The sequence below is a fragment of the Streptomyces sp. NPDC096339 genome (assembly GCF_044762985.1).
Lineage (GTDB): Bacteria > Actinomycetota > Actinomycetes > Streptomycetales > Streptomycetaceae > Streptomyces.
The window spans coordinates 1-48,344 of sequence record NZ_JBIWFI010000054.1; the positions used below are offsets into that span (position 1 = coordinate 1).

At 72.8% G+C, this 48,344-nt stretch carries 47 protein-coding genes and 1 tRNA gene; 30 read left to right on the top strand and 18 right to left on the bottom strand.

All coding sequences use genetic code 11. The features are described 5' to 3' along the window. Positions 1-99: 99 nt before the first annotated feature. Entirely contained in the window at positions 100-732 is a 633-nt protein-coding gene (locus ACIQ5Y_RS37725; RefSeq protein ID WP_403891354.1) for a TIGR03085 family metal-binding protein, read from the bottom strand. Between the two features lie 84 nt (positions 733-816). Between ACIQ5Y_RS37725 and hisI the strand changes: the two genes are divergently transcribed. The 11 genes from hisI (at position 817) to lgt (ending at position 10,016) form a co-directional block, all read left to right on the top strand. Continuing rightward, on the top strand, positions 817-1,179 hold the full coding sequence (gene hisI / locus ACIQ5Y_RS37730; RefSeq protein WP_403891356.1) for a phosphoribosyl-AMP cyclohydrolase: 363 nt from the start codon (positions 817-819) through the stop codon (positions 1,177-1,179). A 19-nt stretch (positions 1,180-1,198) separates the two neighbouring features. Continuing rightward, positions 1,199-2,689, top strand: a complete 1,491-nt coding sequence (locus tag ACIQ5Y_RS37735; protein ID WP_403891359.1) for an anthranilate synthase component I — start codon at positions 1,199-1,201, stop codon at positions 2,687-2,689. Positions 2,690-2,703: 14 nt separating this feature from the next. Continuing rightward, on the top strand, positions 2,704-3,408 hold the full coding sequence (locus ACIQ5Y_RS37740) for a TIGR02234 family membrane protein (protein ID WP_403891362.1): 705 nt from the start codon (positions 2,704-2,706) through the stop codon (positions 3,406-3,408). Between the two features lie 126 nt (positions 3,409-3,534). Continuing rightward, entirely contained in the window at positions 3,535-3,786 is a 252-nt protein-coding gene (locus ACIQ5Y_RS37745; RefSeq protein WP_403891365.1) for an HGxxPAAW family protein, read from the top strand. 88 nt (positions 3,787-3,874) lie between these two features. Beyond that, the gene (locus ACIQ5Y_RS37750) at positions 3,875-4,369 is read left to right on the top strand and encodes a DUF2752 domain-containing protein (RefSeq protein ID WP_403891368.1); all 495 of its coding nucleotides are present in this window, start codon (positions 3,875-3,877) and stop codon (positions 4,367-4,369) included. 172 nt (positions 4,370-4,541) lie between these two features. After that, positions 4,542-5,351, top strand: coding sequence for an indole-3-glycerol phosphate synthase TrpC (gene trpC, locus ACIQ5Y_RS37755; protein ID WP_376658687.1), 810 nt, complete (start codon positions 4,542-4,544; stop codon positions 5,349-5,351). Positions 5,352-5,360: 9 nt separating this feature from the next. Then, positions 5,361-5,585: a tryptophan biosynthesis modulator TrpM gene (gene trpM / locus ACIQ5Y_RS37760; RefSeq protein ID WP_403891371.1), complete on the top strand. Its 225-nt coding sequence runs from the start codon at positions 5,361-5,363 to the stop codon at positions 5,583-5,585. 197 nt (positions 5,586-5,782) lie between these two features. Beyond that, positions 5,783-7,033 (top strand): tryptophan synthase subunit beta, encoded by a 1,251-nt coding sequence (gene trpB / locus ACIQ5Y_RS37765; protein ID WP_403891374.1) that lies wholly within the window; start codon positions 5,783-5,785, stop codon positions 7,031-7,033. After that, positions 7,030-7,845 carry a tryptophan synthase subunit alpha gene (trpA, locus tag ACIQ5Y_RS37770; protein ID WP_403891377.1) on the top strand — a complete coding sequence of 272 codons (816 nt, stop codon included), beginning with the start codon at positions 7,030-7,032 and terminating at the stop codon, positions 7,843-7,845. Before trpB ends, trpA begins: the two co-directional genes overlap by 4 nt. A gap of 111 nt (positions 7,846-7,956) precedes the next feature. Continuing rightward, on the top strand, positions 7,957-8,925 hold the full coding sequence (locus ACIQ5Y_RS37775; RefSeq protein ID WP_403891381.1) for a thioredoxin domain-containing protein: 969 nt from the start codon (positions 7,957-7,959) through the stop codon (positions 8,923-8,925). 89 nt (positions 8,926-9,014) lie between these two features. Beyond that, positions 9,015-10,016, top strand: coding sequence for a prolipoprotein diacylglyceryl transferase (lgt, locus tag ACIQ5Y_RS37780; RefSeq protein WP_403891384.1), 1,002 nt, complete (start codon positions 9,015-9,017; stop codon positions 10,014-10,016). Positions 10,017-10,343: 327 nt separating this feature from the next. Here the strand turns inward: lgt and ACIQ5Y_RS37785 are convergent, their stop codons facing one another. The 7 genes from ACIQ5Y_RS37785 to ACIQ5Y_RS37815 all read right to left on the bottom strand — a co-directional run bounded on the left by ACIQ5Y_RS37785 (position 10,344) and on the right by ACIQ5Y_RS37815 (position 18,584). Continuing rightward, positions 10,344-11,159 (bottom strand): HpcH/HpaI aldolase/citrate lyase family protein, encoded by an 816-nt coding sequence (locus tag ACIQ5Y_RS37785; RefSeq protein WP_403891387.1) that lies wholly within the window; start codon positions 11,157-11,159, stop codon positions 10,344-10,346. Further along, on the bottom strand, positions 11,156-12,358 hold the full coding sequence (locus ACIQ5Y_RS37790; protein ID WP_403891390.1) for a CaiB/BaiF CoA transferase family protein: 1,203 nt from the start codon (positions 12,356-12,358) through the stop codon (positions 11,156-11,158). The genes ACIQ5Y_RS37785 and ACIQ5Y_RS37790 overlap by 4 nt, the downstream gene beginning before the upstream one ends. Beyond that, a complete protein-coding gene (gene rbsK, locus ACIQ5Y_RS37795) occupies positions 12,355-13,245 on the bottom strand; it encodes a ribokinase (RefSeq protein WP_403891392.1) in 891 nt (296 codons plus the stop codon). The genes ACIQ5Y_RS37790 and rbsK overlap by 4 nt, the downstream gene beginning before the upstream one ends. Next, positions 13,242-14,573: an ADP-ribosylglycohydrolase family protein gene (locus tag ACIQ5Y_RS37800; RefSeq protein WP_403891476.1), complete on the bottom strand. Its 1,332-nt coding sequence runs from the start codon at positions 14,571-14,573 to the stop codon at positions 13,242-13,244. Before ACIQ5Y_RS37800 ends, rbsK begins: the two co-directional genes overlap by 4 nt. Positions 14,574-14,980: 407 nt before the next feature. Next, positions 14,981-16,135: an ADP-ribosylglycohydrolase family protein gene (locus ACIQ5Y_RS37805; RefSeq protein WP_403891395.1), complete on the bottom strand. Its 1,155-nt coding sequence runs from the start codon at positions 16,133-16,135 to the stop codon at positions 14,981-14,983. After that, the gene (locus ACIQ5Y_RS37810; RefSeq protein WP_403891398.1) at positions 16,132-17,601 is read right to left on the bottom strand and encodes an ADP-ribosylglycohydrolase family protein; all 1,470 of its coding nucleotides are present in this window, start codon (positions 17,599-17,601) and stop codon (positions 16,132-16,134) included. Before ACIQ5Y_RS37810 ends, ACIQ5Y_RS37805 begins: the two co-directional genes overlap by 4 nt. Further along, positions 17,598-18,584: an ADP-ribosylglycohydrolase family protein gene (locus tag ACIQ5Y_RS37815; protein ID WP_403891401.1), complete on the bottom strand. Its 987-nt coding sequence runs from the start codon at positions 18,582-18,584 to the stop codon at positions 17,598-17,600. The genes ACIQ5Y_RS37810 and ACIQ5Y_RS37815 overlap by 4 nt, the downstream gene beginning before the upstream one ends. A 246-nt stretch (positions 18,585-18,830) precedes the next feature. On the opposite strand from ACIQ5Y_RS37815, the gene ACIQ5Y_RS37820 reads away from it, so the two are divergent. From ACIQ5Y_RS37820 to ACIQ5Y_RS37850, 7 genes are all read left to right on the top strand, one after another. Next, positions 18,831-19,562 (top strand): VIT1/CCC1 transporter family protein, encoded by a 732-nt coding sequence (locus ACIQ5Y_RS37820; protein WP_403891404.1) that lies wholly within the window; start codon positions 18,831-18,833, stop codon positions 19,560-19,562. 372 nt (positions 19,563-19,934) lie between these two features. Then, positions 19,935-24,473: a glutamate synthase large subunit gene (gene gltB, locus ACIQ5Y_RS37825; protein ID WP_403891479.1), complete on the top strand. Its 4,539-nt coding sequence runs from the start codon at positions 19,935-19,937 to the stop codon at positions 24,471-24,473. Continuing rightward, positions 24,466-25,926, top strand: a complete 1,461-nt coding sequence (locus tag ACIQ5Y_RS37830) for a glutamate synthase subunit beta (protein WP_403891407.1) — start codon at positions 24,466-24,468, stop codon at positions 25,924-25,926. The genes gltB and ACIQ5Y_RS37830 overlap by 8 nt, the downstream gene beginning before the upstream one ends. A gap of 224 nt (positions 25,927-26,150) precedes the next feature. Beyond that, the gene (locus ACIQ5Y_RS37835; RefSeq protein ID WP_403891410.1) at positions 26,151-26,534 is read left to right on the top strand and encodes a GntR family transcriptional regulator; all 384 of its coding nucleotides are present in this window, start codon (positions 26,151-26,153) and stop codon (positions 26,532-26,534) included. A 32-nt stretch (positions 26,535-26,566) separates the two neighbouring features. Next, complete coding sequence (locus ACIQ5Y_RS37840) at positions 26,567-27,427, top strand: ABC transporter ATP-binding protein (protein WP_403891413.1); 861 nt, start codon at positions 26,567-26,569, stop codon at positions 27,425-27,427. Continuing rightward, positions 27,424-28,458, top strand: a complete 1,035-nt coding sequence (locus tag ACIQ5Y_RS37845) for an ABC transporter permease (RefSeq protein WP_403891416.1) — start codon at positions 27,424-27,426, stop codon at positions 28,456-28,458. Before ACIQ5Y_RS37840 ends, ACIQ5Y_RS37845 begins: the two co-directional genes overlap by 4 nt. A gap of 704 nt (positions 28,459-29,162) precedes the next feature. Continuing rightward, the gene (locus ACIQ5Y_RS37850; RefSeq protein ID WP_403891419.1) at positions 29,163-30,443 is read left to right on the top strand and encodes a DUF1906 domain-containing protein; all 1,281 of its coding nucleotides are present in this window, start codon (positions 29,163-29,165) and stop codon (positions 30,441-30,443) included. Here ACIQ5Y_RS37850 and ACIQ5Y_RS37855 read toward each other — a convergent pair. Genes ACIQ5Y_RS37855 through ACIQ5Y_RS37870 form a run of 4 tightly spaced genes read right to left on the bottom strand, consistent with a single transcriptional unit; the run spans position 30,436 to position 34,594 of the window. After that, the gene (locus tag ACIQ5Y_RS37855) at positions 30,436-30,951 is read right to left on the bottom strand and encodes a pyridoxamine 5'-phosphate oxidase family protein (RefSeq protein ID WP_403891421.1); all 516 of its coding nucleotides are present in this window, start codon (positions 30,949-30,951) and stop codon (positions 30,436-30,438) included. The genes ACIQ5Y_RS37850 and ACIQ5Y_RS37855 overlap by 8 nt on opposite strands. 35 nt (positions 30,952-30,986) lie before the next feature. After that, complete coding sequence (locus ACIQ5Y_RS37860) at positions 30,987-31,715, bottom strand: vWA domain-containing protein (RefSeq protein ID WP_403891424.1); 729 nt, start codon at positions 31,713-31,715, stop codon at positions 30,987-30,989. A gap of 15 nt (positions 31,716-31,730) precedes the next feature. Next, a complete protein-coding gene (locus tag ACIQ5Y_RS37865; protein WP_403891426.1) occupies positions 31,731-32,987 on the bottom strand; it encodes an acyl-CoA dehydrogenase family protein in 1,257 nt (418 codons plus the stop codon). Further along, positions 32,984-34,594 carry a FadD3 family acyl-CoA ligase gene (locus ACIQ5Y_RS37870; RefSeq protein WP_403891429.1) on the bottom strand — a complete coding sequence of 537 codons (1,611 nt, stop codon included), beginning with the start codon at positions 34,592-34,594 and terminating at the stop codon, positions 32,984-32,986. The genes ACIQ5Y_RS37865 and ACIQ5Y_RS37870 overlap by 4 nt, the downstream gene beginning before the upstream one ends. Before the next feature lie 99 nt (positions 34,595-34,693). On the opposite strand from ACIQ5Y_RS37870, the gene ACIQ5Y_RS37875 reads away from it, so the two are divergent. Next, positions 34,694-35,239, top strand: coding sequence for a flavin reductase family protein (locus ACIQ5Y_RS37875; protein WP_403891432.1), 546 nt, complete (start codon positions 34,694-34,696; stop codon positions 35,237-35,239). Here the strand turns inward: ACIQ5Y_RS37875 and ACIQ5Y_RS37880 are convergent. After that, complete coding sequence (locus ACIQ5Y_RS37880; protein WP_403891482.1) at positions 35,149-35,766, bottom strand: helix-turn-helix transcriptional regulator; 618 nt, start codon at positions 35,764-35,766, stop codon at positions 35,149-35,151. The two genes, ACIQ5Y_RS37875 and ACIQ5Y_RS37880, sit on opposite strands and share 91 nt — an antisense overlap. A 107-nt stretch (positions 35,767-35,873) precedes the next feature. Between ACIQ5Y_RS37880 and ACIQ5Y_RS37885 the strand changes: the two genes are divergently transcribed. Genes ACIQ5Y_RS37885 through ACIQ5Y_RS37895 form a run of 3 tightly spaced genes read left to right on the top strand, consistent with a single transcriptional unit; the run spans position 35,874 to position 38,608 of the window. Continuing rightward, positions 35,874-37,001, top strand: coding sequence for an LLM class flavin-dependent oxidoreductase (locus tag ACIQ5Y_RS37885; RefSeq protein ID WP_403891435.1), 1,128 nt, complete (start codon positions 35,874-35,876; stop codon positions 36,999-37,001). 3 nt (positions 37,002-37,004) lie between these two features. Then, positions 37,005-37,736: an SDR family NAD(P)-dependent oxidoreductase gene (locus tag ACIQ5Y_RS37890; protein WP_403891438.1), complete on the top strand. Its 732-nt coding sequence runs from the start codon at positions 37,005-37,007 to the stop codon at positions 37,734-37,736. After that, entirely contained in the window at positions 37,733-38,608 is an 876-nt protein-coding gene (locus tag ACIQ5Y_RS37895; protein ID WP_403891441.1) for an alpha/beta hydrolase, read from the top strand. Before ACIQ5Y_RS37890 ends, ACIQ5Y_RS37895 begins: the two co-directional genes overlap by 4 nt. A 2-nt stretch (positions 38,609-38,610) precedes the next feature. Here ACIQ5Y_RS37895 and ACIQ5Y_RS37900 read toward each other — a convergent pair. Next, positions 38,611-38,686: transfer RNA gene (locus ACIQ5Y_RS37900), tRNA-Ser, on the bottom strand. Between the two features lie 67 nt (positions 38,687-38,753). On the opposite strand from ACIQ5Y_RS37900, the gene ACIQ5Y_RS37905 reads away from it, so the two are divergent. Continuing rightward, the gene (locus ACIQ5Y_RS37905; RefSeq protein WP_403891444.1) at positions 38,754-39,308 is read left to right on the top strand and encodes a hypothetical protein; all 555 of its coding nucleotides are present in this window, start codon (positions 38,754-38,756) and stop codon (positions 39,306-39,308) included. A gap of 43 nt (positions 39,309-39,351) precedes the next feature. Continuing rightward, on the top strand, positions 39,352-39,705 hold the full coding sequence (locus tag ACIQ5Y_RS37910; protein WP_403891447.1) for a hypothetical protein: 354 nt from the start codon (positions 39,352-39,354) through the stop codon (positions 39,703-39,705). A 7-nt stretch (positions 39,706-39,712) separates the two neighbouring features. On the opposite strand, the gene ACIQ5Y_RS37915 is transcribed toward ACIQ5Y_RS37910, so the two are convergent. Beyond that, positions 39,713-40,177 carry a hypothetical protein gene (locus ACIQ5Y_RS37915; RefSeq protein WP_403891450.1) on the bottom strand — a complete coding sequence of 155 codons (465 nt, stop codon included), beginning with the start codon at positions 40,175-40,177 and terminating at the stop codon, positions 39,713-39,715. Positions 40,178-40,266: 89 nt separating this feature from the next. Between ACIQ5Y_RS37915 and ACIQ5Y_RS37920 the strand changes: the two genes are divergently transcribed. Together ACIQ5Y_RS37920 and ACIQ5Y_RS37925 are read left to right on the top strand one after the other, a co-directional pair. Further along, positions 40,267-40,989, top strand: coding sequence for a class I SAM-dependent methyltransferase (locus ACIQ5Y_RS37920; protein WP_403891453.1), 723 nt, complete (start codon positions 40,267-40,269; stop codon positions 40,987-40,989). 56 nt (positions 40,990-41,045) lie between these two features. Continuing rightward, entirely contained in the window at positions 41,046-41,402 is a 357-nt protein-coding gene (locus ACIQ5Y_RS37925) for a YrdB family protein (RefSeq protein ID WP_403891456.1), read from the top strand. Here the strand turns inward: ACIQ5Y_RS37925 and ACIQ5Y_RS37930 are convergent. From ACIQ5Y_RS37930 to ACIQ5Y_RS37940, 3 genes are read right to left on the bottom strand one after another with little or no spacing between them, the layout of a single operon-like run. Then, positions 41,384-42,364 (bottom strand): acyl-CoA dehydrogenase family protein, encoded by a 981-nt coding sequence (locus ACIQ5Y_RS37930; RefSeq protein WP_403891458.1) that lies wholly within the window; start codon positions 42,362-42,364, stop codon positions 41,384-41,386. The two genes, ACIQ5Y_RS37925 and ACIQ5Y_RS37930, sit on opposite strands and share 19 nt — an antisense overlap. Then, positions 42,364-43,509: an acyl-CoA dehydrogenase family protein gene (locus tag ACIQ5Y_RS37935; RefSeq protein WP_403891461.1), complete on the bottom strand. Its 1,146-nt coding sequence runs from the start codon at positions 43,507-43,509 to the stop codon at positions 42,364-42,366. Before ACIQ5Y_RS37935 ends, ACIQ5Y_RS37930 begins: the two co-directional genes overlap by 1 nt. Beyond that, positions 43,509-44,369: an enoyl-CoA hydratase gene (locus ACIQ5Y_RS37940; protein ID WP_403891464.1), complete on the bottom strand. Its 861-nt coding sequence runs from the start codon at positions 44,367-44,369 to the stop codon at positions 43,509-43,511. The genes ACIQ5Y_RS37935 and ACIQ5Y_RS37940 overlap by 1 nt, the downstream gene beginning before the upstream one ends. Positions 44,370-44,415: 46 nt before the next feature. Between ACIQ5Y_RS37940 and ACIQ5Y_RS37945 the strand changes: the two genes are divergently transcribed. The 4 genes from ACIQ5Y_RS37945 to ACIQ5Y_RS37960 are packed head-to-tail and all read left to right on the top strand — an operon-like array spanning position 44,416 to position 48,145. Beyond that, positions 44,416-45,561 (top strand): acyl-CoA dehydrogenase family protein, encoded by a 1,146-nt coding sequence (locus ACIQ5Y_RS37945; RefSeq protein ID WP_403891467.1) that lies wholly within the window; start codon positions 44,416-44,418, stop codon positions 45,559-45,561. Beyond that, positions 45,558-46,343: an SDR family oxidoreductase gene (locus ACIQ5Y_RS37950; RefSeq protein WP_403891470.1), complete on the top strand. Its 786-nt coding sequence runs from the start codon at positions 45,558-45,560 to the stop codon at positions 46,341-46,343. The genes ACIQ5Y_RS37945 and ACIQ5Y_RS37950 overlap by 4 nt, the downstream gene beginning before the upstream one ends. 15 nt (positions 46,344-46,358) lie before the next feature. Beyond that, positions 46,359-46,973 carry a TetR/AcrR family transcriptional regulator gene (locus ACIQ5Y_RS37955; protein WP_376660222.1) on the top strand — a complete coding sequence of 205 codons (615 nt, stop codon included), beginning with the start codon at positions 46,359-46,361 and terminating at the stop codon, positions 46,971-46,973. Positions 46,974-46,987: 14 nt separating this feature from the next. Further along, a complete protein-coding gene (locus ACIQ5Y_RS37960) occupies positions 46,988-48,145 on the top strand; it encodes an acetyl-CoA C-acetyltransferase (protein WP_403891473.1) in 1,158 nt (385 codons plus the stop codon). Positions 48,146-48,344 lie beyond the last annotated feature (199 nt).

A 48,344-nucleotide genomic window follows, 5' to 3' on the forward strand; every position in this document is an offset into this window, starting at 1 on the left:
GCCCGCGCCTCAAACGCCGGCGGGGCTGGATCTTCCAGCCCCGCCGGCGTTTGAGGCGCGGGGTCCGGGGCGGAGCCCCGGGAAGCGGCGGTGCAGCCGCTAGATGCCCAGTTGCGCGGTGGTCAGCTTGGCCACCGCCTCCTTTTCCCCGTCGAGGGTGACCGCGGCGGCGGCCTGACGGCCGAAGCAGAAGAGGGTCAGCTCGCCCGGCTCGCCCGTCACCGTCACCACCGGGGCGCCCTTGCGGGCCACCGCCGTGCGGCCGTCGGGGCGGCGCAGGACCAGGCCCACCGGGGAGCGGCGGCCCGTCAGGCGGGCCAGCTTCTCCAGACGGGACCAGAGCGCGTCCGCGAACACCGGGTCCAGCTCGCGCGGGGACCAGTCCGGCTGGGCCCGCCGGACGTCCTCCGAGTGGACGTAGAACTCCACCGCGTTCGCCGCCTCGTCGATCTGCTTCAGCGCGTACGGCGACAGCTTCGGCGGCCCCGTCCTGATCAGTTGGACGAGCTCCTCGTACGGCTTGGCCGCGTACTCCGCCATCGCCCTGTCCAGCCGGTCCCGCAGCACCTTCAGCAGCAGACCGCCCGCCGCGTCCGGACGCCGCTCGCGGACCACCACGTGCGCCGCGAGGTCCCGGCAGGTCCAGCCGTCGCACAGCGTCGGCGCCTCCGGTCCGGCGGCTTCCAACAGGTCGGCCAGCAGCAGACGTTCGCGCTTCGCATGGGTAGACATGCGGGTCAGACTACGGCCGGAACCCACCCCACGCCTGCCCATCAGGCGGACAGAGATCCATTTCCCGTCCCATCTCGCGGCACAATGGCACGCATGAGTAAGTCCTCCCTCGATCCCGCCATCGCCGCGCGCCTCAAGCGTTCCGCCGACGGCCTGGTTCCGGCCATCGCCCAGCAGTACGACACCGGCGAGGTGCTCATGCTCGGCTGGATGGACGACGAGGCGCTGCACCGCACCCTGACCACCGGGCGCTGCACGTACTGGTCCCGCAGCCGCCAGGAGTACTGGGTGAAGGGGGACACTTCCGGCCACTTCCAGCACGTGAAGTCGGTCGCCCTCGACTGCGACGCGGACACCGTGCTCGTCAAGGTCGACCAGGTCGGAGCCGCCTGCCACACCGGGGCCCGCACCTGCTTCGACGCCGATGTCCTTCCGCTGGCCGAATAGCCGGATAGGGTCCCACGCCATGGATCTCGACACCTTCCGCAAGCTCGCGGCCGACCGCCGCGTCATTCCCGTGAGCCGCAGGCTGCTGGCCGACGGGGACACCCCGGTCGGGCTCTACCGGAAGCTGGCCGCGGAGCGCCCCGGCACCTTCCTCCTGGAGTCCGCGGAGAACGGCCGCTCCTGGTCGCGGTACTCCTTCGTCGGCGTGCGCAGCGACGCCACCCTGACCGTCCGCGACGGCCAGGCCCACTGGATGGGCACCCCGCCCGTGGGCGTGCCCACCTCCGGTGACCCACTCGACGCCCTGCGCGCCACCATCGAGGTCCTGCACACCCCCCGCGACCTCGCGGGCGGGATGCCGCCCTTCACCGGTGGCATGGTCGGCTACCTCGGCTACGACATCGTGCGCCGCCTGGAGCGCATCGGCGACAGCACGGCCGACGACCTGGAACTGCCCGAGCTGACCATGCTGCTCACCTCGGACCTGGCGGTGCTCGACCACTGGGACGGCACGGTCCTGCTCATCGCCAACGCCATCAACCACAACGACCTCGACACCGGTGTGGACGAGGCCTACGCGGACGCCGTCGCCCGGCTCGACGCCATGGAGGCCGACCTCGCGCGGCCCGCCCCCTACACCCCGTCCCCGCTGCCCGCCTCCGAGCTGCCGGAGTTCTCCGCGCTGTGGGGCGGCGAGAAGTACCAGGCCGCCGTCGAGGACATCAAGGAGCGGATCCGGGCCGGCGAGGCCTTCCAGGTGGTGCCCTCCCAGCGGTTCGAGACCCCCTGCGAGGCCTCCGCCCTGGACGTGTACCGGGTGCTGCGGGCCACCAACCCGTCCCCGTACATGTACCTCTTCCGCTTCGAGAACGGCTTCGACGTCGTCGGCTCCAGCCCCGAGGCGCTGGTCAAGGTCGAGGACGGGCGGGCCATGGTCCACCCCATCGCCGGCACCCGGCACCGCGGCGCCACCCCGCAGGAGGACCACGACCTCGCGGAGGAGCTGCTCGCCGACCCCAAGGAGCGCGCCGAGCACCTGATGCTCGTCGACCTGGGCCGCAACGACCTGGGGCGGGTCTGCGAGCCGGGCTCGGTGGAGGTCGTCGACTTCATGTCGATCGAGCGGTACTCGCACGTCATGCACATCGTGTCCACCGTCACCGGGCGGGTCGCCGAAGGCAAGACCGCCTTCGACGTGCTCACCGCCTGCTTCCCGGCCGGCACCCTCTCCGGCGCGCCCAAGCCGCGCGCCATGCAGATCATCGAGGAGCTGGAGCCCTCCCGCCGCGGCCTGTACGGAGGCTGCGTGGGCTACCTGGACTTCGCCGGGGACTCCGACACGGCGATCGCCATCCGCACCGCGCTGCTGCGCGACGGCACGGCGTACGTCCAGGCGGGCGCCGGGGTCGTCGCCGACTCGGTGCCCGAGCTGGAGGACAACGAGTGCCGCAACAAGGCGGCCGCGGTGCTGCGCGCGGTCGGAGCGGCGAACCGCCTCCACGGAGCGTGAAGCCGTAGGGGATAGTGGGGTACGTGAGTGCCGTACCCCCGCCCCGAACCGACGCCGCCCCCGACCCGGGCGACGGCCCCAGCCACGACCAGGCGCGCGCGCCCCGGTCCGAGGCTCCGGACAGCCGCCGAAGCCGCCGCAGCGTGGCCGTCGCGCTGCTGCTCGGCACGCTCGGCGCCACCGTCGTCCTGCTCGCCTCCGGCCGGGTCTGGGCCCGGGGCACCACCGCGTTCGCCGGTGACTCGCTCCGGCTGACCGCCGACGGGCAGACCGTCACGGGGCTGCCGGCGGCCCTGGCCATCGTCGGTCTCGCCGCCCTCGTCGCCGTCTTCGCGGTACGCGGCAGGAGCCGGCTGCTGGTCTCCGGGCTGCTGGCGCTCAGCGGCCTCGGCGCGGCGCTGGCGGCCGTCCTGTCCGCCGACGGCCGCAGCGCCCTCGACGCGGCCGCCGCCCGGACCACCGCCGACACCGCGGCGAAGGCGGCGGGACTGACCCATACGGCCTGGCCGTACGTCACCGCCGCCGGCGCGGCCCTGATCCTGATCGCCGGCCTGCTGGCCCTGCGCTTCGGCCGGAACTGGCCCGCGATGGGCGGCCGCTACGAGCGTGACGGCAGCCCGCGTGCCCGCAAGGCCGCCGTGGTGGATCCGGACCGGCCGGAGGATCTGTGGAAGGCTCTGGACCGGGGCGAGGATCCGACCTCCGACCAGGGACGCTGACCGGCACTTCGACCCCACCCCCGTGAGCACGGCCCCGGCCGGGTGCGGGACAATGTCACCGAGCGTTCTACACAGACCGCGCTTTCCACCAACACAGCATCGCGGCAGAGCAACGAGGAGCAACTCATGGCGGGCACAGACCACGGACACACCCCGGCCGCCTGGACCGGTGTCATCATCGCCTTCATCGGTTTCTGCATCTCCGGCGCCTTCATGGTGCTCGCGAACCCGCTGGGCTTCTGGGCCGGCATCGTCGTCGTCGCGATCGGCGGTGTCGTCGGCATGGCCATGAAGGCCGCGGGCATGGGCGCGCCGAAGGCCGCTCACAAGGACCTCGCCGACGTGATCGCCGCCGCCAAGGTCCCCGCCAAGGTCTGACCGGTAGCGGGGAACGGAAAGGCGCGGCCCGTCGGGCTGCGCCTTTTGCCGTGCTGCGGCTTTCGCGAAGATCGGAGAGAATCGGCGGGTGGACGCCTCCCGCACTCCCGAAGCCGTACCGCCGCCCGTTCCACCCGTCCGGCCCCTCGCGCCCGTCCCGGCCGTCCCGCGGGGCGCCGGGGGCTCCCGGGTCCGGCGGCTGGCCGTTCCGGCGATCACCCTGGCCGGGGCCGTCGCGGCGCTCGCGTACGTGGGCGCCGTGGATCCCAACGAACCCGGCCACTACCCGGTCTGTCCGCTGTTCCGGCTGACCGGAATCCTGTGCCCCGGTTGTGGCGGCCTGCGGAGCGCACACGCGTTCGCCCATGGCGATCTGGCGACGGCATTCGGGGCAAATGCCCTCGCCGTCCTCGGCTACTTCGTCTTCGCGGGATTCACGGCCCTGTGGCTGGTTCGCGCCTACCGCGGCGGACCCACCCCGCGGCTCACACTGAAGCCGCTGCAATGGTGGGGGCTGGGCCTGGCGGCCCTGGCCTTCGCCGTCGTCCGAAATCTTTCCTTCGGCTCCGCGCTGGCCCCCTGAGGCCCGTACGGAGCCGAGATGAAGCCTTGGTTCCGAATGTCCAGTTACTGGGACGGCGTCAACCGCGTGCGGAGTGCAACGCCACCTGCGGATACCATTTGATTGCCGACCTCGCAGTGGTACGTGTCCGCAAGGCGGCCGACCGTCATCGACCCGGAAGGGGGCCGCTCGCGTGAGTGTGCTCGACGAGATCATCGAAGGGGTCCGCGAAGACCTTGCCGAACGGCAGGCCCGCGTGAGCCTCGACGAGCTCAAGGAGCGTGCCGCCAAGGCGCCCCAGGCCAAGGACGGCGTCGCCGCCCTCCGTGGCGACAGCGTCAAGGTGATCTGCGAGGTCAAGCGTTCCAGCCCGTCCAAGGGCGCGCTGGCCGCGATCGCCGATCCGGCCGGGCTCGCCGCCGACTACGAGGCGGGCGGTGCGGCGGTCATCTCCGTCCTCACCGAGCAGCGCCGGTTCGGCGGCTCGCTGGCCGACCTGGAGGCCGTCCGCGCCCGCGTGGACATCCCGATCCTGCGCAAGGACTTCATCGTCACGGCGTACCAGCTCTGGGAGGCCCGCGCCTACGGCGCCGACCTCGCGCTGCTGATCGTCGCGGCCCTGGAGCAGGAGGCCCTCGTCTCCCTCATCGAGCGGGCCGAGTCCATCGGTCTCACCCCGCTCGTCGAGGTCCACGACGAGGAGGAAGTGGAGCGCGCGGTCGCCGCGGGCGCCAGGATCATCGGCGTCAACGCCCGCAACCTCAAGGACCTCAAGGTCGACCGCTCCACCTTCGAGCGCGTCGCCCCCGAGATCCCGGACCACATCGTCAAGATCGCCGAATCCGGCATCCGCGGTCCGCACGACCTCATCGCCTACGCGAACGAGGGCGCCGACGCCGTCCTCGTCGGGGAGTCCCTGGTGACCGGCCGCGACCCGAAGGCGGCCGTGGCCGACCTCGTCGCCGCCGGCGCCCACCCCGCCCTGCGCCACGGCCGGAGCTGACCCGTCCCCATGACCCACAACCCGCCCACCGTCACCACGCAGCCCGCGCCGCCGGCACCCCGCCGCGGCCCGGTCGGCGTGCCGACGGCGCACGCGCCCCTGGCGCGCGGATGCCGCCCCCGCGGCTGCCGCGCCCCGGCCCGGCGGGTGCACGGGCGGCGGGTCCGGTACGTGATCGGCTCCGAGCCCGGTCAGGTCAACGGCATGCGATGGCGTCCCGGAGACGCGCCGTAACGAGGGCCGCCGCGGCCCGGTACGCCAGACGTACCGCGCCGCGCCACACCCTCGTACGGCCTGCGCCCCGGGCCGGCCGGCCCCGGGCGCGGTCTCCTCGTCCCGACACACCAGCGGTCCCCGAGTAGGGCACGTGTGTCGCGGGCGGGCGGCGCAATACGGTGAACCCACTCGTCGCATTCCGTAGGAGCACCGGCATGTCCAGCCAATACTTCATCCCGGACCCGGAGGGTCACGTTCCGAACGCCGAAGGCTACTTCGGTGACTTCGGAGGCAAGTTCATCCCGGAGGCGCTCGTCGCCGCCGTGGACGAGGTCGCAGTCGAGTACGACAAGGCCAAGGGCGACCCGGCCTTCGCCGCCGAGCTGAACGACCTGATGGTCAACTACACCGGCCGGCCCAGCGCCCTCACCGAGGTGCCCCGGTTCGCCGAGCACGCGGGCGGCGCGCGGATCTTCCTCAAGCGCGAGGACCTCAACCACACCGGCTCGCACAAGATCAACAACGTGCTGGGCCAGGCGCTGCTCACCAAGCGCATGGGCAAGACCCGCGTCATCGCCGAGACCGGAGCCGGCCAGCACGGCGTGGCCACCGCCACCGCCTGCGCCCTCTTCGGCCTCGACTGCACCATCTACATGGGCGAGATCGACACCCAGCGCCAGGCCCTCAACGTGGCCCGCATGCGCATGCTGGGCGCCGAGGTCATCGCGGTGAAGTCCGGCTCCCGCACCCTGAAGGACGCCATCAACGAGGCGTTCCGCGACTGGGTCGCCAACGTGGACCAGACCCACTACCTCTTCGGTACGGTCGCCGGCCCGCACCCCTTCCCGGCCATGGTCCGCGACTTCCACCGCGTCATCGGCGTCGAGGCCCGCCGCCAGATCCTGGAGCGCGCCGGCCGGCTGCCCGACGCCGTCGCGGCCTGCGTCGGCGGCGGCTCCAACGCCATCGGCCTCTTCCACGCCTTCATCCCGGACGCCGACGTCCGCCTCGTCGGCTTCGAGCCCGCCGGACACGGCGTCGAGACCGGCGAGCACGCGGCCACGCTGACCGCCGGCGAGCCCGGCATCCTGCACGGCTCCCGCTCCTACGTCCTCCAGGACGAGGAGGGCCAGATCACCGAGCCGTACTCCATCTCGGCCGGTCTGGACTACCCCGGCATCGGCCCGGAGCACTCCTACCTCAAGGACTCCGGCCGCGGCGAGTACCGCGCCGTCACCGACGACGCGGCGATGCAGGCCCTGCGCCTGCTCTCCCGCACCGAGGGCATCATCCCGGCCATCGAGTCGGCACACGCCCTCGCCGGCGCGCTGGACCTCGGCAAGGAACTGGGCAAGGACGGCCTGTTGGTCGTCAACCTGTCCGGCCGCGGTGACAAGGACATGGACACGGCAGCCCGCTACTTCGGGCTGTACGACGGCGAGAACGCCGAGGGGGAGTCGAAGTGAGCAACGGCAAGATTCAGCTGCTGAGCGACACGCTCGCCAAGGCCAAGTCCGAGGACCGCGCCGCCCTCGTCGCCTACCTCCCGGCCGGCTTCCCGACCGTCGACGGCGCCATCGAGGCCGTCAAGGCCGTCATCGCGGGCGGCGCGGACGTGGTCGAGATCGGCCTCCCGCACAGCGACCCGGTCCTGGACGGCGCGATCATCCAGACCGCCGACGACATCGCCCTGCGCGGCGGAGTCAAGATCGCCGACGTGCTGCGCACCGTGCGCGAGGCCCACGAGGCGACCGGGGCCCCGATCCTGGTGATGACCTACTGGAACCCCATCGACCGCTACGGCGTCGAGCGGTTCACCGCCGAGCTGGCCGAGGCGGGCGGCGCCGGCTGCATCCTGCCCGACCTGCCGGTCCAGGAGTCCGCGCTGTGGCGCGAGCACGCGGAGAAGCACGGTCTGGCGACCGTCTTCGTCGTGGCCCCCAGCAGCAAGGACGAGCGCCTCGCCACCATCACGGCGGCCGGCTCCGGCTTCGTCTACGCCGCCTCCCTCATGGGTGTCACCGGCACCCGCGAGTCCGTCGGCAACCAGGCCCAGGACCTCGTCCGGCGCACCCGCGCCACGACCGAGCTCCCCGTCTGCGTGGGCCTCGGCGTCTCCAACGCCGCCCAGGCCAAGGAGGTCGCCGGCTTCGCCGACGGCGTGATCGTCGGCTCGGCCTTCGTGAAGCTGCTGCTGGACGCACCGGACGAGGCGGCCGGGCTGGACGCCGTACGGGCGCTGGCGGGCGAGCTCGCGGCGGGCGTACGCAGGAACTGAAGCGCGGGTTCGATCGGGAAAAGGGCACGTCTGAGCGGGTTCTGTAGTCCGATCGGGTGGAAGTGACGGCGGGGAGGCACGCGAGTGCCTCCCCGCTTCGTTTGGTCGAACGTGAGCGAGAAGAACGACGGTGCGAACCGCGATGCGACGAAACGATCGGCCCGGGAGCGACTCCAGGTGGAGCGCGAGCGGCAGAAGACCCGGGACAAGCGCCGGCGGACCCTCATCGTGGCGGCGGCGGTGGTCGGCGTGCTCGGCCTGGCGACCGTCGTCGGCGTGATCGCGGCCAACACCGGCAAGAGCGACAAGGCCGCCAAGGCGGGCCCCGTGGTCGCACCCTCCGGGGCCACGGGCAAGGACGCGCTCGCCATCCAGACGGGCAAGGACGGGGCCAAGCACACGCTGACCGTGTGGGAGGACTTCCGCTGCCCCGCCTGCAAGGCCTTCGAGGACAACTACCGCGACACCATCCACGAGCTGCAGGCCAAGGGCCTGCTCAACGTCGAGTACCACCTCGTCACCCTCATCGACGGGAACATGCGCGGCACCGGCTCGCTGAAGGCCGCCAACGCGGCGGCATGCGCCCAGGACGCCGGGAAGTTCACGGAGTACCACGACGTCCTCTTCAAGAACCAGCCGCAGGAGGTCGACGACGCCTACGGCAAGAACGCCAAGCTGCTGGAACTGGCGGGCCAGGTGAACGGGCTGGACACGCCCGAATTCCGCGCGTGCGTCGAGAACGGCACGCACAACAGCTGGGTCGGCAAATCGCACGAGGCCTTCCGCGCCGCGAAGTTCCGGGGCACCCCGAGCGTGCTGCTGGACGGCAAGGACATCTTCTCCGACCAGTCCAACCCCATCACTCCGCAGAAGCTGAAGGAGCAGGTGGAGGGCACGGCCGCGGGCTCCGGCGGCGGCGCGGCGAAGGCTTCCCCGTCGGCTTCGGCTTCCGGCTCCGCCTCCGCTTCGGCCCCGGCTTCCCCGTCGACCGGGACCCGGGCGAAGAGCTCCTCGAAGACGGGTGCGCCGTCGGCCACAGGAGCGACGAAGGGTGCTGCCACCGGGGCCGAGGAGGACTGAGTCACCCCCCGGGGCATGTGAGGATTTGGTTTCGGCTTGCCGGGCGGGTTGCGGTCCGTACCGCCCGGCAGGGTAGCGTCATGACTGCCATGGACATTGCTTACATCCCCAGCCCGTCGACCGGCGTGATCCATCTCGGACCGATCCCGCTGCGCGGCTACGCGTTCTGCATCATCATCGGCGTCTTCGTCGCCGTCTGGCTCGGCAACAAGCGGTGGGTCGCGCGCGGCGGAAAGCCGGGCACGGTCGCGGACATCGCCGTGTGGGCGGTGCCGTTCGGCCTTGTCGGCGGTCGCCTCTACCACGTGATCACCGACTACCAGCTCTACTTCGGCGAAGGCCGCAACTGGGTCGACGCCTTCAAGATCTGGGAAGGCGGCCTCGGCATCTGGGGTGCGATCGCGCTGGGCGCGGTCGGAGCCTGGATCGGCTGCCGGCTGCGCGGCATCCCGCTGCCGGCCTGGGCCGACGCCCTCGCCCCCGGCATCGCGCTGGCCCAGGCCTTCGGACGCTGGGGCAACTGGTTCAACCAGGAGCTGTACGGCCGCGCCACCGACGTGCCGTGGGCGCTGGAGATCAGCGAGGGCCCGAACCGGGTCGCCGGCACCTACCACCCGACCTTCCTGTACGAGTCGCTGTGGTGCGTCGGCGTCGCGCTGCTCGTGATCTGGGCCGACCGGCGGTTCAAGCTCGGGCACGGGCGGGCGTTCGCGCTGTACGTGGCCGCGTACTGCACCGGGCGCGTGTGGATCGAGTACATGCGGGTCGACGAGGCGCACCACATCCTGGGCCTGCGGCTGAACGTGTGGACCTCGATCGTGGTCTTCGTGGCGGCCGTGGTGTACCTGGTGCTGTCGGCGAAGCTGCGGCCGGGGCGCGAGGAGATCGTCGAGCCGGACACCTCCGGTGGGGACGACGACTCGGCCTCTGACTCGGCCCCCGCTTCCGCCGACGCGGAGGGTGGCTCCGAGTCCGAGGGCAAGCCCTCGGACACCGCCGCTGTCGGTGAGGCCAAGCCGAAGGCTGCCGTTCTGACGAAGGAAGCGCCGGCGGTCGAGGCCGCGCCGGCCCCGGAGGCCGGGAAGAGCTGACCCGTACGGTCCGGAAGGGGGGCGCCGCGCACGTTGCGGCGCCCCCCTTCCGCGTACCCGGGCCTTGTGCCGCTGCGCGGGGCCGGTCCCCTACCCGCCCTTCCACCGTTCCCGCCTCGATCGCCGGCGGGGCTGGATTTCCAGCCCCGCCGGCGTTTGAGGCGCGGGGTCTGGGGCGGAGCCCCAGGAGGGGTCCGGGCGGAGCCCGGGGAACGGTGGAAGGGCGGGTAGGGGACAAGCCCCGCAGGGCAGCCGGAGCGGGGCCGGGGGGACGACCTCGGACAGGAGGTGCACGGGCAGGAGGTGCGCGGGAGTGGGCGGCGCGGCTCACAGGGGGGCCATGCGCGCGGCCAGCGACAGGGTGCGGTGGGCGGCGGCGACGACCGCCGGGTCGATGAAGCGGCCGTCCGGGAGGGCCTGGGCACCAGGCGCCGCACGGGCCGCCGTGACGATCTCCTCCGCGGCCGTCACCTCCTCCGGCCCCGGCAGGTACGCTCGCTCGATCACCGGCAACTGCCGCGGATGGATCGCCGCCCGGCCCAGGAAGCCCAGGGCCCGCCCCCGAGCGCAGGAGACGGCCAGCGCCTCCAGGTCCCGGATGTCCGGGAAGACCGACTGCGCGGGAGGAGCGAGGCCCGCAGCCCGGGCCGCGACCACGATCCGGGAGCGCGGCCAGTCCAGCCCCGCCTCCGCGCTCACGCCCAGGTCGGCCCGCAGGTCCGCCTCGCCGAGGGACAGCCCGTGCAGGGCCGGGTGCGCGCGGGCGATCTCGTACGCCCGCTCCACGCCCAGCGCCGATTCGAGCAGCGCGTGCAGGCCGACCCCGCCGGTGCGGTCGGCGACCGCCGTGATCTGCTCCGGGGCGCTGATCTTCGGCAGCCGGAGCCCGGCGAGGCCCCGCAGGCCTGCGAGGGCCGTGAGGTCGGCGCCGCCCCACGGGGAGTCGAGGGCGTTGACGCGGACGTGGACGGGGACCGGGGGCCGCTCGGTGAGGAGTTCGGCGGTGGCGGCGCGGGCGTACTCCTTGCGGGAGACCGGTACCGCGTCCTCCAGGTCCACGATCACGGCGTCCGCCCCGCGGCCCAGGGCCTTGGCGACCACCTCCGGGCGGTCGCCGGGTGCGTACAGCCAGGTCAGGATCACAGTGCCCCCTCCTCGCGCAGAGCCTTGATCTCGGTGGCCGACAGGCCGAGCTCGGTCAGGACGGCCTCGGTGTCCGCGCCGTGCGGGCGGCCGGCCCAGCGGATCCCGCCGGGGGTCTCGGACAGTCGGAAGAGGACGTTCTGCATCCTCATCGGGCCCAGCTCCGGGTCCTCGATCTCGGTGAGCGTGTCCAGGGCCGCGAACTGGGGGTCGGCCATCACGTCCCTGACGTCGTAGACCTGGGCGACGGCCGCCTCGGCGTCCTCGAAGGCGGCGACGACCTCCTCCGCCTTGTGGCGGGCGATCCAGCCGCCGACGGCCTCGTCCAGGACCTGCGCGTGCGCGGCCCGCCCGGTGCCGGTCGCGAACCAGGGTTCGGCGATCAGCTCCGGCCGGCCCACCAGCCGCATGACCCGCTCGGCGATGGACTGCGCCGAGGTGGACACCGCCAACCAGCGGTTGTCGGCGCTGCGGTAGGTGTTGCGGGGAGCGTTGTTCGTGGAGCGGTTGCCGGTGCGCGGCTGCACGTAGCCGAGCTGGTCGTACCAGATCGGCTGCGGGCCGAGCACGGTCAGGATCGGCTCGATGATGGCCAGGTCGACCACTTGGCCGTGCCCGGTGCGGTCCCGGGCCGTGAGGGCGGTCATCACGGCGTACGCGGTGGTCAGCGCGGCGATCGAGTCGGCGAGGCCGAAGGGCGGCAGGGTCGGCGGCCCGTCCGGCTCGCCCGTGATGGCGGCGAAACCGCTCATCGCCTCGGCGAGCGTGCCGAAGCCGGGTCGACGGGCGTACGGGCCCTGCTGGCCGAAGGCCGTCACGCGGGCCAGGACGAGGCGCGGGTTGGCGGCGGAGAGCTCGGGCCAGCCGAGACCCCACCGCTCCAGGGTGCCGGGGCGGAAGTTCTCGATGACCACGTCGGCGGTCGCGGCCAGCCGCAGCAGGGTGTCGCGGCCGCCGGAGGTGGACAGGTCGAGGGTGATGGTCCGCTTGTTCCGGCCGAGCAGCTTCCACCACAGGCCGACGCCGTCCTTCGCGGGGCCGTGCCCGCGGGAGGGGTCGGGGCGGCCGGGGTGCTCGACCTTGACGACCTCGGCGCCGAAGTCCCCGAGCAGGGTGGCGGCCAGCGGGCCGGCGAAGAGGGTGGCCAGATCGAGGACGCGCAGCCCTTCCAGGGGGCCTGGCCCCGGGGAAACGGTCACGAGGCGGCCCCGTCGATGTCGGCGCGGGTCGGCATCGAGTCCTGGGCGCCGGGGCGCTGGACGGAGAGGGAGGCGGCCCGCGAGGCCCAGCGCAGCGCCTCCGGTACGGGCCTGCCCTCGCCCAGTGCCACCGCGAGGGCGCCGACGAAGGTGTCCCCGGCGGCGGTGGTGTCCACGGCGCGGACCCGGGGCGCGGGCACGGCCAGCGGCTCCCGGCCGCGGGCGGCGTACAGGGCGCCCGCCGCGCCGAGGGTGATCACCACCTCGGGCACGTCGTCCAGCAGGGCCCCGGCCGCCTGGACGGGGTCGGTGAGCCCGGTGAGGGCGGCGGCCTCGTGCTCGTTGGGGACCAACAGGTCGACGGCGCCGAGGAGCTCGGCGGGCAGCGGCTGGGCGGGGGCCGGGGTGAGGACCGTACGAACCCCGTGGGCGCGGGCGCACAGGGCGCCGGCGAGGACGGCGGACAGCGGCAGTTCGAGCTGGAGGAGGAGGGAGCCGGCACCCGCGATCCGGGCCTCGTCACCCGCCTCCAGGCCCGTGACCAGGGCGTTCGCGCCCGGGATGACGATGATGCTGTTCGCGCCCTCGTCGTCGACGGTGATGTGGGCGGTGCCGCTGGCGCCCTCGACGGTGCGCAAGCCCGCTGTCTCCACCCCGGCCGAGGCGAGCGCGGAGCGCAGCCGCACGCCGAACTCGTCGGCCCCGACCGCGCCGATCATCACCACCTCCCCGCCGCAGCGGGCGGCGGCGACGGCCTGGTTGGCGCCCTTGCCGCCCGGGACGGTGCGGAAGGCTCTGCCCGTGACGGTCTCGCCGAGGCGGGGCGCCTTGGGGACGTAGGCGACGAGGTCCATGTTGGTACTGCCGAGCACGGCGATGGCCGTCATGAGCGTGCTGCCTCCTGTGCGGTGAGGTGGGCGAGGGTGTCGAAGCCGATGCCGTCGAAGCCGGGGACGGTGGTGGCGAGGCGGTTCTTGAGGGGTGCCGACCAGCGGTGCGGGACCTCGCCCGCGACGAGGGCGGCGAGGGCGCCGGCGGTGGCCCCGTTGGAATCGGTGTCCCAGCCGCCGGAGACGGCCCGGCACACGGAGTGGGTGAAATCCCCGTCGGCGTGGGTCAGGGCGGCGGCGATCAGCGCGGTGTTGGGCACGGCGTGGACCCAGTGGTAGTGCCCGTAGCGGGTGTGCAGCCGGTCCACGACGAGGTCGAAGTCGGCGTCCGCGCCTTCCCCGGCCGCCCGGATGCCGAAGCGGACGGCCTCGGCGAGGCGGGAGCGGGGCGGTACGAAGGCCAGCCCGGTCCGCAGCGCGGTGTGCACGTCGGCGCGCCCGGTGGCGGCGGTGGCGGTGGCCGCGGCGACGAAGAGGGCGGCGTAGACCCCGTTCGCGGTGTGGGTGAGCACGGCGTCCCGGTAGGCCTGGGCCGCGGCGGCGGCCGGGTCGCCGGGGTTGGTCCAGCCGTGGACGTCGGCACGGATGAGGGCGCCGATCCACTCGCGGAAGGGGTTGTGGTGGGTGGCGGTGAGCGGGGGTTCCAGGCCGTGGAGGAGGTTGCGGTAGGCGACGCGCTCGGCGGTGAAGGTCCGGCCCGCGGGCAACTCGTCCAGCCAGAGCCGGGCGACGTCGGCGGTGGTGAACCCCTTGCCGTGCCGCTGGAGGAGGAGCAGGCCGAGGAGGGGGTAATTGAGGTCGTCGTCCTCGGGCATGCCGTCGATGTTCTCGGCGAGGGAGGTGGGGGCGGAACGGCGGTTCCAGGGGTGTGCGGCGAGTACCTCCGGTGGGACGCGGCGGGCGGTGAACCAGTCGTCCAGCGGCCAGTTGCCGGCGGCGCGGGCCAGGGCGCGGATGCCGTGCAGCGGCAGCTTCTCGACGGGCTTGCCGAGCAGACACCCGACGGCCCGCCCGGTCCAGGCGGCCTCCAGCCTGCGGCGCAGGGCGGGGCCGTACGGGCAGGCGGCGCCGGGAGCCTCGGACGTCGGTCCCGCTGCGCGGATGGCCTCCCAGGCAGTGGGTTCGTCGGGGGTGAGGGGGGAGGGGAGGGCGGCCAGGTCGTCCAGGAGGCGGGTGGCCAGGGCGCGGAGTTCCGGCGGGGCCGGGGTGGGGGAGGCGCCGGCCCGGGCCGGGGCCGGGTGGCCGCCGGCCGCCAGCCAGGCGCGGCGCGTCGGCCCGGCGTCCCGGCCGTCCTCGGTGGCCTGCCGCAGCTCGTGCCCGATCAGGTCCTCGGGCTGCGCCCAGGTGAGGCGTACGGGGCCGGTGGCGGTGGCGGGTGCCTGCGGCGCTGCTCCCCTACCCGCCCCTTCCCGAAACCGGGGCTCCGCCCCGGACCCCGGGCGGGGCTGTGCCCCGGTCCCCGGGTGGGGCTGTGCCCCGGTCCCCGGGTGGGGCTGCGCTCTGGACCCTGGGTGGGGCTCCGCCCCGGTCCCCGGGTGGGGCTGTGGTCCAGAGCCGGCGTGGGGCTGCGCCCCGGACCCCGGATGGGGCTGCGCTCTGGACCCTGGGTGGGGCTCCGCCCCGGACCCCGGGCGGGGCTGTGGTCCGGAGCCGGCGTGGGGCTGCGCCCCGGGTGGCGGGCCGGGGTGAGTGGACGGGACGTGGCCCGCCGGGGGCGACGGGCAGGGGGGCGTCATCGGGGGGCCGTCAGGGTCGCGAAGGCCCTCTCGTGGGCGGTGCGGCGGCTGTGGTCACGCGCGAAGATCTCACGGGTGACGAGGGCGAGGGACGCGGCCGGGGCGTGCAGGTCGAGGCGGCTGGCCTCCGCCACCTGCTTCGCCCAGGCGGGCGGGACCACCGCCTCCCCGCCCAGTGCTCCGGCGATCGCGCCCGCCATGGTGGCGATGGAGTCGCAGTCCCGGCCGTAATTGACCGCCCCGAGCACGGAGGTCTCGTACGCCCCGTCCGCGATCAGCAGCATGCCGAGCGCGATCGGGAGCTCCTCGATGGAGTGGAGGCGGGAGGGGCGCCGCGCGCCGAGGGACGGGGAACGGTAGTCGGCGCCCACCGAGTCGAACGGGGCGACCGCCGCCCGCAGCGGAGCCAGGGCCGACTCGAAGTCACGGTGGCGGGAGGCGGTTTCCGTGACCGCGGTGATGGCGGCGCGGGTGCCGTCCTTCGCCAGCGCGAGCGCGGTGTCCACCACCGAGGAGGCCGTCGCGCCGGGCAGGCAGGCGGCCGCCACCGCCGCCGCGAACACGCCCGCCGCCTCCCGCCCGTACGAGGACTGGTGCGCGCCGGCGATGTCCAGCGCCTCCGCGTACGCCCCGGCCGGATTGCCCGCGTTGGCGATGCCGACCGGAGCCATGTACATCGCCGCACCGCAGTTGACGATGTTGCCGGAGCCCGCCTCGCGGGGGTCGACGTGCGCGTAGTGGAGGCGGGTGACGATCCACTTCTCGGCCAGGAAGATCCGCTGGAGGGGCAGGGCCTCCGCCTCCAGTTCCGGGATCCAGCGGGGGTTGGTCATCAGGTCCGGGACCAGGTGCTCGGCGACCGCGTAGGCGTCGAGGTGGTCCCGTACGGCCTCGTAGACCCGTACGAGCGCATGGGTCATCAGGGTGTCGTCGGTGACGTGCCCGTCGCCCTTGTGGTACGGGGCGATGGGGCGGGCGGTGCGCCAGTCCTCGTGCCACGGTCCGACGATCCCGTGGATGCGGCCGCCGTGCCGTTCCACGATCTGGTCCGGGGTCCAGCCCTCCACCGGGCCGCCGAGCGCGTCGCCCACGGCTGCTCCGACGAGGGCGCCGGTGGCCCGGTCCTCCAGTGTGAGGCTCGTCAGCGTCATGTCCGAATCATTCCTTGGCTGTTGGGGTTGGGTGAGGTGAGTTCGGTGCGGGTGAGGAGGGTGGCCAGTTCGACGAGGTCGGTGCCGGCCAGGCGGGGGAGGGCGCAGCCGGAGAGGGTGCGGCAGGCCTCGCGCCAGGCGGCGGGGATCGAGTCGCCGCCGCCGAGCGCGCCGGTCAGCGCCCCGGCGAGGGCGGGGGCGGAGTCCGCGACGCGGGACAGGCAGGCCGCGGCCGGGACGGCCTCGGTGACCTTGCCGCGGGCGGCGGTCGCGAGGGCGAGGGCCACGGGGACGGTCTCGGCGGCGGCGATCCCGTAGCTGTAGACGTGGTCGACGATCTCGTGTTCGAGGGTGGGGACGATGGCGAAGGCGCCGCCGTCGGTGTGGGCGCGGGCCAGTTTGACCGCGTGGCGGGCGTTGCGGCCGATCTCGGTGGCCGCGGGGAGCTGGCCGAGCGCGGCGTCGACGGCGGCGTCCACGTCGGGGGTGGCCAGCGCGGTGGCGAGGGCGGCGGCCATGGCGCGGGCGCCGTGGACGCCGTCGCCGTCCTGCGTGTAGCGGGCGTCGAACTCGGCGAGGTCCGCGGCCGCGCCGGGGTCGCCGGGGTGGACGACGGCCAGGACGCAGGCGCGTACGCAGGCGGCGTCGTCGAAGTAGTGCGGGTTGTCGTGGCCGGTGGCGGGCGGGCGCAGGCCGGTGGCGAGATTGCCGAGGCCGGCGCGGACGGAGATCCGGGCGCGGAGGGGGAGTACGGCGGACTCGACCTCGGGGGCCCTTTCGGCGGCCGCGGCGACCTCGGAGGCCAGGGCGTTCCACGCGAGGTCGATGGCGGCGCGCATGCGGCGGGACCGGCTGAGGTCGGAGAGCAGCACGCCCGCGGCGGTGAGCACTGACTCGGCGACGAAGGCCGCCCACTCGGCGTCGTCGGACGGGCCGAGGCGCAGCGGCTCGGGGGGTTGGTTCAGGGCGATGGGGACGGGGAGGGTGGTGGTGGCGTTCTGCTCGGCGAAGGTGTCGAGCTCGCGGGTGAGGCGGCGGGTCCACTCGGGCATGCGGCTCGCGCGGTGGCGGGCCGCGGGCCACCCGGCGGCGTCGCCTGCGGCGAGCCCGAGGAGGAGGCCCTCGATCCGGCGAGGGCCGTTGGCCGGCTGGGCGGGGGCCGAACCGGGGCTCCGCCCCGGACCCCGCTCCTCAAACGCCGGAGGGGCTGGATTGTGGCTGCTGCCATCTGTGATTTCAGCGCCGCCGGGGGCAACCCCAGCCTCGCCGGCGTTTGAGGCGCGGGGGTCCGGGGGCGGAGCCTCCGCCGGGTCCGGGGCGGAGCCCCGGGACGGGGGTCCGGGGGCGGAGCCCCCGGTTTCGGGAAGGGGCGGGGTGGAGGAGAGGCTCCGCGCAGCGGTACCCGCACGCGGCCGGGGGTCCGGACCGGAGGTGGGCGTGTCCGGGGTGAAAGGGGGTGGGGTCATCGGGAGGCCTCGTATTCCGGGGTGAGGAGGTCCGCGATGTCCAGGACGTGGTAGCCCCGCATCGACGGGAGGCAACTGCCGCGGACGGGGCCGATGGCCGAGGACCAGGAGGTGGGGATCGAGGCGGCGCCGGAGAGGGCACCGGCCAGCGCGCCCGCCACCGCCGCCGTGGTGTCGGCGTCGCGGCCCATGTTCACGGCCGTGAGGACGGAGGAGGAGAAGTCGCCGCGGCAGGCCGCGAAGGCGCCGAAGGCCAGGCCGACCGCCTCGGGAGCCAGGTCCGTCCACGGGTAGCCGCCGATGACCACCGCCGAGCGGACCGCCCGTTCGCCGCGCGGGGCGGCCGTCACCGCGCGGCGCAGCGAACGGGCCGTCCAGGAGTCGGAGGGGATCACGGACAGGGCCGCGGAGATCACGGAGGCGGGGGAGCCGCCCGCCATGGCCGCGGCGACCCCGGCGGCGACCGCCTGCCCGCCGTAGATGCCCTCCCCGTCGTGGCTCACCGAGCCGTCGATGGAGACGAGGCGGGCCGCCTCCGCGGGCCGGCCGGCCGCGAAGACGCCGAAGGGCGCCGCCCGCATGGCGAGACCGTCCGACCACGCGTGGCGGTGCTGGGCCGAGATGGGCGCCGCCAGCCCGCGGCGGAGGTTCTCCAGGGTGCCGCGCTCCGAGAACCCGGCGCCGCGGAACGGGCCTTCGTCGAGGTCCGCGATCCAGTGGTGCCAGGCCCGTTCCACGTGGGAGACGGTGAGCGCGGAGCCGTGCCGGGCCAGCAGCAGCCCGGAGAAGATCGCGTACTCGGTGTCGTCCGTGCCCGCCGGGTCGTCCGACACGAAGCCCTCGATCCGGCCCCACTTGGCCCGGATCTCCGACGGCTTCATGTTCTCCGCGGGGGCACCCAGCGCGTCACCCACCGCCAGTCCCAGAAGAGCGCCCCTGGCCCGTTCGAGGAGGACCTGCGGATTGCATGCAATCAGCTCCATGGCGCGCCTCTCCACTTGATGGAACTCATGATGAGCCCTTGGGGGATTTGTGCCACGGCATGTGGTTTGTCGCTCGTCGCGAAACACCCCGCGAACGGTGCCGTCACCCGGTCGCCGACCCCCAAAACCCCAGGTAAGTACGGCCTTCCTTGCTGGCGGGCAGCAGAAATCGTGCGTAGTTTCGAGGTGTTCAGGGGGAGCGGGAGGTCTCGCGGAGCCCGTTGGCACAAATGGGGAGATATCCGTATGTCCATCATCGACATCGAAGCACCGCTGCACACCGCCCACCGGGACAACCACACGCACCGCGACGTCAACGGCGGATGGCTGCGCCCGGCCGTCTTCGGAGCGATGGACGGGCTCGTCTCCAACCTCGCGCTGATGACCGGCGTGGCGGGCGGCGCCGTCGCCCCGCACGTCGTCGTGATCACCGGCCTGGCGGGCCTCGCGGCCGGCGCGTTCTCGATGGCGGCCGGCGAATACACCTCCGTGGCCTCGCAGCGTGAGCTCGTACTCGCCGAACTGGACGTGGAACGTCAGCAGTTGCGCAAGCACCCGATCGACGAGATGGAGGAGCTGGCCGAGCTCTACGTCTCCCGGGGCGTCGAGCCGGCCCTCGCCCGCGAGGTGGCCATGCAGCTGTCCCGCGACCCCGAGCAGGCGCTGGAGATCCACGCCCGCGAGGAGCTCGGGATCGACCCCGACGACCTGCCCTCGCCGATCGTCGCCGCGGTCTCCTCCTTCGGCTCCTTCGCGCTGGGCGCGCTGCTCCCCGTACTGCCGTACCTGCTCGGCGCCACGTCCCTGTGGCCCGCGGTGCTGCTGGCGCTGGCCGGGCTCTTCGCCTGCGGCGCGATCGTCTCCCGGGTCACCGCCCGGACCTGGTGGTACAGCGGTTTGCGCCAGCTTGTCCTGGGTGGCGCCGCTGCCGGTGTGACGTACATCCTGGGAACCTGGATCGGTGGAGCCGTAGGCTGACCGAGCAGGGAGTGCGACACTATGCAGTACTCAACATAAGTAGTCAGTTACCTGGCGGTTTCGATCCCGTGTCCGCCGGGCATCAGACCAGGGCGCCCGGGCAATGATGCCCGCCACGCGCCGGGACCTCCCCGTGCTGCGTTCTCCAGAACACCGCGAAGGTCCCTTCTTTCTGCCTCGTGCGATGTCCGCATGCTGGAATGGCATATCCGCTTCGCGGGATTGTCGTCATCATGTAATCTGCACGAAATTTCGCAGAGGGCCAACGTCGTCCCTCGGCTATGCACATATGCCACGACGACGACGGGAGAGCCGATGCGTTCCGCATCCACGCACTCCGCGACCGGCCTCAGCAACACCGCCTGGTCGCCCATGGACGGTCGCCCCGCCCAGCAGGGCATGTACGACCCGCGCAACGAGAAGGACGCCTGTGGCGTCGGATTCGTGGCGAACCTCACCGGCGAGGCCACCCACACCCTCGTTGAGCAGGCCCTGACCGTACTGCGGAACCTCGAGCACCGCGGCGCCACCGGCTCCGAGCCGGACTCGGGCGACGGTGCCGGAATCCTCTCCCAGGTGCCCGACGCGTTCCTCCGCGAGGTCGCCGGATTCGAGCTCCCCGAGGCCGGCGCGTACGCCGTCGGCATCGCCTTCCTCCCCGCCGACGGCTCCGCACAGGCCGTCGCCGTGGAGCAGATCGAGGCCATCGCCGCCGAGGAGAACCTGACGGTCCTCGGCTGGCGCGAGGTCCCCGTCTCCCCGGACCTGCTCGGCAACGGCGCCCGCGCCACCATGCCGGCCTTCTCCCAGCTCTTCGTGAGCAACGGGACCACCGGCATCGAGCTGGACCGCAAGGCCTTCGTCCTGCGCAAGCGCGCCGAGCGCGAGGCCGGGGTGTACTTCCCCTCGCTCTCCGCCCGCACCATCGTCTACAAGGGCATGCTGACCACCGGCCAGCTGGAGCCCTTCTTCCCGGACCTCTCCGACCGCCGTTTCGCCTCGGCGCTCGCCCTGGTCCACTCGCGCTTCTCCACGAACACCTTCCCGTCGTGGCCGCTCGCCCACCCGTTCCGCTTCGTCGCGCACAACGGTGAGATCAACACGGTCAAGGGCAACCGCAACTGGATGACGGCCCGCGAGTCCCAGCTGGCGTCCGACGCCTTCGGCGAGGGCACGCTGGACCGGATCTTCCCGGTCTGCACCCCGGACGCCTCCGACTCGGCCTCCTTCGACGAGGTCCTGGAGCTCCTCCACCTCGGTGGCCGCTCGCTCCCGCACAGCGTCCTGATGATGATCCCGGAGGCGTGGGAGAACCACACCTCCATGGACCCGGCCCGCCGCGCGTTCTACCAGTACCACTCCACGATGATGGAGCCCTGGGACGGTCCGGCCTGCGTCACCTTCACCGACGGCACCCAGGTCGGCGCGGTCCTCGACCGCAACGGTCTGCGCCCCGGCCGCTACTGGGTCACCGACGACGGCCTCGTCGTCCTCGGCTCCGAGGTCGGCGTGCTCGACATCGACCCGGCCAAGGTCGTCCGCAAGGGCCGCCTGCAGCCCGGCAAGATGTTCCTCGTCGACACCGCCCAGAAGCGGATCATCGAGGACGACGAGATCAAGGACGAGCTGGCCGCCGCCGCCCCGTACGCGGAGTGGCTGGAGACCGGCGAGATCGAGCTGTCGGACCTGCCCGAGCGTGAGCACATCGTGCACACCCACGCCTCGGTCACCCGCCGCCAGCAGACCTTCGGCTACACCGAGGAAGAGCTCCGCGTCATCCTCGCGCCGATGGCCCGCACCGGCGGCGAGCCGCTCGGCTCCATGGGCACGGACTCGCCGATCGCGGCCCTGTCCGAGCGCCCCCGGCTGCTCTTCGACTACTTCACCCAGCTGTTCGCGCAGGTCACCAACCCGCCGCTGGACGCCATCCGCGAGGAGCTCGTCACCTCGCTGCTGTCCTCGATCGGCCCGGAGTCCAACCTCCTGGACCCGACCGCCGCGTCGTGCCGCAGCATCACGCTGCCCTTCCCGGTGATCGACAACGACGAGCTGGCCAAGCTCATCCACATCAACGCCGACGGCGACATGCCGGGCATGAAGGCGGCCACCCTCTCGGGCCTCTACCGGGTCTCGGGCGGCGCCGACGCGCTCGCCGCGCGGATCGCGGAGATCCGTACCGAGGCCGACGCCGCCATCGCGGCCGGCGCCCGCCTGATCGTCCTGTCGGACCGCCACTCGGACGCCGAGCACGCGCCGATCCCGTCGCTGCTGCTCACCTCCGCCGTGCACCACCACCTCATCGCGACCAAGCAGCGCACCCAGGTGGGCCTGCTCGTCGAGGCCGGTGACGTCCGCGAGGTCCACCACGTCGCGCTGCTCATCGGCTACGGCGCCGCCGCGGTCAACCCGTACCTCGCCATGGAGTCCGTCGAGGACCTGCTGCGCGCCGGTACGTTCATCGAGGGCATCGAGCCCGAGAAGGCCATCAAGAACCTGATCTACGCGCTCGGCAAGGGCGTCCTGAAGGTCATGTCCAAGATGGGCATCTCCACCGTCGCCTCCTACCGCGGCGCCCAGGTCTTCGAGGCCGTCGGCCTGAACGACGACTTCGTCGGCGCGTACTTCGCGGGCACCGCCACCAAGATCGGCGGCGCGGGCCTGGACGTCATCGCCAAGGAGGTGGCCGCGCGCCACGCCAAGGCGTACCCGGCCTCCGGCATCGCGGCCTCGCACCGCGCGCTGGAGATCGGCGGCGAGTACCAGTGGCGCCGCGAGGGCGAGCCGCACCTGTTCGACCCGGAGACGGTCTTCCGCCTCCAGCACGCCACCCGCAACCGCCGGTACGACATCTTCCGGCAGTACACGGACCGCGTGAACGAGCAGTCCGAGCGCCTGATGACGCTCCGCGGCCTGTTCGGCTTCAAGAGCGACCGCCAGTCGATCTCCATCGACGAGGTCGAGCCGGTCTCCGAGATCGTCAAGCGCTTCTCCACCGGCGCCATGTCGTACGGCTCCATCTCCAAGGAGGCGCACGAGACCCTCGCCATCGCCATGAACCAGCTGGGCGCCAAGTCCAACACCGGTGAGGGCGGCGAGGACCCGGAGCGCCTGTACGACCCGGCGCGGCGTTCGTCGATCAAGCAGGTCGCCTCCGGCCGCTTCGGCGTCACCTCCGAGTACCTGGTCAACGCGGACGACATCCAGATCAAGATGGCGCAGGGTGCCAAGCCCGGCGAGGGCGGCCAGCTGCCCGGCCACAAGGTCTACCCGTGGGTCGCCAAGACGCGTCACTCCACCCCGGGCGTCGGCCTGATCTCCCCGCCGCCGCACCACGACATCTACTCCATCGAGGACCTGGCTCAGCTGATCCACGACCTCAAGAACGCCAACCCGGTCGCGCGCATCCACGTGAAGCTCGTCTCCGAGGTCGGCGTGGGTACGGTCGCGGCCGGTGTCTCCAAGGCCCACGCGGACGTCGTCCTGATCTCCGGCCACGACGGCGGAACGGGCGCCTCCCCGCTCACCTCGCTGAAGCACGCGGGCGGTCCCTGGGAGCTCGGCCTCGCCGAGACCCAGCAGACCCTGCTGCTCAACGGGCTGCGCGACCGGATCGTCGTCCAGACCGACGGCCAGCTCAAGACCGGCCGCGACGTGGTCATCGCCGCGCTGCTCGGCGCCGAGGAGTTCGGTTTCGCGACCGCGCCGCTCGTCGTCTCCGGCTGCGTCATGATGCGCGTCTGCCACCTGGACACCTGCCCCGTCGGCATCGCCACCCAGAACCCGGTCCTGCGGAGTCGCTTCTCCGGCAAGCCCGAGTTCGTCGTCAACTTCTTCGAGTTCATCGCGGAGGAGGTGCGCGAGCTCCTCGCCGAGCTGGGCTTCCGCACGATCGAGGAGGCCGTCGGCCACGCCGAGCTGCTCGACACGACGAAGGCCGTCACGCACTGGAAGGCGCAGGGTCTCGACCTGGAGCCGCTCTTCTACGTGCCCGAGCTGCCCGAGGGCGCGGTCCGCCACGCCCTGATCGAGCAGGACCACGGTCTGGAGAAGGCCCTCGACAACGAGCTCATCGAGCTCGCGGCCGACGCGCTGAACGCCGAGTCCGCCGAGGCGGCCCTGCCGGTCCGCGCCCAGGTCGCGATCCGCAACATCAACCGGACCGTCGGCACCATGCTCGGCCACCACGTGACCAAGAAGTTCGGTGGAGCGGGCCTGCCCGACAACACCATCGACCTGACCTTCACGGGTTCGGCGGGCCAGTCCTTCGGCGCCTTCGTGCCGAAGGGTGTCACCCTGCGCCTGGAGGGCGACGCCAACGACTACGTCGGCAAGGGCCTCTCCGGTGGCCGGATCGTGGTCCGCCCGGACCGCGCCGCCGACCACCTCGCCGAGTACTCCACCATCGCCGGCAACACCATCGGCTACGGAGCCACCGGCGGCGAGATGTTCCTGCGCGGCCGCACCGGCGAACGCTTCTGCGTCCGCAACTCCGGCGCCCTGGTCGTCTCGGAGGGCGTGGGCGACCACGGCTGCGAGTACATGACCGGCGGCACGGCGGTCGTCCTGGGCGAGACGGGCCGCAACTTCGCGGCCGGCATGTCGGGTGGCGTCGCGTACGTCATCGACCTCGACCCGAACAACGTCAACGTCGGCAACGCGGGCGCGGTCGAGGCCCTGTCCGACACCGACAAGCAGTGGCTGCACGATGTGGTGCGCCGCCACGAGGAGGAGACCGGCTCGACCGTGGCCGCGAAGCTCCTGGCTGACTGGTCCGTCGCGGCGGCCCGCTTCAGCAAGATCATCCCGACCACGTACAAGGCAGTGCTCGCCGCCAAGGAAGCCGCTGAGCTCGCCGGACTCTCGGAATCCGAGACCACGGAGAAGATGATGGAGGCGGCGACCAATGGCTGACCCGAAGGGCTTCCTCACCACCCCCCGCGAGACCCAGTGCTCCCGTCCCGTCGCCGAACGGCTTCAGGACTGGAACGAGGTCTACGTCCCGGGCTCGCTGCTCCCGATCATCAGCAAGCAGGCCGGCCGCTGCATGGACTGCGGCATCCCGTTCTGCCACAACGGCTGCCCGCTCGGGAACCTGATCCCCGAGTGGAACGACTTCGCGTACCGCGAGGACTGGTCCGCGGCCTCGGAGCGCCTGCACGCGACGAACAACTTCCCGGAGTTCACGGGCCGTCTGTGCCCGGCCCCGTGTGAGTCGGCGTGCGTGCTCGGCATCAACCAGCCGGCCGTCACCATCAAGAACGTCGAAGTCTCGATCATCGACAAGGCCTGGGACAACGGCGACGTCACCCCGCAGGCGCCCGAGCGCCTGTCCGGGAAGACCGCCGCCGTCATCGGCTCGGGCCCGGCCGGTCTGGCCGCCGCCCAGCAGCTGACCCGGGCCGGCCACACCGTGGTCGTGTACGAGCGCGCCGACCGCATCGGCGGCCTGCTGCGCTACGGCATCCCCGAGTTCAAGATGGAGAAGGTGCACATCAACCGCCGCATCGAGCAGATGCGCGCGGAGGGCACCAAGTTCCGCACCGGCATCGAGGTCGGCCGCGACATCACCGCCACCGACCTGCGCAAGCGGTTCGACGCGGTCGTCATCGCGGCGGGCGCCACCGTCTCCCGCGACCTCCCGGTCCCGGGCCGCGACCTGAACGGCATCCACTTCGCGATGGAGTACCTGCCGCTCGCGAACAAGGTCCAGGAGGGCGACTTCCTGGCCCCGCCGATCACCGCCGAAGGCAAGCACGTGGTCGTCATCGGCGGCGGCGACACCGGCGCGGACTGCGTGGGCACCGCCCACCGCCAGGGCGCGGCCTCGGTCACGCAGCTGGAGATCATGCCGAAGCCGGGCGAGGACCGGAACGCCAACCAGCCGTGGCCGACCTTCCCGATGCTGTACAAGGTCACCTCGGCTCACGAGGAGGGCGGCGAGCGGGTCTACTCCGTCAACACCACCCACTTCGAGGGCGACGAGGACGGCAACGTCAAGGCGCTGCACCTCGTCGAGGTCGAGTTCATCGACGGCAAGCTCACCACCAAGCCCGGCACCGAGCGCGTCCTCCCCGCGCAGCTGGTCACCCTGGCGATGGGCTTCACCGGCACCGACCAGGCCAACGGCCTGGTGGAGCAGTTCGGCCTGGAGCTCGACGGCCGCGGCAACGTGTCCCGCGACGCGTCCTACGCGACCAACGTCGACGGCGTCTTCGTCGCCGGTGACGCCGGCCGCGGCCAGTCGCTGATCGTCTGGGCCATCGCGGAAGGCCGCTCGGCCGCCCGCGGCGTGGACCGCTTCCTGACCGGCAGCAGCACCCTCCCGTACCCGGTCAAGCCGACGGACCGCTCGCTGACCGTCTGACACGGACGGCAGTACCCGTAGTACCCGCAGTACCCCCGCCCCGCGAAGGGCGGGACCCCTCATACGGTCCGTACAACGGCGTACGGAACTCCCGACACAGCGCCCGCCATAGTCCCCGACCAGGGATGGCGGGCGCTGTGGCGTTTCCGGGGCGTGGCCTCTTGACGGCGACCGCACACGCATAGTCCTATAGTGCTAGGAAGCTAGATGAATAGAGGTGGGCAGTGATCGAGTTTCACCTCGATGCCCGGTCCGGTGTCGCCCCGTACATGCAGCTCATCCACCAGGTGCGTCAGGCCCTGCGGCTGGGTCTGCTCTCGGAGGGGGACCGGCTTCCGACGGTCAAGGACGTCGCCGCATCCGTGGCGATCAACCCGAACACCGTGCTCAAGGCGTACCGGGAACTCGAATACGAGGGACTGGTCGCCAAGAAGCCCGGAGTCGGGACCTTCATCTCCGGGACGCTCGGCGACGACGCCTCGCTGTCCGAGCACGAGCCGCTGCGACAGGAGTTGCAGCGGTGGCTGGAGAAGGCGCGGAGCGCCGGGCTGGACGAGGAGAGCATCGAGGCGCTGTTCCAGAGCACCTTCCGTAATCGCAGCACGTAGACGCACACGCACGCGAAGACCGAAGAGGGGTAATGGCCGCAATATTGGAAGCCCACGCACTGGGCAAGCGGTACGGCCGCAAACAGGCACTGTCCGACTGCACGCTGAGCCTGCCGGCCGGGCGGGTCATCGGCCTGGTCGGCCCGAACGGGGCCGGGAAGTCAACCCTGTTGCAGCTGGCCTGCGGGCTGATCGGCCCGACTTCCGGCAGCATCGAGGTGCTCGGCGGACGGCCCGCGTCCGGGCCCGAGCAGCTCGCCAAGGTCGGGTTCGTCGCCCAGGACACGCCCACGTACGCGGGGCTGTCCGTCGCCGACCACCTGAAGCTGGGGGCCCGGCTCAACCCGGGATGGGACGCCGCTCTCGCCGAGGAGCGGATCCGGCAGCTCGGCCTCGACCCCGGGCAGAAGACCGGGAAGCTTTCCGGCGGGCAGCGCGCCCAGGTCGCCCTGACCCTCGCCGTGGCCAAGCGGCCCGAGCTGCTGCTCCTCGACGAGCCGGTCGCGGCTCTGGACCCGCTGGCCCGGCGGGAGTTCCTGCAGAGCCTGATGGAGTACGTCGCCGAGCACGGCACCACCGTCGTGCTCTCCTCGCACCTGGTCTCCGACCTGGAGCGGGTCTGCGACCACCTGGTCTCGCTCGTGGCCTCCCGCGTCCAGGTGGCGGGGGACGTCGACGACCTGCTCGCCACGCACTTCCGGCTCACCACGGCACGCCGGGACGCGGCCACCCTGCCCGAGACCATGCGGGTCATCCAGGAGACCCACACCGAGCGGCAGAGCACCTTCATCGTGCGGGCCGACAAGCCGGTCCAGGACCCGTCCTGGGTCCTCGAACCGCTCGCCCTGGAGGACCTGGTCCTCACCTACATGACCCGGGAGAACCAGCGATGATCTGGCTGACCTGGCGCCAATACCGCGTCCAGACGCTCGTGGCCCTCGCGGCACTCGCCGCAGTGGCGATATTCCTCCTGGTCACCGGCTTCCAGATGCGCGACCTCTACGACAGCACCGTCGCGCACTGCGGGGACGACTGCGGGAGCGCCAAGAACGCGCTGGTCGTCGACTACCAGAGCCTCACCTACTACGTCACGAGCCTCCTGCTCGCCGTCCCCGGCATCATCGGGCTCTTCTGGGGCGCCCCGCTGATCGCCCGCGAACTGGAGACCGGCACCCACCGGCTCATCTGGAACCAGACCATCACCCGCGGCCGCTGGCTCGCGGTCAAGCTGGGGGCCGTCGGCCTGGTCGCGGTCGCCGTCACCGGGCTGCTCAGCCTCCTGGTGACCTGGTGGGCGAGCCCCATCGACCGGGTCAACCTGGACCGCTTCACCGCCCTGATGTTCAGCGGCCGAAACATCGTTCCCCTCGGCTACGCGGCCTTCGCCTTCACCCTCGGAGCCTGCGCCGGGCTGCTGATCCGGCGCACCGTGCCGGCGATGGCCGCGACGCTCGTCGCCTTCGTCGCGGTCCAGATCCTCGTACCCTCCGCGCTCCGCCCGCACTTCGTGACCCCGGAGCACACCGACGTCGCACTCAGCTCCCTCGTCTCGGCGCCGGCCGGGGACGGCGGGGAGTCCGGTGCGTCCTCGGGTGGCTGGAACGCGAACAACGTCCAGCTGAAGGGCACCGGCGACGACGCCTACCTGCGGGTCGGGGTCCTCAAGCCGGGTGCCTGGGTCGTGTCCGATCCCGCCGCGGTGCTGGACGCGTCCGGCAAGGAGGTGCGCGGTGCACGCGGCTGCGCGGACCGTGACACGGACCCCTTCAAGTGCTTCGCCACCTCGGACCTCCACATAGAGGTCGACTACCAGCCCGCCGACCGCTACTGGACCTTCCAGTGGATCGAGACGGGCGTCTTCCTCGCGCTCTCCGGGTTGTTGGCCGGCTTCTGCGCGTGGTGGCTGCGGCGGCGGCCGGCCTGACGGGTCGGGTTGGGGGAGAGGGGCGGCCGAAGCCAACGCAACTGGCTTCGGCCGCCCTTCCCGTCTGACCATACCGAGTCGGATTCACCCGTGCGGGTGACGTTGTCGCCGGGTGCGGGTCCGTTGCCGGGGCTCTGCCCCGGGCCCCGCGCCTCAATCGCCGGCGGGGCTGGGTTTTGCCGGCCGGGGCCTCGGTCGTGCGGGTTCTGCGCGTGTCCCGGCGGGGCGTCTCCTCGTCCTCGCGCCTGCGGGCACCGCTTCGACACGTCGGGGTGGTTGTGCGCTCGTCCTGCGGGGACGCCCGACCGTGCCCCCGCTCCGCCCCCGCGGGCCAAGACCCCGCCCGGGCAGGAGCGGATCATCGGGGTGCGGTCCGCAGGCCGGCGCCACTGGCCTGCCCGGGCGGGGCGGGAGTGTGCTGTTGGGGTGGGGGTCCGCAGGAGGGTCCCCGCAGGACGAGCGCGCAACCGCGCCGAGCTGTCTTGCGGTGGCCGCAGGCGCGAGGACGAGGAGACACTCCGGAGGGCCGCCGCCCCAACCGGGCCGGTCCCGCTCCAGGACACCCTCCAGCCTCGCCGGCGTTTGAGGCGCGGGGGCGCGGGGGCGGAGCCCCCGGAACGGCGCCGCACCCGGTAGGCCATACGGGCATGTCGGGGGCCGATGCGTGCAGTTGGGGCGGTGCACCTCTGGTAACAGTGGGTCACATGCCCACCCGAACGATGCTGAGCGCGCTCCTCGGTGCCTCGCTGCTGATCCCCGTACCGCCCGCCGCAGGCGCCGGCGCCGACACGCGGAGCGTCGAGTACCGCGGACTCCGGATCGCCGTCCCGGCGAACTGGCGGGTCGTCGACCTCGACCGGGATCCCCGCGCCTGCCTGCGCCTCGACGTTCCCACCCTGTACCTCGGCCACGCCAGCACCCAGGCGACTTGCACCGGCCGGGCCGTCGTCCGCCGTGCCGACACCCTCCACCTCGAACCCCTCGACGGGGCCCCGCCGCGCGCCGACATCCCGACCGTCGGGGACTTGGCCGCGCCGGCGCCCCGGACGGACAGCAACGAGCTGCGGTACGTGCTGCGACAGGCGGGGGTCGTGGCCACCGTGTCCTACGGGGACGCGCCCGACACCGTGCGAGGGATCCTCGCGCGGGCCCGTACCGCCGTGGCCGAGGGCCGTCCCCTGGACGTCGTCGTACCCGCCGTGGTCGCCGACGGGGCGAAGGCCCAGGCGCCCTTCACCGGCGAGGGCTTCGACGCCTGCACCGCCCCGACCCAGCGGACGATGGACACCTGGAAGGCGGAATCCCCCTTCGGCGCCGTCGGCATCTACATCGGCGGTCGCGCCCGGGCCTGTGCCCAGCCGCAGCTCACCGCCGAGTGGGTCACGCGGCAGGCCGGGGCCGGCTGGCACCTGATGCCGATCTGGGTCGGCCCGCAGCCCTGGCACAGCTCCAGTACCGGCCTGTCCACCGACCCCTCCGAGGCCGACGAGCAGGGCCGCGCCGCCGCCGAGGGCGCGGTGGACGCCGCCCGCTCGCTGGGGCTCGGCGCGGGCACGGTGCTCTACAACGACCTGGAGAACTACACGGACCGCGCCACCTGGGACGCCCCGGTCGTCGCCTACCTGACCTCCTGGACGGTACGGCTGCACGAGCTGGGCTACCGCTCCGGCGCCTACGTCTCGGCGAGCTCCGGCTCCAAGGCGCTGAGCGCCCACCACCACCAGGCCCCCGAGGCCATGCCGGACGTGCTGTGGGTGGCCCGGTGGAACGGCGCGGCGTCCGTGACGGACGCGGACCTGGGGCTGCCCGCGGGCACCCCCCAGTGGTCCGGGCGGCGCCGGGCGCACCAGTTCCGAGGGGACCACGACGCCTCGTACGGCGGGGTCACGCTGAACATCGACCGCAACTGGGTGGACGTCGACCCGTCCGTGTTGGGGGGAGGGGGCGGGATCCTTCCGCTTCCCGTGCCGCTGCCGCTCAGTTAGCGGGTGCCGGGTCCTCGCGCGGGGGCTCGTCGTCGTTGCCCCGGCGCAGGGTGCGTACGCCGTGTGCCGGGGTCCACGCGTGGATGACCAGTTCGTCGCCCTGCACGGTGGTGCGGACGACTTCGGTCAGGTCGGCGTAGAAGAGGTGGAAGGGGTGCGGGGTGTCCGTCTCCTCCGCGTACCGGTGCAGCTCGGGCGGGTCCACCAGTTCCAACGCCCGCCCGGAGATCCGTACGTCCCCGGCCCGCATCTCCTCTCCCGAGCCCGGGTTCGAGTGGAGGGCGAAGCGCGGGTCGTGCTGGAGGTCCCTGGCCTTCATCGAGCCCGGCATCATGCCCAGCCACAGCTCCCCGCCCCGGATGTCGACGTTGAGTCCGGCCACCCGGGGCGAGCCGTCCTTGCGCAGGGTGGCCAGGACGTGGTGCGGGTACTGCGCGAAACGGGCCTGGACGGCCGCCGCGAACTCCGGTTCCGCCTTCTCGAAGACTGCCCAGCTGGTGTGCGTCATACGTCCATCAAAGCGCGGGCGCCGGCGGTCTCAGGTCAGGCGCGCACGATCCCCGAGGCGCGGGCCGCCGTCAGCCAGGTCGGGAACTCGCCGACGAGGCGGTCGTACAGCTCCGAGTCCGGGACCTTGCGAGGGTCCTCGCCCGCGTGGAAGTAGCCCGCGTTGTCCACCACGCGGCGGTCCGGGACCGGCAGTTCGTCCAGGCGGCGCAGGAAGTCGAACTGGGAGCTGCGGGTGTTGCCGAAGCCGACGAACTGCCAGAAGAGGGGGAGGGGGGACGCCTTGCACAGGTACTTCTCGGCGGCGAGCTTGTTGATCGGGCCGCCGTCGGTCTGGAAGACGACGAGGGCGGGTGCCGTCGAGCCGGAGTCCTGGTAGTGGTCGATCACCGCGTCCATGGCCGCGTGGTAGGAGGTCTTGCCCATGTGGCCGAGGCGGGAGGCGATCTCGGTGACCCGGCCTTCGTGGCCCGCGAGGGAGATCTCCTCCACCGCGTCCACGTCGGTGGAGAAGAAGACCACGGGCACGCGGGCGTCGTCGTCCAGGTGTGCGGACAGGCCCAGTACCCGGTCGGCGAGGGCCTGGACGCTGCCGTCCGCGTAGTACGGCTTCATCGACCCGGAGTAGTCCAGGACGAGGTAGACGGAGGCGCGCCCGTCCTCCATGCCGTGTTTGCGCAGTGAGACCCCGGCGCTCTTGTAGAGGCTCACGAGCGCCGGAGCCGTTTCTTCGACCTTGCGGAGGTTTATCGCACTGCGCGTCATGCGCCCGAGGGTACGTCAGGTTGCTCTGGTGTAGTCGAGTTGGGCCGCGAGCCGGGCCCGGTGGGCGGCGGGGGAGCCGAAGAGCAGGGCCGAGCCGTGGGCGCGTTTGAAGAACTCGTGCGCCTCGTGCTCCCAGGTGATGCCGATGCCGCCGTGCAGCTGGATCATCTCCCCGGCGACGTACGAGTACGCCTGCGAGCACGCCGACTTGGCGGCGGCCGCCAGGTGGGGCGGGGCGTCGGCCGCCGCCGCGGCGAGGGCCATCGAGCGGGCCGATTCCACGGCCGCGTACATGTCGGCGAGCCGGTGCTTCACGGCCTGGAAGGAGCCGATGGGCCGGCCGAACTGGTGCCGGTCCTTCGCGTACCGGACCGTGGACTCCAGCGCCCGTGCGGCGGCTCCCGCCTGTTCGGCGGCCAGCGCCGTGCAGGCCAGGTCCCGCACCCGGGCCAGGACTCCGGCGCCGTCGGGCGAGAGGAGCCGGGCCGGGGTGCGGTCGAGGGTCAGCTCGGCGAGGGGCCGGGTGCGGTCCATGGTGGCGCGGGCGGTGTAGGCGGTGGGCGGGGCGGTGAGCTCGAACAGCCCGAGGGGACCGGCGGTGCCGTTGCCCTGGGCGGCGGGCGTGGTGGCGCTGTCCTGGCCGGACGTGTGGGAGGGTGCGGGGCCGTTGGCCATGGTGGCGAAGACCAGCACCAGTCCCGGTTCGGCCGGACCGGCCAGGACGTACTGCTTGCTGCCCGTGAGCAGCCACCCGTCCCCGTCCGGCTCCGCCAGGGTCGCCATGTGGGCTGCCTCCCAGCCCTCGGGGCGGGGGCCGGGGTTCGCGAACGGGCCCGCGCCGCGGCCCGCACCCGCGTCGGCGTGTGGGCGTGAGGCGGCGCCCGGCGCTGCGCCAGGGGCCGCGCCCCCGTCCGGCCCCCCGCGAGGGGGCTCCGCCCAGGCGAGGGCGCCTACCAGGGAGCCCTCCGCCAGGAGCGGGAGGTGCTTCGTACAGGACTCCGCGTGGCCCGCGGCCAGCAGGGCCTGGACCGTCAGGACCGCCGAGCCCAGGTACGGGACCGGGCTCAGGGCGCGGCCCAGTTCAGACATGACCACGCCGACCTCGGCGGGCCCGCAGCCCAGGCCGCCGTACTCCTCGGGGACCGCCAGCGCGGCAGCGCCCACCTGGGCCGTCAGCGGGGCCCAGGCCTCGTGGCCGGGGTGGCGGGTGAGGACCGCGCGTACCGCGTCGCGGAGTTCCACCTGCTCGGGCGTCCATTCCAGGCCCCTCATGAGCCTTCCCCCCGAGCCGCGCGCCGCAGCTGCGCCTTCATCAGCTTGCCGCCCGCGTTGCGCGGGAGTTCCGCCACCAGGTGGAAGCGCCGCGGGACCTTGAAGTTGGCCAGCCGCTCCCGGCTCCAGGCCGTCAGTTCCGCGGCCGTGACGGGCGGGCCGGCGGTGACCACGTACGCCACCCCCACCTCGCCCAGCCGCTCGTCCGGGGCCCCGACCACGGCCGCGTCGGTGACGGCCGGATGGGTCAGCAGCACGTTCTCCACCTCCGCCGGGTAGGCGTTGAACCCGCCGACCACGTACATGTCCTTCAGCCGGTCGGTGATGGAGAGGTAGCCGCGGGCGTCCAGGACGCCGATGTCCCCGGTGCGCAGCCAGCCGCCCGGCAGCACGGCCTCCGCGGTGGCCGCGGGGTCGTCCAGGTAGCCGGGGGTGACGTGGTAGCCGCGGACCTGCACCTCGCCCGGTTCCCCCGTCGGCAGCACCTCGCCCAGCGGGCCCGCGATCCGTACCTCGGTGTCGGGCAGCGGCAGGCCGACGGTGTGGGCGACCGTACGGGCGTCGGCGTCGGTGGGGCAGACGGAGACGACCCCGCCGGATTCCGTCAGTCCGTACGCGGTGAACACGTCGGGCGCGCCCAGGACGGAGCGGATCTCCTCGACCAGGGCGGTGGGGACCGAGGCCGCTCCCGTCCCCGCCAGCCGCAGCGCCGACAGGTCGTGCGCCGCGAGCTCCGGGTGGCGGATCAGGCCGTGGAAGACGGTCGGCGGGCCCATCAGGCAGGTCACGCGTTCGGCGGCCATCCGGGTCAGGATGCGGTCGGTGTCGTAGACCGCCTCCGGGAGCATCGTCACCCCGCGCAGCAGGCAGGCGAGGACCCCGGCCTTGTAGCCGAAGGTGTGGAAGAAGGGGTTGACCAGCAGGTACCGGTCCCCGGGGCGCAGGGTGACCAGCTCGGACCAGGAGGCGTAGAGCCGCAGGGTCTGGCCGTGGGTGGTCATGACGCCCTTGGACCGGCCGGTGGTGCCGGAGGTGTAGAGGATGTCGCTGAGGTCCCCGGGGCGGATGCGGTCGGCGCGGGCGAGCCGCTCCGCCTCGGTGACGGACTCCCCGCCGGCCAGGTACGCCTCCCAGGACTCGGGGCCGCTCCCGCCACGCAGGACGACGGTGGAGCCGAGCGCCCCGAGGTCCTCGCCGGAGGCGTGCAGGTCGTGGACGTAGTCCGTGCCGAGGAACCCGCGCTCGGTGAAGAGCACGCGGGCGCCGCTGCGCCGGATGACGTCGGCCGCCTCGGCGGGCTTGTAGCGGGTGTTGACGGGGACGAGGACCGCTCCCGCGCCGACCGCGCCCAGCGCGGCGGCGATCCACTGGCGGCTGTTGGGGGCCCAGATCGCCACCCGGTCCCCGGGCCGGATGCCGTGCGCGATGGCCGCGCGGGCGGCGGCGGCGATCTCGGCGGCGAGCCGGGTGAAGGTCCAGCGGACCTCTCCGTCGGCGAGCGCCTCCTGATCGCCGTAGGCGGCGGCCGCGTACTCCGGGAGCCGGGCCAGCGTTGCGGGCGGCGACGGCGCGGCGGACGGAGGTGGCACGGCGGGTGGCGGTGGCATCGGACGAACCCTCCCTACTTGACGAGCGAGCGTGGGCGGTATCCAATCACAGGTGTTTCGGTTAGGCATATACCTAGTAGAAATATTTGGAGGCTCCCCATGGAGACCCAGACCCTCAAGTCGGTCCTGGCCAGCTTCTGCACCGGCGTCGCCGTCATCACGGCGTGCGAGGGCGACGGCCGCCCCGTCGGGATGGCCGTGCAGTCCTTCTCATCGGTTTCGCTGGACCCGCCGCTGGTCTGCTTCTGCCCCGCCCGCACCTCGACCACCTGGCCGAAGATCCGCGCCGCCGGCGCCTTCGCCGTCAACATCCTGGCCGCCGACCAGCGGGAGCTGTGCCGCGGCTTCGCGGTCACGGGCGGCGACAAGTTCGCCGGGGTCCCCTGGCGGGCGGGCGGCAACGGCGCGCCCCTGCTCGACGGGGTGCTCGCGAGCGTCGAGTGCGACCTGGAGGACGTACTGGACGGCGGCGACCACGAGATCGCGCTCGGCAGGGTCACCGCCCTGACCGCGCACCGCGCCGGCGAGCCGCCGCTGCTCTACTTCCGGCGCGCCTACGGGCGCTTGCCGCGCTCGCCCCGCTCGGCGGCCAGCGTCTCGATGTCCTCCAACATGGCGGCCGCGAGGTCGCGCTCGGAGGCGTAGTACCGCTCGGCCCACTTGAGCGTGAGCGTCGGGTAGGCCCAGGCCGACTCGTCCTGTGCGCCCTCCACGTCGGCCACCGCCCGCCGGCGCATCTTCTCCGCGAACTCCTGGTGCCGGCCCAGCACTTCCCGCATCTGCTCGGGCTCCAGCAGGTGGCCCAGCCACAGCCGCAGCATCGGCCCGTGCTTGAGGACGGGCGGATCGACCGGGGCCTCGCGGGCCCATTCCCGTACGGCGGTCATGCCTTCGTCGGTGATCCGGTACACCCGCTTGTCGCGGGTGCCCGTGTCCTGGCTGACCATGCGCGAGGAGGCGTAGCCGGCCTTCTCCAGGCGCTTGAGCTCGCTGTAGATCTGGCTGAAGGACGGGCTCCAGTAGAAGAAGCGCAGCGACCAGTCCGACCACTTCTTCAGGTCGTAACCGGAGAGCTCCTCCCCGAAGGAGAGCAACCCGAGCACCGCCCAGCTGGTCGCCGGGAGCGTGCGCTTGTTCGCCTCGTCTGTCGTCTCGTCTGCCACGCAGCGCAGTCTACGACCGGTCCCGCCGCGCCCTTCCCCCCGAGGGGTATGACTGCTAGAAGTATTCCTAATCGAAATACCGAGATGCCGAATCTCCCGGATGGAGGGACCTCCCCGTGAAGTTCTCGATGATCTTCGAGGCCCAGCTCGTCGACCCGACCCCGGAGCGCGAGCGCCAGGTCATCCACGACTGCGTCGAACAGGCCGTCCTCGCCGAGGAGATGGGCTTCGACCGGATCTGGGCCGTCGAACACCACTCCCTGACCCAGTACGCCCACATGAGCGCCTCCGAGATCTTCCTCACCTGGGTGGCCGCCCGGACGCAGAAGATCCGCATCGGCCACGGCGTCGTCACCATGCCCTTCGGCTACCAGCACCCGGTACGCGTCGCCGAGCGCGCCGCGATGCTCGACGTCCTCTCAGGAGGCCGCGTCGACATCGGCGCCGGGCGCGGCGCCACCCGCCAGGAGATGTCCATGTACGGGGTGAAGCCCGAGGACACCTACCCGCAGATGGAGGAGGCCCTGCGGATCTTCGCCGCCGCCTGGCGGGAGCCGGAGTTCGAATGGCACGGCTCCCTCGACATCGGCCCCGGCGCGATCCTGCCCCGCCCGGTCCAGGACCCGCACCCGCCGCTCTTCATGGCCTGCTCCAAGCACGACACCCTCAAGCTCGCCGCCGAACTCGGCATCGGCGCCCTGGTGATGGGCTTCGCCGGCGCCGACGACGTCCGCGCCATGCGCAAGGTCTACGACGAGGCCATCGCGACCCGCACCGGCGAACGCCTCGTCTCCACCGAGGTCAACGACCACCTCTCCGCCCTCTGCCCGACCATCGTCCTCGACGACGCCGAACGCGCCCTGCGGCTCGGCACGCGCGGACAGCGCTTCTTCGCCGAATCCATCGCCCACTGGTACGGCAACGCCCCCGCCCCGACCGGCTACGCGGAGGACGAGGACCACGTCGCGGCGCTGGCCCAGGGCCGCGAGGAACTCGTCGCCAAGCTCCACGAGGCCAGCATCCCCGCCCGGCCCGTCGACACCGGCACCTACAACGCGGAGCACGCCTACGGCAGCGCCGAGACCGCCATCGCCTACGTCGAGCAGCTGCGCGAGATCGGCGTCGACGAGGTGATGTGCCTGATCCAGATGGGTACGGTCCCGCAGGAGGCCTGCCTGGAGACCATCCGCCAGTGGGGCGAGAAGGTCATCCCGCACTTCCGCGCGATGGAATCGGAGCGCTGAGCCATGGGAATCTCCCTCGAAGGCAAGGTCGTCGTCGTCACCGGAGCCGGACGCGGCCAGGGCGCCGCCGAGGCGCGCCTGTTCGCCGAAGCCGGGGCGCGGGTCGTCGTCACGGACGTACGGGAGGAGGAGGGCCGGGCGGTCGCCGCCTCGCTGGGCGACCAGGGCCTGTTCGTACGGCACGACGTGACCGACGCCGCGAGCTGGGCCGGTGTCGTCGAGGCCGCGGTATCGGCCTTCGGCACGGTCTCGGCGCTGGTCAACAACGCGGCCCTGTGGCGCACGGCCCACGTGGAGAAGCAGTCCCCGGAGGAGTTCGAGACCCTCCTGCGGGTCAACCTGCTCGGGCCGTTCCTCGGCATCCAGGCGGTGGCACCCGTGCTGCGGGCGGGCGGGGGCGGCTCGATCGTCAACATCTCCTCCACGGCCGGACTGGTCGGGATCCCGGGCCACGCCGCCTACGGATCCAGCAAGTTCGGGCTGCGCGGACTGACCCGGTCGGCGGCGCTGGACCTGGCCGGGGACCGGATCCGGGTCAACTCGGTGCACCCGGGGGCCATCGACACCCCGATGGTGGCGGAGGCCGTCGCCGGCCGCGACTGGTCGCACGTACCGCTCGGGCGGATGGGGCGGCCGGAGGAGGTCGGGGAACTGGTGCTCTTCCTCTGCTCCGACGCGTCCTCGTACGTGACGGGCACGGAGTTCACCGTCGACGGCGGGATGACGACGGCATGAGCGACCTGCTCTCACCGGCGGCCAAGCGGTTCTGCGACGCGATGACGGCCGGCTTCCCGGGGCCGGGTGATACGGCGGCCCTGCGGGCGGCCGCCGTGCCCGGGCCGCCGGGCCCTGCCGTGGCCTCGGTGTACGACACGGTGGCCGACGGGGTCCCGGTCCGGGTCTACGACCCCGAGCCGGGCGCGGACGGCCGCCCCCTGGTCGTGTTCCTCCACGGCGGGGGCTGGGTGATGTGCGGGCTCGACACCCACGACGCGCTGTGCCGCACGCTGGCGGCGGCCTCGGGCGCGGTGGTCGTCTCCGCGGACTACCGGCTCGCCCCGGAACACCCCTGGCCGGCGGGGCCGGATGACGCGCTGACCGTACTGCTGTGGGCGCGGGCCGAGGCCGAACGGCTGGGCTGCGACCCGGACCGGGTGGTGCTGGCGGGGGACTCCAGCGGCGGCAACCTGGCCGCCGTGACCGCCCTGCGCGCGCCCGGACTCGCGGCGGGCCAGCTGCTGTTCTATCCGCCGCTGGACGCGTCGATGGGTTCGGCGTCGGTGGAGACGTACGCGGAGGGCTACTTCCACACCGCCGCGCACATGGCCTGGTACTGGGACCAGTACGGCGGCGACCCGGCGCACCCGCACGTCTCGCCGCTCCACGCACCCGACCTGGCGGGCCTGCCGCCCGCGCTGATCGTCCTCGCGGACTGCGACGTGCTGCGCGACGAGGGCCTCGCGTACGGGCGCCGGCTGGCGGCGGCGGGCGTGGACTGCACGGTCCAGCTCCACCCGGGCGTCTTCCACGGCTTCCTGGGACTGCCGCTGCCGGCGGGAGCCGCCGCGTTGCGGGCGGCCGCGGCGTGGGTGGCCGCGGTGGGGTAGGGGGCGGGGCGGCCGGATTCGAACCGGCGTCCTCCGCATTAGCAGTGCGGCGCAACGACCTCTGTGCCACGACCCCGCCCTTGTGCCGGATCCTAGGGCCGCCCCGACCGGCCCGCACCCGGATATCCCCCGGCATGATGTGTCCATGGCCAAACTGCCGATACGGAGACTGCCGGGGGCGTTGCTCCGCAACTGCCTGCTCCTCGCCGCCGAGTTCGGTGCCATCTGGCTGCTGCGGGGCCCCGGGGGCGCGTGGATCCCCGTCCTGCTCGCCGTCTTCGTCATCGGGGCCGCCGTACCGCACGGCACCGGAGCCGAGTTCATGGCCCGCACCGTCGTCGCGATCGTCGCGGTGGGGGTCGCGTGGGTCGGCGGGACCACCTGGGACCGGCACACCCTCCACGACCGCGGCCGGGAGGAGGTGGCGGTGGTGGCCTCGCGGACCACGGTGCAGGACGGCTCCTCCCTCAAGCCGTCCCTGCGCGTGCGCACGCAGGCGGGCCGGGACCTGCCCGGCCCGCTGTCCATGGACCTCGCGGTCGGCGCCCGCCTCGCGGTGACGGCGGACCCCGACGGCCCGGCCTGGTCGCCCGGCCCCCGCCCCTCCGAACCGCTCTGGCAGGCAGCGGCCACGGCCGCCCTCCTCCTGTTCCAGACCGCCCTGGTGGGCCGGCTCTCCCTGCGCCGCCCCCGCGCCTGAAACCCGCTGGTCAGCGGGGTGTCCCGGCCCCTAGGGTCGCGGCATGTCCACCACGACCACCCTCTGGCGCCCCACCGGCCCCGTCGAGCTCGACCTGGTCCGCGCCCTCGACTGGCGGGCCTGGCCGCCGCGCCTGCCCGAGCAGCCGATCTTCTATCCGGTCCTGAACGAGGACTACGCGATCCGCATCGCCCGCGACTGGAACGTCAAGCACGACGGGGCGGGCTTCGTGACCCGCTTCGAGGTCGACTCGGAGTTCCTCGCCCGCTACCCGGTCCAGCAGGCCGGCGGCCGGACCATCCTGGAGCTGTGGGTCCCGGCCGAGGAGCTCGACGAGTTCAACCGGCACATCGTCGGAAGCATCGAGGTCGTGCACGAGTTCCGTCCGGGGGACTGAACCGGGGTTACTTCTTGATGATGTACGAGCAGCCCTTGGCGGTCGTGACGCCGTCGCTCTCGGCGACCTTCTTGCCGTCGACCGTGATGGAGCAGGGAGCCTGCTGGAGCTTGCCGTCGGCGCCCGTGATCGAGCCCGGGACCACGCTCACCAGGTAGCCCACCTTCTGCTCCGTGGCGGTGAGTTCGGCGGTGCCGGACTTCTTCCACGGCAGGGTCTGCTGCTCGAAGCCGCTGTCGAGGCCGCTGTACATGACGGGCGTCCTGCCCGTCCCGCCGACCTCCAGGGTCACCTCGTGCGTCGCGCCGCCGGCCTTGGCCGCCGGCGCGGAGGACACGGGGGCGGCGCTCTGGGAGGCGGCGGGCTTCCCGTTGTCGGCGGCGGGCTTCGGGGCGTCGCTTCCGCAGCCGGTGAGCAGCACCGCAGCCGCCGCCGCGCACAGCATCGTCATCCCGGTCGTCGTGCTTCGCATCTTCCCTGTACCTCGTTCTGCGTCGTTCGTCGTACGTCCGTTCACCAGGGACGCCATCGGATCCTTTGCCGGTTCCCTAGGTTGGGATCATGACGAAACGAGCCCGCTCCTTCGACTCCGCCGCCGCGCTCTACCGCGCGAGCCGGCCCGGCTATCCGCCCGCCCTCTTCGACGCCGTCGAGGACCTCGCGGGGCGACCTCTCGCCGGGGCGCGCGTGGCCGACGTGGGGGCCGGGACCGGGATCGCCACCGCGCTGCTGCGGGAGCGCGGGGCCGAGGTGCTCGCCGTGGAGCCCGGCGACGGGATGGCCGCCGAGTTCCGGCTCGCGAACCCGGGGATCCCGGTCGTACGAGGGGACGGGGACCGGCTGCCGCTGGCGGACGCCGCGTTCGACTTCCTCACGTACGCCCAGGCCTGGCACTGGACCGACGCCACCCGGTCGGTCCCGGAGGCCCGCCGCGTGCTGCGGCCCGGCGGCGCGCTCGCGCTCTGGTGGAACGACCTGGACACCACCGTCCCCTGGATCGCCGAGCAGGACGAACGGCTCCGCGCCTTCTTCGGGGCCACCGGGCTCCCCACCCGGGAATCCCTGGGAGGGCTGGAAGTCGCCACTCGCGAGGTGCGGTGGTCCCGGCGGATCCCCCTCGCCATGCACCTCTCCAACACCGCCAGCCACTCGGCGTTCCTGCTGCTCGGAGAGGACGGCACCCGCGCCTTCCTCGACGCCGAACGCAAGCGGCTGGAGCACCTCTTCCCGGACGGCACCGTCGAGGAGTGCTACGTGGTCTCGCTGAAGGTCGCCGTCATGTGAGACGGCCCCCGGTAATCGGTGGACGCCCCGGGGCCGGGTCCGCCAGGTTGTGCCGCATGAATCCCATCCTGCGGCTCTTCTTCCTCGCCAACGAGGGCCTCGCCTTCTTCCTGGAACTCGCGGCCCTCGCCGCCCTGGCCCGGTGGGGTTACACCCGGGACATCGGCCGGGGCTGGTCCATAGGCCTCGCCGTGGCCGCCCCGCTCGCCGCCGCCGTGCTCTGGGGCATGTTCGCCGCCCCCAAGGCCACCTTCGACGTCCCGCTTGCCGTCCAGATCGCCGTGAAGGTGCTGGTGTTCGGGTCCGCCACCCTCGCGCTGTACGCGTCCGGGTGGCGGACCGGGGCCCTGTGGTTCGGCGGGATCGTCCTGTTGAACAACGCCCTGGCGGTCTACTACCGCTCCCGCGGCTGAAGGACCTCCGCCCGGCAGGCCGACGGCGTGCCCCAGGCGTCCCGCAGCGGGCGGGCCTTGCGCAGCCACAGGGAGAGGTCGAGCTCCTCCGTGTAGCCGACGGCGCCGTGCAGCTGGAGGGCGGTCATGGCGGCCGCGTACGCCGCCTCGCCCGCGGTGAGCTTGGCCGCCGCCACGTCCTCCGGGGACAGGCTCAGCGCCGCCGCCCACAGCAGCGGCCGGGCGAACTCCAGCCCCAGCAGGGTGTCCGCCAGGCGGTGCTTGACCGCCTGGAAGGAGCCGATCGGGGTTCCGAACTGGGTGCGCTGCTTCGCGTACTCCACCGTCCGGGCCAGCAGCGCCTCGCCGACGCCCAGGCACTGGGCCGCCGTCAGCAGCCGGGCCCACCGCCCGGCCGTCTGCGCCGCCGCCGTGACGGCCGGGCCGGCCGCGAGGAGTTCGCCGCCGGGCGCCGGGACCGAGAGCCTGCGGGCCGGGTCAAGGGAGGTCACCGCCTCCCCGCCCTGCGTGAGGCGCAGTTCGCCCGCCTCCGACACGGTGAAGCAGTACGTCGCCGCGTCCGCGTCCAGTGCGTACGGACTCCCGCCCGGCAGGGTCAGCGTCGCCGAGGCCCCGCCCCCGGCCAGCCCGGGCAGGAAGCGCTTCGCCGGCCCCTCGTCACCGAGTTCGCAGAGCAGTACGGACACCGCCGCGCTCTCCACCACCGGACCCGGCACCCCCGCCCGGCCCAACTCCACGAAGCCCAGGGCCAGCTCCAGCGGCAGCAGGCCCGCGCCGTCGTACTCCTCGGCCGCCGCCAGCGCGAACAGGCCCGTCTCCGCGAGGCGGGACCACACCGCCCGCCCCGGGCCGTGCTCGCCGTCCGCCCAGGCCCGTACCGCCGCCGGCACCTCGGCCGCCCCCAGCAGGGAGCGCACCGTACGGGCGAAGTCCGACTGCTCGTCGGTCAGCAGGAAACGCATCAGCGGCGGCCCTTCGGGAGGCCGAGCAGCCGCTCGGCGATGATGTCGCGCTGGATCTCGTTCGTGCCCGCGTAGATCGGCCCGGCCAGCGAGAACACCCACGGCTCGGCCCACTCGCCCTCCGCCAGCTCCGCGTCCGCGCCGAGCAGGTCCAGGGCCGTCTCGTGCAGGGCGATGTCGTACTGGGACCAGAACACCTTGTTCAGGCTGGACTCGGCGCCGATGGTCTCGCCCGCCGCGAACCGGGAGGCGTTGGCCCAGGTGAACAGCTCGTACGCGCGCGCCCCGACCACCGCGTCCGCCACCCGGTCCCGCAGCGCCGTGTCGCAGGGGTCGCCGGCCGTCTCCCACAGCTCCCGCAGCCGGCCGGCGGCCGCGAGGAACCGGCCGGGGGAGCGCAGGGTGAGCCCGCGCTCGTTGCCCGTGGTCGACATCGCGATCCGCCAGCCCTGTCCCGGCTCGCCGATCACGTCCTCGTCCGGTACGAAGACCTGGTCCAGGAAGAGCTCCGCGAAGGCCGGCTTGCCGTCGAGGCGGCCGATGGGCCGCACCGTCACCCCCGGCGCGCGCAGGTCGAACATCAGGTACGTCAGACCCTGGTGCGGCTTCGGGGCGTCCGGGTCGGTGCGGAAGATGCCGAAGGCCCGGTCCGCGAAGGCGGCCCGCGAGGACCAGGTCTTCTGTCCGGACAGCAGCCAGCCGCCCTCCGTGCGCACCGCCCGCGACTTCAGCGAGGCCAGGTCGGAGCCCGACTCCGGTTCCGACCAGGCCTGCGCCCAGATCACCTCGCCGCTCGCCATGGAGGGCAGCACCCGGGCCCGTTGCTCGTCCGTCGCGTGGTCGAAGAGGGTCGGCGCGAGGAGGTTGATGCCGTTCTGGGAGACCCGGCCGGGCGCGCCCGCCGCCCAGTACTCCTCCTCGAACACCAGCCACTTCACGATGTCGACGCCCCGGCCCCCGTACTCCTCGGGCCAGGACACCACCGACCACCGGTCGGCGTGCAGCAGCGCCTCCCACTCCCGGTGGGCTGCGAAGCCCTCCTCCGTCTCCAGGGAGGGCAGGGGGGCGGCGGGCACGTGGGCGGCCAGCCAGTCCCGAGCCTCGGCCCGGAAGGCCTCCACTTCCGCGCTCTGCGTCAGGTCCATCACGTGTTCGCCTCCTTCATCGCGGCTATGTTCATGCCGCCGAGCGAGTCCGCCGCGGTCTCCGCGTTGTGGGCGTGCGCCAGGTGGTGCAGGCCGAAGACCGAATCCATGCCGGTGTGCAGGCCCTGGAGGTCTTCGGCCTGGTTGACGGCCCGCTTGGTCAGGGCCAGGCCGAAGCCGGGCATCTCGGCGACGCGCAGGGCGAGGCGGGCGGTCTCGTCCGCCAGGTCGGACCGCTCCACGACCCGGTTGACCATGCCGATCTCGTACGCCCGGCGGGCCGGCATCCGGTCGCCCGTGTAAAGGAACTCCTTCGCGATCCGCGGGGGCATCGCCCACGGGTGCGCGAAGTACTCGACGCCGGGGATGCCCATCCGCACGACCGGGTCCGCGAAGAAGGCGTCCTCGCTCGCCACGATCAGGTCGCAGACCCAGGCCAGCATCAGCCCGCCCGCCACGCAGGCCCCCTGCACCGAGGCGATCACCGGCTTCGGCAGCTCCCGCCAGCGCCGGCACATCCCCAGGTACACCTCCGACTCACGGGCGAAGCGGGATTCGGCGCCCGAGCGCTGCGAGTGGTCCCACCACAGCCCGGCCCGCCGCTCGAAGGGCAGGTGGGCGTCGCGCTCGGGGGTGCCGATGTCGTGGCCCGCGGAGAAGTGCTCGCCGGCCCCGCCCAGGACGACCACCTTCACCTCGGGGTCGTCGGCGGCGCGGTAGAAGGCGTCGTCGAGGGCGTACGTCATCGCGCTGTTCTGCGCGTTGCGGTAGCGGGGGCGGTTCATGGTCACGTACGCGACCGGGCCGCGGCGCTCGTAGAGCACGGGGGTGTCGTGGGTGTCGCGGGTGTCGTCGGGCATCCGTGGATCCTTCCCTAACAAGTGTTTGGTAGGTTAACGTACGGCCATGAGCAGCGTCGAGGAGTTCCGCACCGAGGTTCGGAGTTGGCTACGGGCCCACCTCACCGGCGAGTTCGCCGCCCTCAAGGGCCGCGGCGGACCGGGCCGGGAGCACGAGGCCTTCACCGAACGCCTCGCCTGGGAACGACACATGGCCGCCCACGGCTGGACCTGCCTCGGCTGGCCCGTCGAACACGGCGGCCGCGGCGCGAGCACCGAGGAACAGATCGCCTTCCACGAGGAGTACGCCCTCGCGGACGCCCCCGCCCGCGTCAACCACATCGGCGAACAGCTCCTCGGCCCCACCCTCATCGACCACGGCACCGAGGAGCAGAAGCGCCGCTTCCTGCCGCCCATCCGGGCCGTCGAAGAGCTCTGGTGCCAGGGCTACAGCGAACCCGACGCCGGCTCCGACCTCGCGAACGTCCGCACCCGCGCCACCCTCCGGGACGGGGAGTGGATCGTCGACGGACAAAAGACGTGGACCTCGCTCGCCCACGAGGCCCAGTGGTGCTTCGTCGTCGCCCGCACCGAACCGGGCTCGCGCCGCCACGCGGGCCTGTCCTACCTCTTGGTCCCCATGGACCAGCCCGGGGTGGAAGTGCGGCCCATCGTCCAGCTCACCGGCACCTCCGAATTCAACGAGGTCTTCTTCGACGGAGCCCGCACCGACGCCGCCCACGTCGTCGGCGCCCCCGGCGACGGATGGAACATCGCCATGGCCACCCTCGGCTACGAACGCGGCGTCTCCACCCTCGGCCAGCAGGTCGGCTTCCGCCGCGAACTCGAAGCCCTCGCCGACCTCGCCCGCACCAACGGCGCCATCGCCGACCCGCTGATCCGCGACCGCCTCGTCCAGGCCTGGATCGGCCTGGAAACCATGCGCGCCACCGCCCAGCGCCCCACGGCGCCCTCCGTGGCCAAGCTGTACTGGGCCCGCTGGCACCGCGACCTCGGCGAACTCGCCATGGACGTCTGCGGAGCCCCCTCGCTGCTCGCGGCGGGCGCGCACGGGGACCCGTACGACCTCGACGACTGGCAGCGGCTCCACCTCTTCTCCCGCGCCGACACCATCTACGCGGGCTCGGACGAGATCCAGCGCAACCTCATCGCCGAGCGGATCCTCGGCCTTCCCAAGGAGGTACGGGCGTGAACACCCCCACCTACGTCCCCGGGCACGACCTGCTGAAGGGCCGCACCGCCGTCATCACCGCGGCCGCCGGAGCCGGCATCGGCGGCGCCACCGCCCGCCGCTTCCTGGAGGAAGGCGCCCGCATCGTCATCAGCGACGCCCACGCCCGCCGCCTCAAGGAGACCGAGGACGCCCTCGCCGCCGAGTTCGGCGCCGACCGCGTCACCTCCCTCCCGTGCGACGTCACCGACGAGGAACAGGTCCGGGCCCTCTTCGCGCTCGCCGAACAGACCCACGGCGCCCTCGACATCGTCGTCAACAACGCCGGACTCGGCGGCACCGCGAACCTCGTCGACATGACCGACGAACAGTGGGGCCGCGTCCTCGACGTCACCCTGAACGGCACCTTCCGCTGCACCCGCGCCGCCATGCGCTCCTTCAAGGCCGCCGGGACCGGCGGAGGAGTCATCGTCAACAACGCCTCCGTCATAGGCTGGCGCGCCCAGACCGGCCAGGCCCACTACGCCGCCGCCAAGGCCGGGGTGATGGCACTGACCCGCTGCGCCGCCCTGGAAGCCGCCGAGTTCGGCGTACGGATCAACGCGGTCGCCCCGAGCCTGGCCATGCACCCGCACCTGGTGAAGGTCACCAGCGAGGAACTCCTCGCCGAACTCACCTCCCGCGAGGCCTTCGGCCGGTACGCCGAGCCCTGGGAGGTCGCCAACGTCATCGTCTTCCTGGCCTGCGGCTACTCGTCGTACATGACGGGCGAGACCGTCTCGGTCAGCAGCCAGCACGCGTAGCCGCAGAATGGGCCCGTGCCAACGAACAAGAAGAAGCCGCAGGTGACTGCCTCACCCGAGCGGCGCCGGGAACTCCTCGACACCGCCGCCGAGGTCTTCGCCGCGCAGGGCTACAACGCCACCACCGTCCGCAAGATCGCCGACGCCGCCGGAATGCTCGCCGGCAGCCTCTACTACCACTTCGATTCCAAGGAATCGATGCTCGACGAGATCCTCTCGGCCTTCCTGAACGAGCTGTGGGAGGGGTACGACACCGTCCTCGCCGCCGGTCTCGGCCCCAGGGAGACCATCGAGGCCCTCGTCACCGAGTCCTTCCGGGAGATCGACCGGCACCGTGCCGCCGTCGCCATCTACCAGAAGGAATCCCGCACGCTCTCCGCGCAGCCCCGCTTCCACTACCTGTCCGACTCGCAAGTGAAGTTCGAGAAGGCCTGGCTGGGGACGCTGGAACGCGGGGTCGCGGCCAAGGTCTTCCGCGCCGACCTCGACATCCGCCTCACCTACCGCTTCGTGCGCGACACGGTGTGGGTGGCGGCGTCCTGGTACCGGCCGGGCGGACAGCACAGCCCCGAGGAGATTGCCCGCCAGTACCTGTCGATGGTGCTGGACGGGATCGCCCTACGCACCTAACCCAAGGAGTCCCGATGCCCGAGGCCTACATAGTCGAAGCGGTCCGCACCCCCGTGGGGCGGCGCAAGGGCGGCCTGTCCGCCGTCCACCCCGCCGACCTCGGCGCGCACGTCCTGAAGGCGCTGGTCGAACGCTCCGGGGTGGACCCGGCCGCCGTGGAGGACGTGGTGTTCGGCTGCCTCGACACCGTCGGGCCGCAGGCGGGCGACATCGCGCGGACGGCGTGGCTGGCGGCCGGCCTGCCGGAGGAGGTGCCGGGCGTGACGGTGGACCGCCAGTGCGGATCCTCGCAGCAGGCGGTGCACTTCGCGGCGCAGGGCGTCCTGTCCGGAACCCAGGACCTGGTGGTCGCGGGCGGCACCCAGAACATGTCGATGATCCCGATCGCCTTCGCCTCCCGGCAGGCGGCGGAACCGCTCGGCTTCACCGAAGGCCCGTACCTGGGCTCGGAAGGCTGGCGGGCCCGCTACGGCGACGCGCCGGTCAACCAGTTCCACGGCGCGCAGCTGATCGCGGAGAAGTGGGGCATCACGCGCCGTGACATGGAGGAGTTCGCGCTCCGCTCCCACCAGCGGGCGCTGCGGGCCATCGACGAGGGGCGCTTCGAGCGCGAGACGGTGGCGTACGGGGACGTGACCGTGGACGAGGGCCCGCGGCGGGACACCACGCTGGAGAAGATGGCGACGCTGAAGCCGGTCGTCGAGGGCGGCACCATCACCGCGGCCGTCTCCTCGCAGGTCTCCGACGGCGCGGCGGCGATGCTGATCGCCTCGGAGCGCGCGGTCCGCGAACACGGCCTGCGGCCGCGCGCCCGGATCCACCACCTCTCGGTGCGGGGCGAGGACCCGATCCGCATGCTGTCGGCGCCGATCCCGGCGACGGCGTACGCGCTGAAGAAGACCGGCATGTCCCTGGCCGACATCGACCTGGTCGAGATCAACGAGGCGTTCGCGCCGGTGGTCCTGGCGTGGCTGAAGGAAACGGGCGCGGATCCGGAGCGGGTGAACGTGAACGGCGGAGCCATCGCACTCGGCCATCCCCTGGGCGCGACCGGCGTCAAGCTGATGACCACCCTCCTCCACGAACTGGAGCGGACCGGGGGCCGGTTCGGCCTCCAGACCATGTGCGAGGGGGGCGGCCAGGCGAACGTCACCATCATCGAGCGGCTGTAGCCCACCGGGTGCGGGTCCGCTGCCGGGGCTCTGCCCCGGGCCCCGCGCCTCAATCGCCGGCGGGGCTGGGTTTTTGCCGGTCGGGGCCCCGGCCGTGCGGCCCGCTGCGCGGTGTCCCGGCGGGGCGTCTCCTCGTCCTCGCGCCTGCGGCCGTCGTGAAAGTGCTGAGGGTGGTTGCGCGCTCGTCCTGCGGGGACGC

Coding starts and splice junctions, on each gene's coding strand:
- ACIQ5Y_RS37725 (WP_403891354.1), bottom strand. CDS start 732: ATGTCTACCCATGCGAAGCGCGAACGTCTGCTGCTGGCCGACCTGTTG.
- hisI (WP_403891356.1), top strand. CDS start 817: ATGGCACGCATGAGTAAGTCCTCCCTCGATCCCGCCATCGCCGCGCGC.
- ACIQ5Y_RS37735 (WP_403891359.1), top strand. CDS start 1,199: ATGGATCTCGACACCTTCCGCAAGCTCGCGGCCGACCGCCGCGTCATT.
- ACIQ5Y_RS37745 (WP_403891365.1), top strand. CDS start 3,535: ATGGCGGGCACAGACCACGGACACACCCCGGCCGCCTGGACCGGTGTC.
- trpM (WP_403891371.1), top strand. CDS start 5,361: ATGACCCACAACCCGCCCACCGTCACCACGCAGCCCGCGCCGCCGGCA.
- trpB (WP_403891374.1), top strand. CDS start 5,783: ATGTCCAGCCAATACTTCATCCCGGACCCGGAGGGTCACGTTCCGAAC.
- lgt (WP_403891384.1), top strand. CDS start 9,015: ATGGACATTGCTTACATCCCCAGCCCGTCGACCGGCGTGATCCATCTC.
- rbsK (WP_403891392.1), bottom strand. CDS start 13,245: ATGACGGCCATCGCCGTGCTCGGCAGTACCAACATGGACCTCGTCGCC.
- ACIQ5Y_RS37805 (WP_403891395.1), bottom strand. CDS start 16,135: ATGACGCTGACGAGCCTCACACTGGAGGACCGGGCCACCGGCGCCCTC.
- ACIQ5Y_RS37810 (WP_403891398.1), bottom strand. CDS start 17,601: ATGACCCCACCCCCTTTCACCCCGGACACGCCCACCTCCGGTCCGGAC.
- ACIQ5Y_RS37815 (WP_403891401.1), bottom strand. CDS start 18,584: ATGGAGCTGATTGCATGCAATCCGCAGGTCCTCCTCGAACGGGCCAGG.
- ACIQ5Y_RS37820 (WP_403891404.1), top strand. CDS start 18,831: ATGTCCATCATCGACATCGAAGCACCGCTGCACACCGCCCACCGGGAC.
- gltB (WP_403891479.1), top strand. CDS start 19,935: ATGGACGGTCGCCCCGCCCAGCAGGGCATGTACGACCCGCGCAACGAG.
- ACIQ5Y_RS37830 (WP_403891407.1), top strand. CDS start 24,466: ATGGCTGACCCGAAGGGCTTCCTCACCACCCCCCGCGAGACCCAGTGC.
- ACIQ5Y_RS37840 (WP_403891413.1), top strand. CDS start 26,567: ATGGCCGCAATATTGGAAGCCCACGCACTGGGCAAGCGGTACGGCCGC.
- ACIQ5Y_RS37845 (WP_403891416.1), top strand. CDS start 27,424: ATGATCTGGCTGACCTGGCGCCAATACCGCGTCCAGACGCTCGTGGCC.
- ACIQ5Y_RS37850 (WP_403891419.1), top strand. CDS start 29,163: ATGCCCACCCGAACGATGCTGAGCGCGCTCCTCGGTGCCTCGCTGCTG.
- ACIQ5Y_RS37855 (WP_403891421.1), bottom strand. CDS start 30,951: ATGACGCACACCAGCTGGGCAGTCTTCGAGAAGGCGGAACCGGAGTTC.
- ACIQ5Y_RS37860 (WP_403891424.1), bottom strand. CDS start 31,715: ATGACGCGCAGTGCGATAAACCTCCGCAAGGTCGAAGAAACGGCTCCG.
- ACIQ5Y_RS37865 (WP_403891426.1), bottom strand. CDS start 32,987: ATGAGGGGCCTGGAATGGACGCCCGAGCAGGTGGAACTCCGCGACGCG.
- ACIQ5Y_RS37870 (WP_403891429.1), bottom strand. CDS start 34,594: ATGCCACCGCCACCCGCCGTGCCACCTCCGTCCGCCGCGCCGTCGCCG.
- ACIQ5Y_RS37875 (WP_403891432.1), top strand. CDS start 34,694: ATGGAGACCCAGACCCTCAAGTCGGTCCTGGCCAGCTTCTGCACCGGC.
- ACIQ5Y_RS37890 (WP_403891438.1), top strand. CDS start 37,005: ATGGGAATCTCCCTCGAAGGCAAGGTCGTCGTCGTCACCGGAGCCGGA.
- ACIQ5Y_RS37895 (WP_403891441.1), top strand. CDS start 37,733: ATGAGCGACCTGCTCTCACCGGCGGCCAAGCGGTTCTGCGACGCGATG.
- ACIQ5Y_RS37905 (WP_403891444.1), top strand. CDS start 38,754: ATGGCCAAACTGCCGATACGGAGACTGCCGGGGGCGTTGCTCCGCAAC.
- ACIQ5Y_RS37910 (WP_403891447.1), top strand. CDS start 39,352: ATGTCCACCACGACCACCCTCTGGCGCCCCACCGGCCCCGTCGAGCTC.
- ACIQ5Y_RS37915 (WP_403891450.1), bottom strand. CDS start 40,177: ATGCGAAGCACGACGACCGGGATGACGATGCTGTGCGCGGCGGCGGCT.
- ACIQ5Y_RS37920 (WP_403891453.1), top strand. CDS start 40,267: ATGACGAAACGAGCCCGCTCCTTCGACTCCGCCGCCGCGCTCTACCGC.
- ACIQ5Y_RS37925 (WP_403891456.1), top strand. CDS start 41,046: ATGAATCCCATCCTGCGGCTCTTCTTCCTCGCCAACGAGGGCCTCGCC.
- ACIQ5Y_RS37930 (WP_403891458.1), bottom strand. CDS start 42,364: ATGCGTTTCCTGCTGACCGACGAGCAGTCGGACTTCGCCCGTACGGTG.
- ACIQ5Y_RS37935 (WP_403891461.1), bottom strand. CDS start 43,509: ATGGACCTGACGCAGAGCGCGGAAGTGGAGGCCTTCCGGGCCGAGGCT.
- ACIQ5Y_RS37940 (WP_403891464.1), bottom strand. CDS start 44,369: ATGCCCGACGACACCCGCGACACCCACGACACCCCCGTGCTCTACGAG.
- ACIQ5Y_RS37945 (WP_403891467.1), top strand. CDS start 44,416: ATGAGCAGCGTCGAGGAGTTCCGCACCGAGGTTCGGAGTTGGCTACGG.
- ACIQ5Y_RS37960 (WP_403891473.1), top strand. CDS start 46,988: ATGCCCGAGGCCTACATAGTCGAAGCGGTCCGCACCCCCGTGGGGCGG.